The 57,671-nt window shown below is 56.6% G+C and carries 53 protein-coding genes (1 of these 53 only partly in view); 24 read left to right on the top strand and 29 right to left on the bottom strand.

Annotated elements, in window-relative coordinates:
- Positions 1-19 precede the first annotated feature (19 nt).
- The 3 genes from ppnP to aroL form a co-directional block, all read right to left on the bottom strand.
- Positions 20-313 carry a pyrimidine/purine nucleoside phosphorylase gene (ppnP, locus tag A936_RS03100; protein WP_008454495.1) on the bottom strand — a complete coding sequence of 98 codons (294 nt, stop codon included), beginning with the start codon at positions 311-313 and terminating at the stop codon, positions 20-22.
- Between the two features lie 82 nt (positions 314-395).
- Positions 396-1,073: an AroM family protein gene (locus A936_RS03095; RefSeq protein WP_008454484.1), complete on the bottom strand. Its 678-nt coding sequence runs from the start codon at positions 1,071-1,073 to the stop codon at positions 396-398.
- 329 nt (positions 1,074-1,402) lie between these two features.
- Complete coding sequence (aroL, locus tag A936_RS03090; RefSeq protein WP_008454483.1) at positions 1,403-1,927, bottom strand: shikimate kinase AroL; 525 nt, start codon at positions 1,925-1,927, stop codon at positions 1,403-1,405.
- A gap of 351 nt (positions 1,928-2,278) precedes the next feature.
- Here aroL and A936_RS03085 point away from each other — a divergent pair, with 351 nt between their 5' ends.
- A complete protein-coding gene (locus A936_RS03085) occupies positions 2,279-3,022 on the top strand; it encodes a DUF2076 domain-containing protein (RefSeq protein ID WP_008454482.1) in 744 nt (247 codons plus the stop codon).
- Here A936_RS03085 and A936_RS03080 read toward each other — a convergent pair.
- The gene (locus A936_RS03080) at positions 3,019-3,480 is read right to left on the bottom strand and encodes a YaiI/YqxD family protein (RefSeq protein ID WP_008454481.1); all 462 of its coding nucleotides are present in this window, start codon (positions 3,478-3,480) and stop codon (positions 3,019-3,021) included. The two genes, A936_RS03085 and A936_RS03080, sit on opposite strands and share 4 nt — an antisense overlap.
- Before the next feature lie 323 nt (positions 3,481-3,803).
- On the opposite strand from A936_RS03080, the gene proC reads away from it, so the two are divergent.
- Positions 3,804-4,613 (top strand): pyrroline-5-carboxylate reductase, encoded by an 810-nt coding sequence (proC, locus tag A936_RS03075; RefSeq protein ID WP_008454480.1) that lies wholly within the window; start codon positions 3,804-3,806, stop codon positions 4,611-4,613.
- A 73-nt stretch (positions 4,614-4,686) separates the two neighbouring features.
- Here proC and A936_RS03070 read toward each other — a convergent pair whose 3' ends face one another.
- The 4 genes from A936_RS03070 to A936_RS03055 all read right to left on the bottom strand — a co-directional run bounded on the left by A936_RS03070 (position 4,687) and on the right by A936_RS03055 (position 8,364).
- The gene (locus A936_RS03070; RefSeq protein WP_008454479.1) at positions 4,687-4,998 is read right to left on the bottom strand and encodes a PsiF family protein; all 312 of its coding nucleotides are present in this window, start codon (positions 4,996-4,998) and stop codon (positions 4,687-4,689) included.
- 102 nt (positions 4,999-5,100) lie between these two features.
- Positions 5,101-6,519 carry an alkaline phosphatase gene (gene phoA, locus A936_RS03065; RefSeq protein ID WP_008454478.1) on the bottom strand — a complete coding sequence of 473 codons (1,419 nt, stop codon included), beginning with the start codon at positions 6,517-6,519 and terminating at the stop codon, positions 5,101-5,103.
- Positions 6,520-6,612: 93 nt separating this feature from the next.
- The gene (gene iraP / locus A936_RS03060; RefSeq protein WP_008454477.1) at positions 6,613-6,873 is read right to left on the bottom strand and encodes an anti-adapter protein IraP; all 261 of its coding nucleotides are present in this window, start codon (positions 6,871-6,873) and stop codon (positions 6,613-6,615) included.
- A gap of 273 nt (positions 6,874-7,146) precedes the next feature.
- Positions 7,147-8,364 carry a multidrug efflux MFS transporter gene (locus tag A936_RS03055; RefSeq protein ID WP_008454475.1) on the bottom strand — a complete coding sequence of 406 codons (1,218 nt, stop codon included), beginning with the start codon at positions 8,362-8,364 and terminating at the stop codon, positions 7,147-7,149.
- Positions 8,365-8,596: 232 nt separating this feature from the next.
- Between A936_RS03055 and ddlA the strand changes: the two genes are divergently transcribed.
- Complete coding sequence (gene ddlA / locus A936_RS03050) at positions 8,597-9,697, top strand: D-alanine--D-alanine ligase (protein ID WP_008454473.1); 1,101 nt, start codon at positions 8,597-8,599, stop codon at positions 9,695-9,697.
- A 3-nt stretch (positions 9,698-9,700) separates the two neighbouring features.
- On the opposite strand, the gene A936_RS03045 is transcribed toward ddlA, so the two are convergent.
- Complete coding sequence (locus A936_RS03045; protein WP_034807641.1) at positions 9,701-9,913, bottom strand: DUF2754 family protein; 213 nt, start codon at positions 9,911-9,913, stop codon at positions 9,701-9,703.
- Between the two features lie 272 nt (positions 9,914-10,185).
- On the opposite strand from A936_RS03045, the gene A936_RS03040 reads away from it, so the two are divergent.
- A complete protein-coding gene (locus tag A936_RS03040) occupies positions 10,186-10,524 on the top strand; it encodes a DUF2755 family protein (RefSeq protein WP_034807571.1) in 339 nt (112 codons plus the stop codon).
- 39 nt (positions 10,525-10,563) lie between these two features.
- On the opposite strand, the gene A936_RS03035 is transcribed toward A936_RS03040, so the two are convergent.
- Positions 10,564-11,676, bottom strand: a complete 1,113-nt coding sequence (locus A936_RS03035) for a DUF1615 domain-containing protein (protein WP_008454467.1) — start codon at positions 11,674-11,676, stop codon at positions 10,564-10,566.
- A gap of 136 nt (positions 11,677-11,812) precedes the next feature.
- On the opposite strand from A936_RS03035, the gene A936_RS03030 reads away from it, so the two are divergent.
- The 3 genes from A936_RS03030 to A936_RS03020 are packed head-to-tail and all read left to right on the top strand — an operon-like array spanning position 11,813 to position 15,019.
- Positions 11,813-12,268 carry a transcriptional regulator, SarA/Rot family gene (locus A936_RS03030; protein WP_008454465.1) on the top strand — a complete coding sequence of 152 codons (456 nt, stop codon included), beginning with the start codon at positions 11,813-11,815 and terminating at the stop codon, positions 12,266-12,268.
- Between the two features lie 26 nt (positions 12,269-12,294).
- Positions 12,295-13,473, top strand: a complete 1,179-nt coding sequence (locus A936_RS03025) for an HlyD family secretion protein (protein WP_008454462.1) — start codon at positions 12,295-12,297, stop codon at positions 13,471-13,473.
- Between the two features lie 10 nt (positions 13,474-13,483).
- Positions 13,484-15,019: a DHA2 family efflux MFS transporter permease subunit gene (locus A936_RS03020; protein WP_008454459.1), complete on the top strand. Its 1,536-nt coding sequence runs from the start codon at positions 13,484-13,486 to the stop codon at positions 15,017-15,019.
- 54 nt (positions 15,020-15,073) lie between these two features.
- Here the strand turns inward: A936_RS03020 and sbmA are convergent, their stop codons facing one another.
- Positions 15,074-16,291, bottom strand: a complete 1,218-nt coding sequence (gene sbmA, locus A936_RS03015; RefSeq protein ID WP_008454456.1) for a peptide antibiotic transporter SbmA — start codon at positions 16,289-16,291, stop codon at positions 15,074-15,076.
- Between the two features lie 247 nt (positions 16,292-16,538).
- Complete coding sequence (gene lpxP / locus A936_RS03010; RefSeq protein WP_008454455.1) at positions 16,539-17,465, bottom strand: kdo(2)-lipid IV(A) palmitoleoyltransferase; 927 nt, start codon at positions 17,463-17,465, stop codon at positions 16,539-16,541.
- A 412-nt stretch (positions 17,466-17,877) separates the two neighbouring features.
- On the opposite strand from lpxP, the gene ampH reads away from it, so the two are divergent.
- Positions 17,878-19,035 (top strand): D-alanyl-D-alanine-carboxypeptidase/endopeptidase AmpH, encoded by a 1,158-nt coding sequence (gene ampH / locus A936_RS03005; protein ID WP_008454453.1) that lies wholly within the window; start codon positions 17,878-17,880, stop codon positions 19,033-19,035.
- Between the two features lie 16 nt (positions 19,036-19,051).
- Here ampH and A936_RS03000 read toward each other — a convergent pair whose 3' ends face one another.
- The 6 genes from A936_RS03000 to pheP form a co-directional block, all read right to left on the bottom strand.
- Positions 19,052-20,074 (bottom strand): sensor domain-containing diguanylate cyclase, encoded by a 1,023-nt coding sequence (locus A936_RS03000; RefSeq protein WP_008454451.1) that lies wholly within the window; start codon positions 20,072-20,074, stop codon positions 19,052-19,054.
- 133 nt (positions 20,075-20,207) lie between these two features.
- Complete coding sequence (locus A936_RS02995) at positions 20,208-21,110, bottom strand: EamA family transporter (protein WP_008454449.1); 903 nt, start codon at positions 21,108-21,110, stop codon at positions 20,208-20,210.
- Positions 21,111-21,244: 134 nt separating this feature from the next.
- Positions 21,245-21,646 carry a hypothetical protein gene (locus A936_RS02990; protein ID WP_008454447.1) on the bottom strand — a complete coding sequence of 134 codons (402 nt, stop codon included), beginning with the start codon at positions 21,644-21,646 and terminating at the stop codon, positions 21,245-21,247.
- A gap of 176 nt (positions 21,647-21,822) precedes the next feature.
- Positions 21,823-22,245, bottom strand: coding sequence for a hypothetical protein (locus A936_RS02985; protein WP_008454444.1), 423 nt, complete (start codon positions 22,243-22,245; stop codon positions 21,823-21,825).
- On the bottom strand, positions 22,238-22,942 hold the full coding sequence (locus A936_RS02980) for a hypothetical protein (RefSeq protein WP_008454442.1): 705 nt from the start codon (positions 22,940-22,942) through the stop codon (positions 22,238-22,240). The genes A936_RS02985 and A936_RS02980 overlap by 8 nt, the downstream gene beginning before the upstream one ends.
- A 252-nt stretch (positions 22,943-23,194) precedes the next feature.
- Complete coding sequence (gene pheP / locus A936_RS02975) at positions 23,195-24,589, bottom strand: phenylalanine transporter (protein ID WP_008454440.1); 1,395 nt, start codon at positions 24,587-24,589, stop codon at positions 23,195-23,197.
- Between the two features lie 141 nt (positions 24,590-24,730).
- On the opposite strand from pheP, the gene A936_RS02970 reads away from it, so the two are divergent.
- From A936_RS02970 to A936_RS02945, 6 genes are all read left to right on the top strand, one after another.
- On the top strand, positions 24,731-25,126 hold the full coding sequence (locus A936_RS02970; protein ID WP_008454438.1) for a VOC family protein: 396 nt from the start codon (positions 24,731-24,733) through the stop codon (positions 25,124-25,126).
- A gap of 326 nt (positions 25,127-25,452) precedes the next feature.
- Positions 25,453-27,162 carry an ABC transporter substrate-binding protein gene (locus A936_RS02965; protein WP_442892455.1) on the top strand — a complete coding sequence of 570 codons (1,710 nt, stop codon included), beginning with the start codon at positions 25,453-25,455 and terminating at the stop codon, positions 27,160-27,162.
- A 53-nt stretch (positions 27,163-27,215) separates the two neighbouring features.
- The gene (locus A936_RS02960) at positions 27,216-28,175 is read left to right on the top strand and encodes an ABC transporter permease (protein WP_008454434.1); all 960 of its coding nucleotides are present in this window, start codon (positions 27,216-27,218) and stop codon (positions 28,173-28,175) included.
- Positions 28,175-29,122, top strand: a complete 948-nt coding sequence (gene opp4C, locus A936_RS02955) for an oligopeptide ABC transporter permease (RefSeq protein ID WP_008454432.1) — start codon at positions 28,175-28,177, stop codon at positions 29,120-29,122. The genes A936_RS02960 and opp4C overlap by 1 nt, the downstream gene beginning before the upstream one ends.
- Positions 29,119-30,099, top strand: coding sequence for an ABC transporter ATP-binding protein (locus tag A936_RS02950; protein ID WP_008454431.1), 981 nt, complete (start codon positions 29,119-29,121; stop codon positions 30,097-30,099). The genes opp4C and A936_RS02950 overlap by 4 nt, the downstream gene beginning before the upstream one ends.
- Positions 30,096-31,061, top strand: a complete 966-nt coding sequence (locus A936_RS02945) for an ABC transporter ATP-binding protein (protein ID WP_008454429.1) — start codon at positions 30,096-30,098, stop codon at positions 31,059-31,061. The genes A936_RS02950 and A936_RS02945 overlap by 4 nt, the downstream gene beginning before the upstream one ends.
- Before the next feature lie 9 nt (positions 31,062-31,070).
- On the opposite strand, the gene A936_RS02940 is transcribed toward A936_RS02945, so the two are convergent.
- Genes A936_RS02940 through A936_RS02925 form a run of 4 tightly spaced genes read right to left on the bottom strand, consistent with a single transcriptional unit; the run spans position 31,071 to position 37,711 of the window.
- Positions 31,071-32,690, bottom strand: a complete 1,620-nt coding sequence (locus tag A936_RS02940) for a cyclic peptide export ABC transporter (RefSeq protein ID WP_008454427.1) — start codon at positions 32,688-32,690, stop codon at positions 31,071-31,073.
- Between the two features lie 33 nt (positions 32,691-32,723).
- A complete protein-coding gene (gene fhuB / locus A936_RS02935) occupies positions 32,724-34,721 on the bottom strand; it encodes a Fe(3+)-hydroxamate ABC transporter permease FhuB (RefSeq protein WP_008454426.1) in 1,998 nt (665 codons plus the stop codon).
- On the bottom strand, positions 34,714-35,574 hold the full coding sequence (locus A936_RS02930) for an iron-siderophore ABC transporter substrate-binding protein (RefSeq protein WP_008454425.1): 861 nt from the start codon (positions 35,572-35,574) through the stop codon (positions 34,714-34,716). The genes fhuB and A936_RS02930 overlap by 8 nt, the downstream gene beginning before the upstream one ends.
- A gap of 4 nt (positions 35,575-35,578) precedes the next feature.
- Positions 35,579-37,711, bottom strand: coding sequence for a TonB-dependent siderophore receptor (locus tag A936_RS02925; protein ID WP_008454423.1), 2,133 nt, complete (start codon positions 37,709-37,711; stop codon positions 35,579-35,581).
- A gap of 180 nt (positions 37,712-37,891) precedes the next feature.
- On the opposite strand from A936_RS02925, the gene A936_RS02920 reads away from it, so the two are divergent.
- The 3 genes from A936_RS02920 (at position 37,892) to dcuR (ending at position 41,059) form a co-directional block, all read left to right on the top strand.
- A complete protein-coding gene (locus A936_RS02920; RefSeq protein ID WP_008454421.1) occupies positions 37,892-38,656 on the top strand; it encodes an AraC family transcriptional regulator in 765 nt (254 codons plus the stop codon).
- A 64-nt stretch (positions 38,657-38,720) separates the two neighbouring features.
- Positions 38,721-40,343, top strand: coding sequence for a sensor histidine kinase (locus tag A936_RS02915; protein WP_008454419.1), 1,623 nt, complete (start codon positions 38,721-38,723; stop codon positions 40,341-40,343).
- Complete coding sequence (gene dcuR / locus A936_RS02910) at positions 40,340-41,059, top strand: two-component system response regulator DcuR (protein ID WP_008454417.1); 720 nt, start codon at positions 40,340-40,342, stop codon at positions 41,057-41,059. Before A936_RS02915 ends, dcuR begins: the two co-directional genes overlap by 4 nt.
- Here the strand turns inward: dcuR and A936_RS02905 are convergent.
- Both A936_RS02905 and A936_RS02900 read right to left on the bottom strand, forming a co-directional pair.
- On the bottom strand, positions 41,040-42,008 hold the full coding sequence (locus A936_RS02905; protein ID WP_008454415.1) for an FAD:protein FMN transferase: 969 nt from the start codon (positions 42,006-42,008) through the stop codon (positions 41,040-41,042). The two genes, dcuR and A936_RS02905, sit on opposite strands and share 20 nt — an antisense overlap.
- Before the next feature lie 58 nt (positions 42,009-42,066).
- Positions 42,067-44,847: a flavocytochrome c gene (locus A936_RS02900; RefSeq protein ID WP_008454412.1), complete on the bottom strand. Its 2,781-nt coding sequence runs from the start codon at positions 44,845-44,847 to the stop codon at positions 42,067-42,069.
- Positions 44,848-45,466: 619 nt separating this feature from the next.
- On the opposite strand from A936_RS02900, the gene A936_RS02895 reads away from it, so the two are divergent.
- The 6 genes from A936_RS02895 (at position 45,467) to A936_RS02870 (ending at position 52,011) form a co-directional block, all read left to right on the top strand.
- Positions 45,467-46,978: an anion permease gene (locus tag A936_RS02895; RefSeq protein ID WP_008454410.1), complete on the top strand. Its 1,512-nt coding sequence runs from the start codon at positions 45,467-45,469 to the stop codon at positions 46,976-46,978.
- A gap of 55 nt (positions 46,979-47,033) precedes the next feature.
- Positions 47,034-48,683, top strand: coding sequence for a class I fumarate hydratase FumA (gene fumA / locus A936_RS02890; protein WP_008454408.1), 1,650 nt, complete (start codon positions 47,034-47,036; stop codon positions 48,681-48,683).
- Between the two features lie 111 nt (positions 48,684-48,794).
- Entirely contained in the window at positions 48,795-50,102 is a 1,308-nt protein-coding gene (locus A936_RS02885; RefSeq protein WP_008454406.1) for a sensor histidine kinase, read from the top strand.
- The gene (locus tag A936_RS02880; protein ID WP_008454404.1) at positions 50,102-50,719 is read left to right on the top strand and encodes a response regulator transcription factor; all 618 of its coding nucleotides are present in this window, start codon (positions 50,102-50,104) and stop codon (positions 50,717-50,719) included. Before A936_RS02885 ends, A936_RS02880 begins: the two co-directional genes overlap by 1 nt.
- 92 nt (positions 50,720-50,811) lie before the next feature.
- A complete protein-coding gene (locus A936_RS02875) occupies positions 50,812-51,309 on the top strand; it encodes a GlcG/HbpS family heme-binding protein (protein WP_008454402.1) in 498 nt (165 codons plus the stop codon).
- Positions 51,310-51,327: 18 nt separating this feature from the next.
- A complete protein-coding gene (locus A936_RS02870; protein WP_008454400.1) occupies positions 51,328-52,011 on the top strand; it encodes an outer membrane protein in 684 nt (227 codons plus the stop codon).
- Positions 52,012-52,046: 35 nt separating this feature from the next.
- On the opposite strand, the gene zinT is transcribed toward A936_RS02870, so the two are convergent.
- Both zinT and A936_RS02860 read right to left on the bottom strand, forming a co-directional pair.
- Complete coding sequence (gene zinT, locus A936_RS02865) at positions 52,047-52,691, bottom strand: metal-binding protein ZinT (RefSeq protein WP_008454399.1); 645 nt, start codon at positions 52,689-52,691, stop codon at positions 52,047-52,049.
- Between the two features lie 62 nt (positions 52,692-52,753).
- Complete coding sequence (locus A936_RS02860) at positions 52,754-53,947, bottom strand: MFS transporter (RefSeq protein ID WP_008454397.1); 1,194 nt, start codon at positions 53,945-53,947, stop codon at positions 52,754-52,756.
- 108 nt (positions 53,948-54,055) lie between these two features.
- Between A936_RS02860 and A936_RS02855 the strand changes: the two genes are divergently transcribed.
- Positions 54,056-55,717 carry an SgrR family transcriptional regulator gene (locus tag A936_RS02855; RefSeq protein WP_008454395.1) on the top strand — a complete coding sequence of 554 codons (1,662 nt, stop codon included), beginning with the start codon at positions 54,056-54,058 and terminating at the stop codon, positions 55,715-55,717.
- Positions 55,718-55,948: 231 nt separating this feature from the next.
- Here the strand turns inward: A936_RS02855 and A936_RS02850 are convergent, their stop codons facing one another.
- The 3 genes from A936_RS02850 to A936_RS23885 form a co-directional block, all read right to left on the bottom strand.
- On the bottom strand, positions 55,949-56,389 hold the full coding sequence (locus A936_RS02850) for a GNAT family N-acetyltransferase (RefSeq protein ID WP_008454393.1): 441 nt from the start codon (positions 56,387-56,389) through the stop codon (positions 55,949-55,951).
- A 50-nt stretch (positions 56,390-56,439) separates the two neighbouring features.
- Entirely contained in the window at positions 56,440-57,000 is a 561-nt protein-coding gene (locus A936_RS02845) for a helix-turn-helix domain-containing protein (RefSeq protein ID WP_008454391.1), read from the bottom strand.
- Positions 57,001-57,065: 65 nt separating this feature from the next.
- Positions 57,066-57,671: the 3' portion of an autotransporter outer membrane beta-barrel domain-containing protein gene (locus tag A936_RS23885; RefSeq protein WP_008454389.1), read on the bottom strand. It continues 2,310 nt past the right edge of the window; 606 of the gene's 2,916 nt are visible here — the last part of the coding sequence; its start codon lies off the right edge, out of view; the stop codon is at positions 57,066-57,068.

The following is a 57,671-nucleotide window of genomic DNA, read 5'->3' as shown; positions in this document are numbered from 1 at the left end:
CGAGGGGCCTGAAAGTCAGTTATTTATCGGCCAGGTAGCGGCAAAGGTAGGACGTTGGCTCAGCAACCTGCAGATGAAACTCGCTGTGGCCCGGAACGTTAAAGACTTCGCCCGCAGCATAGGTTTTCCACTCTGTTTCCCCCGGCAGCAAAACGTGCAAAGCGCCGCTCACTACGGTCATCTCTTCCGGCTGGGCGGTCCCGAAGGTGTATTCCCCCTCCGCCATCACCCCAACGCTCGCACGGCCAGTGCTGCTGCTGGTAAAACCGATGGATTTTACTTTCCCGGAGAAGTACTCGTTACTCTGAAGCATGGACAGGCCCTTTATCGACATTAGTGAAAAAACCACTATAGAGGCGAACTCTCCGGCCTGTCACGCAAATTGTTAATTCCGTTCAGATAAGCAATTCTGCGGCTAATCTGGCCACCAGTACGTTGGATAAGAGCACCGGCACATCCAGCTGCTTTTGCAGTAAATCCCGGTGTTTTTGATGGTAGCCAAGGCAGTCGAGAACCAGAACATCCGCCCCTTCAGCCATCAGTTTTTTTCCGGCCTCCAGCAGCTCGGCTTCGCTACCGTGGATCGGGTTCGCAAGCGAATAAAGCGGCGGATGGGTCAGCTTGCGCCACTTCAGCTCCTGAAACTTAATCATTTCTGCAACCGGCAGAATGATCCCTACCTGATGACCATCCACAATCGACGCTACCAGCGGAGGAATGATGCGCTCAGGCTCCAGCAGAATGGCATTGCGGGCGCTTAACCCCGTCAGCGGCATCGTGCTCATCAGCAGGATAACTTCGTAGCCCTGATTATCCAGCTGTTCGATGATGCCCTGCATCGCAATGGAGATTTTGTCCCGCCCGACTGACGTAATGGTGTTATCCGCCAATAGCGTGAGCAGCGTTTCTTCACCGGGGGACGGGGAAAACTGACGGCGAACCTCATCGGGGGAGAGATTGCCCAACAGGCTGACCTGAGAGATTTGTTGTTCAGAGATATGTTCAGTTAAAAAAGGTAAAACCTCACTGACTGACACTTTGCCGACGGTGAGAATGGCTACAGTTGGTTTCATGCTTCGCTCCGCTATTACTCAGTTACCGCCCTCTTCGCTGCATTGCTCCACGTCCGCTATGAAATAACTCCGCCGGGTCGATCGTTTTTTGATCGCCACAATCCGCAGCATACAACCAGAGCGACATCGAAATCCTTAACGAAACATCAACTACTGAGCAACATCTCTAAGGAATATATTTTAGCTAAATGAATGAGATAAAAGTTTCTCTTAGGAAGAAGGTCGCACGCGCGGCGTACGCCTGATCCTGCCGGTCAGGCTCTCGACGAAAAGTGGCTGAATGGCCATCGCTCGTCCTTAATTTCTTATGGATGAGCGTTAAGTATAGGCTAACTGGCGCGGGCCATTTGTAACGCGCTGAGGATTGCTTCCACTACCGCATCAGGAGAGCGAGTGGCGTCCACAATGTGGCGGGCAACCTGCCGGTAGAGCCCTTCGCGAGCGGCGAGCACGTCAACGATTTCATCGGTCACGCCTTTCCCTGTGAGCGTTGGGCGTTGCCCTTCTTCCGGAGAGGCGGTCAGGCGTGAAGCCAGAACCTGCGCCGGGGCATGTAACCAAACGGGGATGCCGTTTTCCTGCATAAACTGCCGATTGCCCTCTGCCAGCACCATGCCACCACCGGTTGCCACCACGGTCGCCGGGGCCGTCACGCGCTGCAGCGCATCGGATTCACGAGCCCGAAACCCTTCCCAACCCTCTTCGGCCACAATCTCCGCCACGCTCTTGCCGGTGTGGTTCAGCAGAAAACTATCGGTATCGACAAAGGCGTAACCCAGCGTTCTCGCCAATGCCTGACCGACGGTCGTCTTACCACAGCCGCGAGCGCCGACTAAGAATAGGGGTTGAGTCATCAAAGATAATCCTCGGAAATGCGGGCCTGAGGCCACAAGGGGTAAAAGCAGGAAAACAGAATGCGATAATACCACTAAACTAGTACGCGACAAGTGTAAACCTATGATTACAAAAAATGAAACCTGTCGCTTAAAGCCCAGCTATAACGGCATTAACTGATGCGTAACAAGTGTAAACTAAATCCACCACCTGCTAACTGCGCCACAATACTTTAAACGCCAGGCCAATGACAACCCTTAATCTGAGATTCGGTAACACATTTATGGTTAGCTTTACGATTAAGGCGTTTCACCTACGCTGAATGTGATCCAGACTCGTTTTAAGATTTCATCATGACAGAGGTATGAACCATGCAAGCTGAAGAGCAGCGTCTTATTGACGGGCTTTTTGACCGTCTGAAACAGGCCGAAAGCCAAAGTGCCACCCGCGATGCGGCCGCCGAACAGCGGATTGCGCAACACCTCAGCCAGCAGCCGGGTGCCGCCTACTACATGACGCAGACGATCCTTATCCAGGAAGCGGCCATGAAGCAGCTGAATGGCAAAATTCAGGCCCTGGAAGCGCAGGTGAGCGAGCTGGAGCAGAAATCTCGCCAGCAGCAAAGCAGCGGCGGTTTCCTTGCCGGGTTGTTCGGCGGCGGCAGCAGCAGTAATAATACTGCTCGTGGCTCCGATCCGATTCCGGGTAGCCAGAACTATGGCACCTCTTCTGCGCCAGGCTACGGCGCGCCACAACAGGGCGGATATGGTGCACCACAGCAACAGGCTGCCCCGGCCAGCGCCCCACGTGCCGGAGGCGGGTTCTTATCTGGCGCGCTGCAAACCGCAGCGGGCGTAGCCGGTGGTGTCGTGGTGGCAGAAATGCTGACCAGCATGTTCCACCGCAGCCAGCCGGAAGAGATCGTCAATATTATCAATGAACCGGCGCCGACCTTCGACAACAGCTCATTCGACTCGGTCAACGACTACAGCCAGGTCGATGACCGTCAGTTCCAGAACCAGGGCGGCTGGCAGTCGCAGGACAATACCGATTACGGTAACGATGATTTTGGCGGCGACGATTACGGCGACGACGACGACGACAGCTTTATCTAAGACTTTTGCGCCCGCGCGACCTTCAGCAGCCACTTTTCCAGCTCATTGGCAAACTGCTGGCGGTCGCGCTGGCTCAGGCTGTCCGGCCCGCCGGTTTGCACGCCGCTGGCGCGCAGAGTATCCATAAAGTCACGCATCGTCAGGCGTTCACGAATGGTTGCAGGGGTATAAAGCTCGCCCCGGGGATTCAGCGCCACCGCCCCTTTCTCCAGCACGTCTGCCGCCAGCGGAATATCGGCGGTGATAACCAAATCGTCTTTCTCGCAGCGACGCACAATTTCGTTATCCGCCACGTCAAATCCAGAGGCAACCTGCAGGCTGCGAATAAACCGCGACGGCGGCGTTTTCATCCCCTGATTAGCCACCAGCGTGACCATAACCTGAGCGCGATCTGCCGCGCGAAACAGCACCTCTTTGATGACTTTTGGACACGCATCGGCATCCACCCAAATTTGCATTATGGCTCCTGACTTTCGGTGGGAATGGGGGCGATTTTGCCGTGCTTTTGCCGAATGACAAAATTTATCTGTTTCCACCCCGGCCGTTCGCCGTTGCGTGCAAACATAGCCTAAGCGGTAAAAAGCGCGTTAAGAGATTGCTGACAAAGAGGGAAAAAGCGTGGTTTTCCCTCTTTGTGGTTATCAGCCGAAAATCAATGAATTGATTTTCCAGTTTATTTTTATGGCGACACATTGCAGAATTTTATCCCCATTAGATTTGTCAGAAGTCTGGTTAAGCTATTACCATCAAATAACAAAACACATCACCATGGAGTCATGCTATGGACAAGAAAATAGGGTTTATTGGCTGCGGTAACATGGGCAAAGCCATCCTCGGCGGCCTGATTTCCAGCGGCCTTGTGCCTGCCGGCAATATCTGGATCTACACCCCGTCGCCGGACAAAGTTCAGGCCCTGTGCGAAGAATACGGCATTAACCCGGCGCAGAGCGCGCAGGAAGTTGCGCAGATAGCCGACATCGTCTTTGGTGCCGTGAAGCCAAACATCATGCTTAAGGTGCTGAGTGAAGTTAACTCCGACCTGAACAAAGACACCGTGATTATCTCCATTGCCGCGGGTATCACTCTGGAAACCCTGGCCAAAGTGCTGGGCCATGACCGGAAAATTATCCGTGCAATGCCGAATACCCCTGCACTGGTGAACGCGGGCATGACGTCGGTCACGCCAAACGCGCTAGTCACGCCGGAAGACATTGCCGATGCGGTGAGCATTTTCCGCAGCTTTGGCCAGGCCGAAGTCGTAAGCGAAGCGATGATCCACCCGGTCGTGGGCGTCAGCGGATCTGCCCCGGCTTATGTATTTATGTTTATCGAAGCCATGGCCGATGCCGCCGTGCTGGGCGGTATGCCGCGCAAACAGGCCTATCAGTTTGCCGCTCAGGCGGTGATGGGCTCGGCGAAGATGGTGCTGGAAACCGGTACCCATCCGGGTGAGCTGAAAGACATGGTTTGTTCCCCTGGCGGCACCACCATTGAAGCGGTCAAAGTGCTGGAAGAGAAAGGTTTCCGCGCTGCCGTGATGGAAGCGATGGTGAAGTGTATGGCGAAGTCAGAGCTGCTCGGGAAGTCCTGATTTTGATATAGCCCCTCACCCTAACCCTTTCCCCGCGGGGGAGAGGGACGGGGTGAGGGCCATTCAAAACAACTTATTTTTTCTTCAGGCAATTACTCATAAAGGTTTTTCTGGCGTCGCCCTTCAGCGATTGCTTCGCCGCGTCCGCATTACAGTCCTTCATTTTTTGTTGCTGAGGCGTCAGGGTTTTCCCCGCCGCGGCAGGCGCTTCCCCTTTGAGACAGCTGCTCATGTAGCTCTTACGCTGGTCCCCTTTCAGAGACTGCGAAGCCGCCTGCTGATTACAGGTCGTCATACGCTGCTGCTGCGGCGTCATCGTTTTATCCGCCGCCGTTGCTGACCCAACCAGCCCTACCAGTAACACCGCTAATAATGAAAATTTCATACCTTATTCCTTTTTTATTGTGACGTTTAAAGTCTGGCCTAAGGCAAAAAAAATGCGACGTTTCCGCCGCATTTTTTTCTTACCTGTTACGCAAGCTCACCTTTACTCCAGCGCCATCGCTGATTTCATGGTGTAGAACAGGTCGGTCTGATCGGTCAGCCCCACCACATTGGCTGCATGTGGGCCATAGGCCGCCACGCGTAGCTGGGTGCCGGTGTGCTCCTGAGATTCACCCTCGGAGTTGCCGTAGCTGATGACCATCACCGCGCCATCTTTGGTGTTCAGCGCCTGAGTCAGGCCAGGCGCTTTGGTGTCCGGCGCCACAATCTGGCTGGAATGGGCGTGGTCTGCGGTGACAACAACCAGGGTATTGCCATCTTTACGGGCAAACTCCAGCGCTTTTTGCACGGCTTCATCGAGATCGACCGTCTCGCCAATCTGCCCGCATGGGTTAGCGGCGTGATCCTGTTTATCAATAGAAGCGCCTTCGACCTGAAGGAAGAAGCCTTTCTCGTTTCCTTTCAGCAGGTCGATAGCTTTTTCGGTCATCTGCGCCAGGGTCGGCACGCTGCTGTCGCGCTTCGGATTAGGCGTACAGGTCACGGCTGGCTGATCGATATTCCCGTGGTAAGTGGCCTTCGGCCCTTCCCAACGCACAGGCATATTGCCGTCGGCGAACATACCGATCAGCGGTTTTTGCTGGTTAGCTTCTGTCACCGACGCAAGGCCGGCGGCGTTATCCACCCACTGATAGCCACGGGCATCGGCCTGCTCGCGCAGCGTTTTCCCGTTCCATTCACCGGCTTTTGCCGTTTCACTAAAGGTTTTTGCCCCACCACCAAGCGTCACGTCGGCGCGGGTATTCAGCAGTTGCTCGGTAATGGAGCCTTTGCCCCCGTTTTCCAGCGCGTTAGTGGCACATTTTTCGCTGGTGGCGCTTGGGCCATAGCATTTACGCCCCGTCACGTGGGAAACCAGCGCCGCTGGCGTGGCATCCTGAATTTCCGCCGTGGATACGTTACCCGTCGCCTTACCGGCCGCCTTCGCCAGTTCGAGGATGGTGACGTGATCTTTCCCGTCGACGTCCACGCCCAGCGCGCCGTTATAGGTTTTCACGCCGGTACTCCACGCCGTGGCGGAAGCCGCAGAATCGGTGACGTAATCCGGCTTTTTCGTTTTCTTGTCTAAAGAATAATGGGTGTATTGCCCGGTCAGCGGTAAGGCATCAATTCCTTTAAAGAAACCACCAGCCCCTTCGGCATAGTTTCTGGCGGCGGTAATTTCCGAATCGCCCATTCCGTCGCCAATCAGCAGAATAATGTTCTTCGCTGTTTTATTGTTGAGCGAGGCACGGATCGCTTCAGTTTGATCGCCTGTAATACGGCGAGCACCGCCCGGCTGAGTTAAATCTCCCTGAGCGGCGCGATTTTCCAGAGGGGAAGAGGATGTTTCTTGTGATTTTGATGGGGCGCTGGCAAGCAGCAAAGGCAGCAGGCTGGCGATAATTACGCTCTGTTTCACTTTATTTTCTCCATGTAGTAACTACTGAATATAAATAAAAACAGAGCGAGTATAAAAATGACTTATGACACTAATATGACAGTAAAATTTGATTCAACTACGAGGATAGATAAGGAGCTTTTTTAAATATTGTCGGAGTAATTCGGTATCCTGGACCGGCACTGCCGTCTTTGGGGAGGCATCATCTAACGCCCCTTCAATGCTGGCAACCAGCGCCGAACGTTCTCCCTGTTCAAGGCGTCTCAATAAGGCTGTGACCACTATTTCCAGCGCTTCAACCTGAGCAACCAACTCTTTCGATTCTTCTTCCTTTTCGGCGAGCTTAACCAATAACTCAGCAATAAGATTTTTCATTTTCTCAGTCCCTGCGGGGTTAAGGCATGACGTTAACACTCAGATCCACCTGAGAGCAATATCTCAGGTTAAATATGTGCGTCACAGCAAATAGCAGCAATATTAAAATGATTCCGTCTGATAATAATCCCGACAACGAATTTTTTGCACCACAAAAAAAGAATAATGGAATATTATTCTCTAAATCTGTGGTAGCGACTAAATGAATAATAAGTCGAAATCAATCTTCATATTTTGCTCAATAATATCCCACACAGAGAAACTGGCTGGCGGCTAAGTGCTTTTACTGGCCAGCGCCTGACGGGCATTCTTGCGCTTAAAAGCCACCGCCAGCTGCCAGACATTGAGCAGCACAACCACGGCGGTTGCCGCAAAAACGTAACGAAAACCGGCCATTGCGGAAACCCCTGCCCCCATTAAAGGCCCGGCGACATTCCCCAAATACATAAACGACTGGTTATAACCGAAGATACGCCCGGTGACCTGGTCGCTGCAGTATTTGAGCAACAGCGTTTGCACCGCCGGTAACATTGCCCCGTCGGCAAAACCCAGCAAAAAGCGCAAGATGCCAAGCTGCATCGGCGAGGTGACAAAGGACATGGCAAGGAATAACACCACGGCGCAGCACAGCGTCGCCATCAAAATACGTTCAGTGCCAATCCTGTCGCCCAGTTTGCCCAATTTAGGTGCGGCAAAGAGCGCGGATATGCCCGGCAAGGCGGCGATAAATCCGCTCATAAACGCAATATTGTTGCTGTCCGGGGCCAGCTGTTTAATAAACAGCGCCAAAATCGGGCCAATCGAGCCGTTACAGAGCTGGATCACCAGCGTGGTGATAAACAGACTGAGGATCAGCCAGGGGTAAGGCAGCGTGGCGAAAACTTCTTTCCCGGTCAGGCGCTCATCTTTGCTGATTTTCGGGCGAGCGCCCTCTTTTATCAGCAGCAGCGTCACCAGGAAACTGACCATCAGCAGCCCCGCGGTGGCAAAGAATACCGGCCTTAGCCCAAGGTGATCCGCCATAAAACCGCCGAGCAGCGGGCCCACAATCACACCGCTGATTTGCCCGGTTGAGAGCGTACTGATAGCCCAGCCGCTGCGCTCGCGTGGCACCTGAGAGGCAATCAGCGCCATTGCATTAGGAATATAACCCGACGTTAACCCCATTACCGCGCGCAACAGGAACAGCTGCCAGACGTTGGTGGCAAAGGCCTGGAGAAGAATCGCCACCGCCATACCAAACGAGGCGCGAAGCAACATCAGCTTGCGCCCTTTGCGGTCGGCCAGGCTGCCCCACATCGGCGAAACGATAGCCGAAACCAAAAACGTGACGCTGAACGTCAGGCCGGACCAAAGGGAAAGGGCTTCGTGGGAAGTGACGCCAAGCTGCTCAACGTAGAGCGGAAGAAAAGGCAAAATTTGGCTGATCGCAAGGCCGGTAAAAAAACAGCCGAACCAGACCGAAATGAGATTGACCTTCCAGGACTCCATAGCGCGCTTTTTCAAAGGGGATGCAACCAGAATAGAACGATTTCTGGAAAGCTTATCACACTAATGAATATTGCCGTCAGCGCCCCGGCGCTGTCATTACGATCCAGACATGATTGCTTACTAAAGCACATATCCTGCCCGACCGGACAGGTTGTTGCAGGAACCACATGAATCCCCGGAATGAGCGTGCTATGTTGTCCTCTTTCGTAAAGTTTATGGGTGGATTAAAGGCATGGCAAAACTGCGGGTTGGTATCGTGTTTGGTGGAAAATCGGCAGAACACGAGGTGTCGCTGCAGTCGGCAAAAAATATCGTCGACGCCATTGATAAGTCGAAGTTTGATGTTGTGCTGCTGGGGATTGATAAACAGGGCCAGTGGCATATCAACGATGCGTCCAGCTACCTGCTGAACGCCAACAATCCGGCGCTTATCGCCCTGAACCGGTCAGAGAAAAACGTGGCGCTGGTCCCCGGCCAGACCGAACACCAGCTGATTGAAACCAGCACCGCAGAACAGCTTTCCCAAATTGACGTGATTTTCCCGATTGTGCACGGCACGCTGGGCGAAGACGGTTCCCTGCAGGGCATGCTCCGCGTCGCCAATCTGCCGTTCGTCGGCTCCGGCGTGCTGGGCTCAGCGGTCAGCATGGATAAAGACGTCGCCAAACGCCTGCTGCGCGATGCGGGCCTGAACGTGGCTCCGTTCATCACGCTAACCCGCGCTAACCGCGCCAAAATCAGCTTCGCCGAGGTTGAAAAACAGCTGGGTCTGCCGCTGTTTGTCAAGCCAGCCAACCAGGGTTCCTCCGTCGGCGTCAGCAAAGCCAGCACCGAAGAGCAATATCACGCGGCGGTGGCGTTAGCCTTTGAGTTTGACCATAAAGTGGTGGTTGAAACCGGTATTAAAGGCCGTGAAATCGAGTGCGCCGTGCTGGGGAATGATTACCCGCAGGCCAGCACCTGCGGCGAGATCGTGGTGAACAGCGAGTTCTATTCGTACGACACCAAGTACATTGATGAGCAGGCGGCACAGGTTGTCGTTCCGGCGGCGCTCGACGCCGACGTTAACGACAAAATCCGTAAAATTGCGGTTCGTGCCTATCAGGCGCTGGAATGTAGCGGCATGGCCCGCGTCGACGTGTTCCTGACGGAAACTAACGACGTGATCATCAATGAGATCAACACGCTGCCGGGCTTTACCAACATCAGCATGTATCCCAAGCTGTGGCAGGCCAGCGGTATCAGCTACCAGGAGTTGATAACCCGCCTGATTGAGCTTGCCCTTGAGCGCCACCAGCAGGATTGCGCGCTGAAAAGCTCGATCACTTCGTAATCCTTAAGGCTCCGCCGTGCCCGACTCTTCCCGGGGACGGCGGATAATAAAGCCCGCAAGCCAAAAACCGATCGCCCAGGTCACCAGCCCCACCGCATAGCTCTGCCAGCCCTTCGTTTCCAGGCCCAGCAGGCCGACCACGCCATTCAGAATAAAAATCAGCCCAATCGCCACCGCATAGTAGTGCCAGTCCCGACGCATTTTCAGGGTTAACATAGCCGCCTCACGCATTCAAAAATAAGCCTGCTGGCATTGTCGCACATCGGCGGCAGAGAAACGCGCGGTTGCCACGCACTCCGCTAGCATAATGTTAACGAGATTTACCTTAGGTTACGAAAATGTGAACTTGAGCAAAAAATGCAAATCCAGGAGGATTCTGGCCTCCAAATTACCAGCAATCTGATATTGACAACGCTTATCACCTGCCAAAATTCACGCCATGAGATGCCACACATTCGGTTCAGATTGCGTTTTTACGGGAGGTCGTGATGCCTGATATTTCATTGTCGAAAGCCGTTATTCCGGCTACTCGGGTCATAATGACAGCAAAATCAGAAAGATCGGTGCCGGGCAATATCGCCTATGCGCTGTTCGTTCTCTTTTGCTTCTGGGTGGCCACCCAAATGCTGAATCTTATTGTGCAGGCGCCCGGCCTGCTGGAATACCTGGCGCAAGGCAACGATGCCAGCCGCCCGCGCATTGAGATGGGCCTGGCGGTCAGCACCGTGTTCGGGCTGATTCCCTTCCTGCTTGGCGCTGTCTCCATCGGCATTGTCGCCCTGACGATACGCCTGAGAAACCGCCGCCACTCCGCCTGGTATTACTGATCAAAAAGGCGGAAGCTATGCCGCTTCCGCCCGCCATCGTCACCTCTGCATACAGCTTGCCCGCCTGTCGTCCACGCGTTTTGCAAACCAGGCCGTGGTCAAATTACGGGTGATTTTAGGGCTTTCAAGCACGATCCCCGGCAGCACTTCTCTGGCCAGCGGCTGCCCCGCTTTTTTCTCCGCTATCGCGAAGACCTGCTTGTAAAGACTGGTTTTTTCAAACCCAATGCTGTCGCCTTTTTGTAGCGCCCGGCGGATTTCGCTGTCGCTCATATCCAGCTGTTTCGACAGCTTACGTACCGCCATTTCGGTGCTGCTCGGTTTATCGCTGGTGTAAAGGATCAGATCCCCGTCCAGCGCCAGCTTCACGCCCGTCGCCTTACTCACTGCGCTCTGGAAAGCCGCATTGCGGCTGGCGTACCAGCCCGCGTTGTAGTCGGCGAAGCGATAAAGCGGTTTCGTATAGTTAGCCGGGTAATTCAGCAAGTGGTAAGTCCCGAACCAAAGCCCACCGCGGCGGGTGAAAACTTCCTGCCTCACCGTCCCCTCTATTTTCCACGGGTAGCCATCGGTATGTTTCTCGGCAAACGCCACGCTGACCTGCATCGTGCCACCGGTACGTACCGGGTTAAAGCTGCCGAACAGCTTTTGCCCCATCGGCACCATCGTCAGGAAATCATCGAAAATAGCGCTGAGCTGCCCTTCGGTTTTGACGTTATCCAGCCGCTCGCTATAGCTTTTGCCGTTGGGGGAGTTAATGCGCAGCGCGGTGTGCACCAGCAGCGGCGGGATGTGCATTTTTTCCGCGCGGCGGTCGATCTCTTTCCAGGCAATTTTATTCAACCCCGGCACCGCCGGATCGGCCTGCAAATTAGACTCCTGCAGCGCCACCGCCAGCACCGAACAGATATTCTCTTCGCTCTGCTCGAGGTTCTGACTTTTCAGGGTCGTCAGCAGATCTTTTGCCAGCCCCGCGCGGTCCTTCACCCCGTCAGGGATTTTGCGCTGGGCCAGGGTTTCGATATCTACCGGTTTTGCCGCCGTTGTCGTGGTACCCGGCGTTGTGGTTTTAGTTGTACAGCCGGCCAGCACAAGCAGCGCCAGCAGCCCCGGCACGGCAAGCCGCCGGGCCGGAGAGAGAGAACCCACCATGTTAATATCCTTTCCCTTTCATCATCAACCGCACCACCCTGCCTGTTTTTCAGTTTGTGCGCTACTGGAAATCACCGATTGACAACTAGATGCCTGGTCAGTAATTTCATTTGCAACTACTGACCAGGCAAATATCATGAGTAATACTACGGGTAATCCCTATTCCAAACTGCACCTTGGCCTGCTGATTCACCTGTCGAACCAGTTCAAAGACCAGCTCATCACCCAGTACTTTTCGCCGATGGGCATCACCGGTGCGCAATTTAAAGTCTTGATAAGCATCTTTAAGGGCTTTAACAGCCCGGTAGAAGTCAGCAAAAACCTGGTGATGGATACCGGCGCCATGAGCCGCATGCTTGAACGAATGGTGAAGCGAGATCTGATCGTGCGAAACGTGAATCCCGAAGATAAACGCCAGGTCATTCTGGCGCTGACTGAGAAAGGGCAAGAGCTGTGCGAAGCTTTCCAGAACGATGCGCTGGCGTCGATCATCGGCACCCTTACCGAGCGCCTGACGCCTGAAGAAGCAAAGCAGCTCAATGAACTGCTGATCAAAATGCTGCCGGATGAGATCACCGAGCGCCACCTCTAAGCTTTCTGATTAAGGCCACATACAAAATGCAAACCTCTACCGAGCAGGTTGAACGCGCGCCGAGCAAGCGCAAGCGTAACTTCGCCATTTTTCTCATTATCCTGCTGCTGATAGGCGCCGGTTGCGTGGCGTGGTACATGCTTTACGCGCGCTACTACGAAACCACCGACGACGCCTACGTCAACGGCAACCAGGTCACGCTGACGCCGCAAATCGGCGGCACGGTAACGCAGGTCAGCGTCGATGAAGGAGACTACGTCGAAAAAGGGCAGCCGCTGGTACAGCTCGACCCAAGCGACACCGAAATCGCGCTCCAGCAGGCAGAAGCCAACCTGGCGAATACCGTGCGTCAGGTACGTGGACTTTACAGCACCGCGGATAACTACCGGGCTCAGGTCGCCGCGAAGCAGGTGGCACTGCAAACGGCACAGAGCGACTACGCTCGCCGCCAGAAGATTTTTGCCACCGGGGCTATCGCCGCTGAAGACCTGTCCCATTACCGCGATGCCGTGACCAGCGCGCAAAGCGATCTCACCGCCGCCCAGCAGGCATTACGCACTAATTTAGCGATGGTGGATGACACGGTTATCGACAGCCATCCGGAAATTAAAAGCGCCGTAGCCACGCTGCGCCAGCGCTTCCTCGATAACGCCCGCAGCACCATCGTTGCGCCGGTGAGCGGCTTTGTCGCTAAACGCGCCGTTCAGCTGGGAATGCGCGTTGATTCCGGCACCACCCTGCTGGCGATTGTGCCGCTGGACCAGGTCTGGGTTGACGCCAACTTCAAAGAGAGCCAGATGCAGGACATGCGCCTGGGGCAGAAGGTAACGCTCACCGCCGATCTCTATGGGGACGACGTGGAGTATCACGGCACCATTGAAAGCCTCGGCATCGGCACCGGCAGCGCCTTCTCGCTGTTACCGGCCCAGAACGCCAGCGGGAACTGGATCAAAATCGTTCAGCGTCTGCCGGTGCGCATCACGCTTGATCCGCACGACATGCAGAAACACCCGCTGCGGGTAGGCCTGTCGATGTTCGCTCGCGTTGATATTCGCAATGCAGACGGCCACCTGCTGCCGCAAAAAACCGTCGCCGCGCCGCGCTTTACCACCGACGTTTACCAGAACGCGCTGGACGAAGCCGACCAACTGGTCACCAAAATCCTTCATGACAACAGCCAGCCGGTAGCGTCAGCCAACCGCTAAGAGAGACGTTATGCAAGATAAGGCGGCGTTTACGCCCCCCAGCCTGCTGCTGGCGACGATCGCGCTGTCGCTGGCGACGTTTATGCAGGTGCTGGACTCCACCATCGCTAACGTGGCGCTGCCGACGATCGCCGGTAATCTCGGCGTCAGCGCCGACCAGGGTACCTGGGTTATCACTTCGTTCGCGGTGTGTAACGCCATTGCCCTGCCGCTGACCGGCTGGTTTACCCGCCGGTTCGGGCAGCTCAAGCTGTTTGTGGGTTCTGTGGCGCTGTTCACCCTCACCTCGTTCCTGTGCGGCTTTGCCCACAGCATGACCGAGCTGATTATCTTCCGCGCGCTGCAGGGCTTTTTCGCCGGGCCAATGTTCCCGATGTGCCAGACGCTGTTGCTGATTATCTTCCCGTCCAGCAAGCGGAGTATGGCGCTGGCGCTGCTGTCGATGGTGACGGTTGTCGCGCCGATTGTCGGGCCGATCACCGGCGGCTGGATCACCGATAACTATTCCTGGCCGTGGATCTTCTACATCAACGTGCCGATCGGGATCTTTGCCGCCATCGTGGTCTGGACGCAGCTGCGCGAGCGTGAAGAAACGACCACCATCGCCCCTATCGACTACATCGGGATTGCGCTGCTGGTGCTGGGCGTGGGGCTGCTTCAGGTGGTGCTGGATAAAGGGAACGATCTCGACTGGTTCGCCTCGCCGGAGATCATCACCATGTCGGTAATCTCCGCGGTTTCACTGGTGTCGTTTGTCATTTGGGAGCTTGGCGAGCGTCACCCAATAGTCAACCTGCGGCTGTTCGCCGACCGCAACTTCGCCATCGGCACGCTGTCGCTGACGCTGGGCTACGCCGCGTTCTTCGCCATCAACATTATTCTGCCGCAGTGGCTGCAAACCCAGATGGGCTACACCGCCATCTGGGCCGGGCTGGCCGCCGCGCCGATGGGTGTGTTACCGCTGTTGCTGACGCCGATTGTCGGGCGCTACGCCAATAAGGTTGATATGCGCCTGCTGGCCACGCTGTCGTTCCTGACCATGGGCGCTTCGTGCCTGCTGCGCGCGCAGTTTAATACCAACGTGGATTTCCGCACCATCGCCGAAGTGCAGCTGTTTATGGGGATCGGCGTGGCGTTCTTCTTCATGCCGATCACCACCATTGTGCTGTCGAACCTGCACGGCGTTGAGGTCGCGGAAGGCTCCGGGCTGGCAACCTTCTTCCGCGTGCTTGGCGGGTCGTTTGCTTCGTCCCTGACCACCTGGATTTGGTCGCGCCGCGAGGTTTATCACCATGCCAACCTGACGGAGAGCGTCTCAGCCTACAATCCGTCGGCGGTGGATTACCTGCACAAGATGGGCGGCGCCACGCAGCAGCACCTGGCCGTGGTGGATAAAACCATTGAGCAGCAGGCCTATATGATGTCGACCATCGACTACTTCTGGCTGCTGGGCTGGGGCTTTATGGCGCTGATTGTCGTGATTTGGTTTGCCCGTCCGCCGTTTATACGGGCTGGAGCGCCGGGTGCCCCTTCCGCAGGGCATTGATCAGAAAGAACCAGTAAAAAGGGATGGCATTACGCCATCCCTTTTCTTTTCGCCTCAGACGGCTTCTTCGGTGCCCGGCACCGGCACATCCTGCAGCGTTCGCTCGAAGCTGCGCAGACGTTTGTAGATAGACATCAATTCAACCAGCGTGGTCCAGGAACTGATCAAGTACTGGAACGAGCCGCGCACCTGGCCAAAAGCGTTGGTGATCTGTTGCATCAGCCCCAGGGTAATCGCGCCTGCGGCAATAGAAGGGAACAGCAGGAAAAGACCAAACACGTTGTCTATCTGCAGATAAAGAATCCGCACAATATTAAAGTAGGTGTAGTGGAAGTAGAGACGGAAATAGTTATGCCGCACGTCGCCAAACAGCGCTTTAACCGTTGGCGGCGTAGCACGGCTGCCGTCGTCTTCCCCGTAAACCAGCTCTTTACGGTAGGCGGCCTCAACTTTTTGGTTATTAAACTGCAGCCCCGGCAGCTTTATCCCGACCGCGGCCAGCAGGCCGGTTCCCATTAGCGACCAGATAATCGCCGCAATCACCAGGCCATAAGGCACCGCCCCGACAATCGGCAATTCTTTCACGTGTGGAGACAGCGCGACAAGAATCGGCAGGAAAGCAATCAGCGTCATCACCGACTGCAGCAGGCTCACACCCATATCCTCAAGCGTTGAGGCAAAGCGCATGGTGTCTTCCTGCACACGCTGGGCAGCCCCTTCGATATGGCGCAGCTTCTGCCAGTGCTCCATATAGTAGTCGTTCATCGCCGTGCGCCAGCGAAACACATAATGGCTGATAAAGAAGCTGTTCAGCACGCCGACGGTGACATAAATCAGCGCGATACCAAGAAACACGCCGGTTTCGCTATAGAATCGCTGCAGCGGGACTTTATTCGGGGACGCTAACGCGGTTTGGATAAGGTCAAAGAACGGTGCATACCAGGCGTTGATCGCCACGCCCAGTTCGACCATAAACCAGGTCACAAAGACGATAAGCGAAGAGCCGAGAATTGACCAGCGCTGCCACGGATGCGGACTCACCAGTGCCCATACACCGGCAAAAAGGCCCACACTGACAGCATAAAAAGCATAAAAAACAAATGCTTTTAACGTCCAAAAACGTGCCGCACTGATCGGTATTTGCTGGCTGGCACCCGCAAGGTTTTCCAACCAGAGGCCGCCGCCGGCCTGCCAAAATATGACTGCGAGTAGTCCCCATATTGCCGCCGAAAGAAAAAACAGCTTCGGCGACGGGAAGAAAGATTTGAACATGACAACACTCCTGGGACGACTTTTTGTTGTTATATCTGCCGGTTATAGCGAACGTTCTACGATAATGCTTGCAGAATGTTGTATCAAGGAGTGAGAGAGGCTTACATAAGCTGGCGCCAGCCCTGGAGACAGGCCTCGGCCGTTTTTATGCGGGGGCCAGGAGACCGTTGTGCCCCTTCCCCGCTACCACAAGGCGGGGTTCAGGCCTGCCAACGCACTTCAAAAACGTGGCACGCCTGCCTGAAGATTAAATCGTGTAAAGCCTGGCGTGGCCAAAAGGCCGGGTTTTAAAACGGCGGTGCAGCCACAGATACTGCTCCGGCGCGCGCATAATTTCGTGCTCAATTTTACGGTTCATATAGGCTGCGGCGGCCTGCTCATCTTCGCCGGGATAATCACAGAACTCCGGCTCGATGACCAGCTGGTAGCCCGTCCCACAGGGCTTGCGGATCAAAACCGTGGTCAGAATGGCGGGTTTTGCCAGACGGGCAATAGTAAAGGTACCGTTGGTTGTCGCGGCCTGTTGAACCGCGAAGAAAGGCGCAAAAGAACTGCCTTTCGGACCATAGTCCTGATCCGGGGCGAACCACACCGCCTCGCCGGATTTCAGCGCTTTCACCATTCCCTTCAGGTTACGCCTGTCGAGCATCGCTTTGTTGGAGCGCGAGCGCCCACGGGTTTGCACATATTCCATGACTTTGTTGTTGTGCGGCCGATACATCGCCATCATCGGGCGACACAGCCCCATGACGCGCCCGCCCAGTTCCAGCGACATAAAATGCACGCCGATAACCATCACGCCTTTGCCTTTGTCGCAGGCGGCATTGATGTGCTCCAGGCCACGAACATCAAACCATTTTTGCACTCTCTCATCCGGCCAGAACCAGGCCATACCGGTTTCAATCAGTCCCATGCCGAGGGAGGCAAAGTTTTGCCGCACGGTGGCCTCAACCTGCGCTTCGCTGTAGTGCGGGAAGCAAAGGTGAAGATTCTGGCGGGCAATGGTGACCCGGCGCTTGAGAAAATGCATCGAGAAACGGCCAATCAGGTCGCCCATTTTCATCAATACCGGGTACGGAAGCTGAACCCACAGCCAAAGCACACCCAGCCCAAACCAGGTCAGCCAATAGCGAGGATGCAGGAGGCACTTATAAAACAGCGGTTTAGTAGACATATTCACTTCTTTAATGCGAGGGGATGATGTATCGCATAAAGAATTGAATCAATCGCGGTACGCCTTAAGCCGTTACTAAGATTCCGGGGTTCAGAAATAGTTGCACTCAGACCGTTAATAACGAGCAGGATAATACGCACTTTTTGCTAAAGCAGCGTAGCGAAATCATCGGTCTTTAATCTTATTTAAGATCTTTCTTTATGGTCGCCGGGCAACAGCGCCAGCCTGAGTGTAAAAACAGGCAAAAAATGCTTTATTAAACCGCAACTGACAAACTTTTGTGCGTCATCTGGTGATGTAACGCACGGTTACGCTTTTCAGGCCGTAAAGGCTGAATTGACGCTTTGCATAAGGGCGCGGAGTAGTATAAATACCTGCTATACCGCCTTATTTTTTAAACTGGATTTTTGCGTTGAAAACTCGTCTTCCTCGTCTTCTTTTGCTGGCCGCTGCGCTGCTGCCGGCGCTCAGTTTTGCGCAACCGTCTCCGGCACCTGAATTTGCCGCCGACGTTGTCGATCGCTATGCCAACCATATTTATTACGGCAGCGGAGCCACCGGCATGGCTATCGTGGTGATTGACGGTAACCAGCGGGTGTTTCGCAGCTTCGGCGATACCCGGCCAGGCAATAACGTTCGCCCGCAGCTGGATTCCGTGATCCGCATCGCCTCACTGACAAAGCTGATGACCAGCGAAATGCTGGTAAAAATGCTCGATCAGGGGAAGGTTCAGCTCAACGATCCGCTCAGCAAATATGCGCCTCCCGGCGCCCGGGTGCCGACCTTTAACGGCCAGCCGATTACGCTGATTAACCTGGCCACTCATACCAGTTCCCTGCCGCGCGAACAGCCCGGCGGCGCAGCGCACCGCACGGTGTTCACCTGGCCGACGCGGGATCAGCGCTGGAACTGGCTCTCGCAGGCCACGCTGAAAGCCGCCCCGGGTACCGTGGCCGCCTATTCAAACCTGGCGTTTGACCTGCTGGCTGATGCCCTGTCCCGTGCAACCGGCAGGCCATATGCCGACCTGTTCGATGAGCAAATCGCTCGCCCGCTGGGGATGAAAGACACCACCTTTACCCCGTCACCAGACCAGTGCAAGCGCCTGATGATTGCCGAGAAAGGCGCCAGCCCTTGCGATAACACGCTGGCGGCGGTGGGCAGCGGCGGCGTCTATTCTACCCCCGGCGATATGATGCGCTGGATGCAGCAATTCCTCTCTTCCGACTTCCATCATCGCGGCGGCCAGGCAGACAGAATGCAAACGCTGATTTATCAGCGCAGCCAGCTGCATAAGGTCATTGGCATGGATGTGCCGGGAAAAGCCGACGCGCTGGGCATGGGCTGGGTCTGGATGTCACCGAAAGAGGGCCGCCCGGGCATTATTCAGAAAACCGGCGGCGGCGGCGGCTTCATTACCTATATGGCGATGGTGCCGCAGAATAACGTGGGCGTTTTTGTGGTGGTCACACGCTCGCCGCTGACTCGCTTCGTTAACATGAGCGACGGCGTGAACGATCTGGTGACTGAACTTAGCGGTAATAAGGCTGTAGTAACACCGGCATCCTGAGGATTGCGCGCGGCGTTTAGCTTACCGCCGCGCCATTTTTACGGCGCTTCTTATCCACATACATAAGCGTGTCCGCCTCGCGTATCGCATCGTCCGGCGTGATAGTAGCCGGATTCACGGCGATAGCCCCGATGCTGGGCCCCGCATAATCAATCACGCAGGATTTTAGCTGGTACTCGCCGCTCAGCAGCTCTGCCAGTCTGGCACGAAAAGCCATGGTCGCTCGCAGAGCTTCGCTGTATTCCGTAGGCCCCGCACCGGCAACGATAAACTCATCGCCGCCCAGGCGACCTAATATTTCGTCCCCCCTCACGCCCTCTTTCAGCCGCTGGCCGATGGCGCAAAGGAAATCGTCCCCGGTTTCATGCCCGTGCAGATCGTTTATCTGTTTAAATCCATCCAGATCGGCAAAGGCCACCAGCACGTAGCGGGCGTCATCTTTGGCGCGCGAGAACAAACGAGGCAGCTGATCGAAGACCGCGCGGCGGTTAGGCAACCCGGTTAATTCATCGGTGTAGCTGGCGGTCGTCAGCGCGACGTTGGCCTGCTGAAGCTTTTTCAATAGCTGCTCATTCTGAATCTGCTGTGCAATCAGCTGAGAAAACAGCTGCAAGACCTGTTCGCTATGATCGGTCAGCTCGCGCTGTTCAGAACTGGCGGCGCAGAGCGTGCCGTAGAGCGAACCATCGGCAAGGGTCACGGGCGTGCTGACGTAGGTCACAATCCCCAGCGCCTTTGCCGCTTCAGAGTCACCCCATACTTTTGCGACATCGCAGGTATAGCGGCGGCCTTCGTCTAAAGCGCGTTTACATAGCGTGTCTTCCCAGGGCACGGAAAGCCCTTCGGGAATATTCATCGCCTTGGTATTGCGGGAGAAAACAATTTGCTGCTGGCTACCCTCCGCATCAATGCGGGTCAGGTAGGTGGATTCCATGTTAGTCACCAGCTCCAGCATTTCCAGCAGCTGTCTGACCAAACCTTCCAGGGTGTATTCGGCGTCTAAAGCGGAAGAGATTCGCTCAATCAGATTATCAATCATCACACTGAAATACCTTTATCGGAGGTGCAGACTTGCGCCGGGAAGCGCACTTTTTACCGTATCACAACGGCAACTTCTACCCCTCAAAATATGATATTTCTGCCGGTAATTAAACCTTGCAAAATGTAGCGACTTAGTGTGAATGCAGCTTGCCCCGGAAATCCAGAGAGATAAGCACCACCGAAGAGATAATCAGCAGCGACCCCAGCCAGTCCGGCAGCGTAAAGCTAATGCCCAGCAGCAGCACCGAGAGCAATGCGCTGCTCAGCGGCTCCGCGCAGCTAAGAATGCTGGCCTTTGGCCCGCCAATCATTTGCGCCCCTGTCAGGTAGAGGCTGAAAGTGATCGCCGTGCCGACTATCACCAGGTAGAAGAAGGCCAGCAGCGTGCCGCCGGTGGCGGTGAAACTGCCGATCTGGCTGGCGTAAAACGGCAGCAGCGCCGCGCCGCCCAGCAGCATACTCCAGCCCACAACGGGCAGTGTGCCGTAGCGAGCAATCAGCTTCGAGGGATAGGTCGTGTAAAACGCTGCGGCAAACGCGGAGGCGATACCCCAGAACAACGCGCTGCCGGAAATGGTAATCGACGCTGGGTTGCCATGAGTCACCAGCACAAACGTCCCGATTAACGAGGTGCCAATCGCGGCATAAACCAGTTTGCCGGAACGCTTTTTCCGCACAAAGGCAAACCAGGCCACGATAATGGTCGGCGAAAGGAATTGCAGCACCGTTGCTGTCGCGGCGTTTGACTGTTCGATGGTCAAAAGGAAGGTCAGCTGCACCGTCAACGCGCCGCAGAGGGTAAAAATCAGCAGGGAAATCAGGTCGTTTCGTTGCTTAAACACGGCGAAGATTTTGTCCCCGTGCATAAACGACAGCATCAGCAGAATCAGGCCGGAGAACAGCAGTCGGAGCATGGTCAGTGACGCCGAGGAAATATGGCTTTGCTCCATGATGTACTGCGCACAAACCCCGGAGCTTCCCCACAGCACCGCTGCAAACAACACATACAGCATCCCTTTCCGACTAACGCTCATTCCCCTGCCCTTTTAACACCCGTTTCTTTAGCGCAGCATGATAGCGTAAATCAGGGAGGATTAGTTGCCGAACGTTGCTGTTGTCCACCTCCGGCCTGGCATAATCAGCGGCTATCGTAGATTGTAAATGACACTTACCTGAATGAATTTTTTTTCTCGTGGTGTGCAACCGTAATCGTCTCCTCGGGATCGCTTCCTTTCCAGCACGTTCCATCGATAAAACAATCATCCTGTTTTGTATATCCTTTTTCCTCCAGATAAAGATCAACTTTGCTGGAGTCATCAATATCATAAAAGCTGACTGCATGGATAAATGCGGCAGGTCCGGTAATATTCACATAATTAAAGTCGTAGCGGGGGGAAATACGCGGCATTTGTCGCAGGATATCGGGGGTATAAAATTTATATTTCCGCTTGTCCTGTTCGGTGTAATGGGCGCTACCCTCAAAGCTCATCTCTATATAGGGCCAGGCCCAGATCAGCCCGGCGGTAATCACCACAGCGACCGCGATAAGCACTTTTAAAGCGTTACGCATAAGGCAACGTCCCTCCCTTTGCTTTATCGATATATGAGCCATCGGCGCTGACGACCCTGACAATGCCTGTACGGAAATCGTTCCACGGCCTGGCGGTTTGCATAAAGTTATCCTAAATCCGGGAAGGAGACGGACGTTGCTATCGGCAACTTCCGGTACAGCAAAAGTAGCGGCAATCAGTAGTCATAAATGACGGCGATCTGGATAATATTTTTTTCTGCCAAATGGCTTACTGTGATCGTCTCCTCGGGATCGCTCCCCTGCCAGCAAGCAGCTTCTATAAAGCAATCATTTTGTTTTACATACCCTTTTACATCCAGATAGGTATCTATTCTGCTGGAGTCAGCAACATCATAGAATCGGATCGCATGAATAAATGCCCCAGGCCCGGTAACGTTCACATAGTCAAAGTCGTACCGGGGGGAAATCCGCGGCATTTCTCGCAGAATATCGGGGGTATAAAATTTATATTCCCGTTTGTCCTGCTCGGTGTAATGGGCGCTACCCGCGAACTCCATTGTTATATAAGGCCACGCCCACACCAGCCCGGCGGCAATCACCACAACGACCGCGGTAAAAATTTTTAAAGCGTTACGCATAAGGTAGTACCCCGTTTCTTCCATTATCGATATATGAGCCATCGGCGCTGACGACCCTGACAATACCTGAGCGGAAGTCGCTCCACGGCCTGACGGTTTGCATAAAGTTAGGCAAGTTGCCCTTGTAAGGTCTGGCGTTGGGGAAGATATCGGGGTCGGGAAACAGCAGCGGCCGGAACGATTCGTTTTTCCAGCCGCCAATTTTGCCGTAATGATCCCAGCGTTTAAGCGCTTTTTCTCGGCTGACTACACGTAACATGCCAAATGGCTTTGGGATAGAAACAACCCGATAGAACCCCAGCAAATTTGACACCAGATCCTCGCCGCTAAATCCGCTGTCCGTCACCAGGCTAACGGGGAATGACGCCTGCAGCCCTTCGAACTTGCGCGCCAACGACATCATCATTGCCAGCGCAATACTTCTGCGCTCAAGTGGGGTGCGGCCACGTTTAATCCGCCATTTAATAAATTTGCCCATTTTAATCAGTCGGCCCGGGCTGGTCATAGCCTGTGAATAAGCTACATCGTAATACTCCTTTTCCTGCCTTTCCCCCGAGTCAATGTCCCGCAACAAATTTCGTATATCGGTCCCCTGAGCGTGGCCCAAATCGACCCATCCCAGTACTTCTGTATAAATAAGACCATGGGAGATATCAACAGCAACCTCTCCACCAATTATATCACTCCGCTTGCTCATCGCTTTACACTCCTTGTTCAATAGATGAGATTTAATTTATGCAGTCACCTGTTTCATTCATCATAATTATATTACCCAGACATCACATCATTAAATATAATAACTCATAAAACAAACCCCTCTCGATTATATATAATCTCTCAAACCAGGAGATAAATTGCCACTGGAGAATATAAAATAAAAACTTAATTAATATTTAATTATAAATAACGCCAACCCGATTAAAAGCAGCTGGCGTTATTGGGGGGGACTTTAGTGGGTTTTACGGCGCAGCAGCTTAAAGGCAATAAAGAGGAACACTATCCAGGCCGGCAGCAGCATGGCAGACACGCGCATCCCGTCAATGGTACACATCAGCCCCAGCACCATCATCATAAAGGCGATGCACAGGTAGTTACCGAACGGGTAAAGCAGCGCCTTGAAGCGGGTTTCATGCCCCTGACGGCGCATCGCGCGACGGAACTTGATGTGCGCCAGCGAAATCATGATCCAGTTCAGCAGCAGCGTTGCCACCACCAGCGCCATCAGCAGGCCAAAGGCGTCATGCGGCAGCACATAGTTGAGGACGACAACCAGCGAAGTGATCGCGCCAGACAGCAGCAGTGAATTCACCGGCACGCCACCGCGGCTGACTTTCGCCAGGAATTTTGGCGCATTGCGCTGCACGGAGAGGCCGAACAGCATCCGGCTGTTGGAATACACGCCGCTGTTATAAACCGACAGCGAAGCCACCAGAATCACGAAGTTGAGCGCCGAGGCAACCACATTGCTGTTCAGCTCGTGGAAAATCATCACAAACGGACTGCTGTTGGACTTGATCTCCAGCCACGGGTAGAGCGAAAGCAGCACCACCAGCGAGCCGATATAAAACAGCAGAATGCGATACACCACCTGGTTCACCGCTTTCGGGATGGTGGTTTGTGGCGAACGCGCCTCGGCCGCCGTAATACCGATAAGCTCCAGCCCGCCGAACGAGAACATAATCACCGCGAGGGACAAAATCAGCCCGTGCCAGCCCGTGGCGAGGAAGCCGCCGTGCTGCCAGAGGTTGCTCACGCCCGCGCGCTCGCCGCCGTGGCCGGAAGCCAGCAGCCAGATGCCGAAGCCAATCATGCCGACAATCGCCAGCACCTTAATCAGCGCAAACCAGAACTCCATCTCGCCATAAAGGCGCACGTTCACGAGGTTCGCGGCGTTAATCACCACGAAGAACAGCGCCACCCAGGTCCAGGTCGGCACGTCCGGGAACCAGTACTGCATATAAATGCCGCCGGCGGTCAGCTCTGCCATGCCGACCAGCACGAACATCACCCAGTAGTTCCAGCCGGACAGGAAGCCGGCAAACGGCCCCCAATATTTATAGGCAAAATGCGAAAACGAACCAGAAACCGGCTCTTCAACCACCATTTCACCGAGCTGGCGCATGATCAGAAATGCAATGATCCCCGCCACGCCGTAGCCCAGCAGGACCGCAGGCCCCGCCATTTGGATCGCCGGGCCAATGCCGAGAAAGAGTCCGGTGCCGATCGCACCGCCCAGCGCAATCAGCTGAATATGGCGATTCTGCAAGCCGCGCTGTAATTGATGGCCATCCTCCGGCCCCGCACTCTGGCCCTGTGGCTCAGAGGCGACTGACGTGTTTTTCACGCCCTGCTCCTTTGTGATTTGTCAAAGGGGCACCTTTTAACACCTGAAGCTAAGAGTGGCAAGGAATGGTTACACTTCGGAAATAATCCTTGGTGAATGTTATGCTCACGCCCGTTTATCACCGGAGGAAAGGAGCAGGCATTGAAAACGCAAAAACGGGCGCTGGGCTGCGTGGCTATCGTCGTGGATGATTACGACAAGGCGATTGAATACTACACCCAAAAACTGGGCTTCACGCTCGTGGAGGACACGCCTCAAGAGGGAAAACGCTGGGTTGTGGTCACGCCAAACCCGGAAAGTGATTGCCACCTGCTGTTAGCCAAAGCCACCAACGAACGCCAGCAGGCTTCTATTGGCGATCAGTGCGGCGGCAGGGTTTTCCTTTTCCTTCACACCGATGATTTTTGGCGCGATCACGCCATGATGACGGCCAACGGCGTGCATTTCTGCGAAGTTCCACGAGAGGAAGAATACGGCACGGTTGCCGTCTTTGAAGATCTCTACGGCAACCGCTGGGACTTGCTCCAGCACAACTAATACGCTTTGTACGGGCTACGGAAGTAAAAAGTTAAATACTCTAAATAATTCAAGCTACAACAAGGCGGCAAGGCCAGTCATCCCCAGGAGCATAGCTAAACTATGTGACTGGGGTGACAAATCCGTCGGGAACGGATTTGAACGCTGCTCGCAGCGGCCCTTTAGGGTGAGGCTCATGGATAAGCCGAATAACAGGTGCGGTCAACGCGGGTATAGCTTGAAGAATGACGAGTATAAGGCATAGCGTTTCGTTATTAGACAGGCAAGATCTGGGCTTTTATCTTTCGTCATGATTTGTAAATTTTACAGCAAAAAATCTTGAGGGAATGCTATTGGCCAGGTTACTTGACGCATTACAAACAAAACCCACGCGCTTTCGCCTGGCCTTACAGGCAGCCCTGATTAGCAGCGTGGTGGCTTTCTCCGGCGCGGCGGCGGCCGATGACCTCTTAAAAGAGGGCATCACGCCCGCCACCGACGCCAGTCAAATCCCGGCCACGGCCAAGCTGCGCAAAGACACCGTGGTCGCCGGGATTTCCGAACCTCAGGGGATCTTCAACCCTTACTTCTTCGTTAACGGCTGGGATGAAAACGTCACCAACGTCATTTTCTCACGCCTGATCGACTGGGACAGCCATGGCAATCTGGTCCCTGGCCTCGCCGAAAGCTGGACGGTCAGCCCGGATGGCAAAGTCTATACCATCAAACTGCGCCCTGGCCTGACCTTTAGCGACGGTTCCCCGCTGACCGCCGAAGACGTCGCGTTCACGCTCACCGTGCTGTATGACCCGAAATATGATGGCGATACCGACATCACGCTCGCCAACATCGCGGGCGGTGCCGAATACAAAGCCGGGAAAGCCGACAGCGTCAGCGGCCTGAAGGTGATTGACCCGCTCACGCTGCAGGTCACCACCACCCAGCCGGGTGCGACCACGCCAGGCAAAATCGGCGGCCCCGTGCTATCGAAGGCGTACTACGGCAAAGGCTACCAGCGCGGCAACCTGGATTACCTGCGTACCCTGCACGGCAAACCGCTGGGCAACGGCCCGTATGTGTATGAGAAATACATCCCAGGGCAGGAAATTCGCTTCCACGCCAACACCCATTTCTATCGCGGCACCCCGCCAACGCCGCGCTTTATTTACCGCGTGACTAACCCGTCCACCAACTTCCAGCTGTTCCAGACCGGCGAGACGGATTACGACGCCTTTACTTCCCGCCCGGATGATATTGAGCAGCTAAAACTACTGGGCTTCGCCAATATCAACCTTTACGGCTCCAGCGACTACAGCAAGGTCGAATTCAACGTTCGCCGCCCGGCGCTGCAGGACGTAAAAGTTCGCCAGGCGCTGATCTACGGTCTGGATCGCCAAAAACTGATCGACGTGGTCTACCAGGGCTACGGCACGGTCGCCAACGAGCCGATCTCGCCGATTTCCTGGGCTTATAACCCGGAGGGCGTGAACCCGTATAAATTCGATCAGGCGCAGGCGAAAAAACTACTGGATGAAGCAGGCTGGAAGCCTGGCCCGGACGGCATCCGCGTGAAGGACGGCAAGCGCCTGGAGCTGACGCTGCTGGTCAGCAAAAAAGTGCTGAACGACGCGCTGATCCCTATCGCCAAAGAGAACTGGCAGCAGATCGGCGTGCTGCTGAAGCCGCAGGTTGTCGACTTCAATGCCCTGATGGCGCAGCGTAAAGCGGGCAACTACGATCTGGCCTCCTTTAGCACCAGCACGCTGAACGATCCGCACGACGGCGTGTGGGATTACTACAGCACCGAAGCCAAAGAATCCGGCTATAACAATCCGCAGGTGGACAAGCTGATTAACGAAGGCAATGCCATCCTCGACGAAGAAAAGCGCAAGGCAATCTACCACGAGCTGTATAAAGTACTGGCGGCAGATCCCCCGGCGATTCTGCTCGGCAACCGCAAAATCCTGTCCGCCAGCAGCGCCCGCGTCACCGGCTTTAAGCCAGACATCTACAACGGCCTGACCGGCAGCCTGCCGGATGTGAAAATCGTTAAGTAACGCAGTAACCCTTGCCGCCACCCTTTCACCGGGGCGGCGGCAGTGAGAACGTGATGAAAAATTTTATTCTGCGCCGCCTGCTGCAAACCCTGCCGATGCTGCTGCTCGCCTCGTTTATTATCTTTATGCTGTTTGCAAAAACGCCCGGGGATTTTATCGACGGCAATATTACGCTGACCGCCGCCCGCGCTGCCGAGCTCAAAGCAATTTACGGCCTCGACCAGCCGCTGTTCACCCGCTACCTTCACTGGCTTGGGCAACTGCTGACGGGAGACCTGGGCTTCTCTCTGCAATATCAAATCCCCGTTAGCCAATTGCTGAACCAGTACATCTGGAACTCTTTCCTGCTGGCCGCCATTGCGCTGGTGTTTTACTGGGGGATTGGTCTGGCGGTGGGGATTGTTTCGGCCATGAGACCCAATTCGCTGTTTGATCATCTGGTCAGCGTGCTGGTGTTCGCCGCCATGTCTTTCCCGACCTTTTTCCTCTGCCTGCTGCTGATCAAGTGGTTCGCGGTAGACCTGCACTGGCTGCCAGTCGGCGGCATGACCAACACCGGCAGCGACGCCACCGGCTGGGCCTACGTCGTGCAGGTTGCCGCCCACCTTGTGCTGCCCGTACTCGCGCTGGTGATGCTGCAGGCGGGCAGCCTGACGCGCTACTTCCGCGCCAGTATGCTCGACGTGGTGAAAATGGACTTTATCCGCACCGCCCGCGCCAAGGGGCTGCGCGAGCATACCGTTATTCTTAAACACGCCCTGCGCAATGCGCTGCTGCCGATCATCACCCTGCTGGGCTTTGAGCTGCCGGGGCTGTTCTCCGGGGCAATCATTACCGAAAAGGTCTTTAACTGGCCGGGCGCCGGCCACATTCATATTGATTCCCTCGCCGCCCGTGACTACCCGGTTCTGATGGGCTTCACGCTGTTTCTGGCGGTACTGACCATCCTCGGCAACCTGATTGCCGACGTGCTTTACGCGTGGGCCGACCCGCGCATTCGGGTGAGGTCGTGATGCTCAGTTCTCTGTTTTCTACCAATCGCCGCCTGCGCAAAGCCGAAATTCCGGCGCTGGCACAGGTGACGCCTTCCCCGTGGCATCAGGCCTGGCAGGCGCTGAGGCGCAACCGCCTGGCGATGTTCTGCCTGATTCTGCTGATAGTGATGGCAATCTGGTGCGCCCTGGGGCCGCTCTGGTCGCCGTGGAAGGACGACGCCACCGACGCCCTGATGATCAACAAGCCGCCTGGCGAAATCCACTGGCTGGGCACCGACTTCCTCGGGCGCGATGTCTACACCCGCCTGCTGCTGGCCGGGCGCATCTCATTAATTATCGGCCTGCTGACCATGCTGCTCTCGGTTACCCTCGGCTACCTGCTCGGCGCGATTTCCGGCTATCTCGGCGGCTGGACCGACAAACTGATTATGCGCCTGGCGGATCTGGTGATGACCATTCCCAGCCTGCCGCTGCTGATCGTCGCGGGCGCGATGCTGTCGGAGCTCGACTTCTCGCCGGACTCGCGCATTTACATGGTGGTTATCATGCTGAGCCTGCTAGAGTGGCCGAAGCTGGCGCGCCTGGTGCGCGGGCAAATTCTCTCCCTGCGTGAGCGCGATTTTATGCTGGCGACCCGCGTATTAGGCCTTTCCGCCCGCCGCCGCCTGTTCGGGCACTTGCTGCCGAACACCATTCCAATTCTGGTGGTGATGGCGACGATGGCGGTGGCCAACGCCATTCTGATGGAGTCCGCGCTGAGCTACCTCGGCCTCGGCGTCGTGCCGCCCACGCCTTCGTGGGGCAACATGATGGACAGCGCCAACAGCCTGATCGACTTCCAGCGCCGCCCGTGGCTGTGGATGCCGCCGGGTATCGCCATTTTTATCACCGTGATCGCCATTAACGTGCTGGGCGACGGCCTGCGCGATGCGCTGGATCCGAAAATGAAGCGAGGCGCGAAATGAACGAAGCGCTGATTGAGTTCAATAACCTTTCCCTCTCCTTCGCCGGAGAGCATGGGCGCGTGCGTGCCGTGCAGGACGTGTCGTTTACCGTTCGCGCCGGGCAAACCGTCGGCGTCGTCGGCGAGTCAGGCTGCGGCAAAAGCGTGACCGCCATGTCGCTGATGGGGCTGCTGCCTCCGCAGGCGGCACGTATCGACGGCGGCGAAATCCTGTTTCAGGGGAAAAATCTGCTGGGCCTGAAGCCCGCGCAGATGGCAGATTTGCGCGGCAACGAACTGGCGATGATTTTCCAGGAGCCGATGACCGCCCTGAACCCGGTGCTGACTATCGGCGACCAGCTTTGCGAGCCGCTGATCCGCCACCGGGGCGAAACGCCCAAGGCCGCCTGGCAGCTGGCGACACAAATGCTGACCGACGTCGGGCTGGCGCGAGCGGAAAGCCTGATGGCCTGCTACCCGCACCAGCTTTCCGGCGGGATGTTACAGCGCGTGATGATCGCCATGGCGCTGAGCTGCAGGCCAAAGCTGCTGATCGCCGATGAGCCGACGACGGCGCTGGACGTCACCGTTCAGGCGCAGATCCTGCGTCTATTGCGGGATCAGGCTCGCCAGCACCGTATGGCGCTGATGCTGATCACCCACGATCTCGGCGTTATCGCCCAGATGGCCGAACACGTCGTGGTGATGTATGCCGGGCGCATCGTTGAGCAGGGGCCAACGGCGGAGGTGCTCCGCAATCCGCTGCACCCTTATACCAAAGGCCTGATTTCTTCCCGGCCTGTTCCCGGCGAACGCCGCCGCAGGCTCTATTCGATCCCCGGCCAGGTGCCCGATTTAGCCGCCCTGCCGCCCTACTGCGCCTTTACCGATCGCTGTGAACGCGCCACCGATCGCTGCCGCCAGGGCATTCCGTCGCTGCTCGGCCAGCAGCGCCAGGCCGCCTGTTTTTACAGTGAGTTAGCGGAGTCCGCATCGTGAACACTCAGTACGTTATTGAAGTCGAAGGGCTCAAAAAACACTTCCCGCTGCGCGACGGGCTTTTTGGCCAACAAACTGGTGAGCTGCGCGCGGTCGACGGCGTCAGCTTCAACATTCGCCAGGGCACGATTTTCGGCCTCGTGGGCGAGTCCGGCAGCGGAAAAACCACCGTTGGCCGCACCCTGCTTGGCCTGTATGACAAAACCGCCGGTAGCGTGAAGTATCGCGGCAAAGAATTGAGTGAGTTGAGCGCCAAAGAATCGCGGGCGCTGCGCCCCCAAATCCAGCTGGTATTTCAGGATCCTTACAGCTCTTTAAACCCGCGCATCCGCGTGGGCGATGCCATCGGGGAAGCGATGCTGGAGCACAAGCTGTGCACCCGCGCCGAACTGCGGGACAAGGTGCTGGAAGTGATGAAGATTTGCGGGCTGGCACCGCAGCATTACACCCGTTTCCCGCATGAGTTTTCCGGCGGCCAGCGCCAGCGCATCGGTATTGCCCGCGCGCTGATCCTTAACCCCGATTTTATTATTGCGGACGAACCGATCTCGGCGCTCGACGTCTCCATTCAGGCGCAGATCATCAACCTGTTTTCCGATCTGCGCGACGAACGCGGCGTGACGTTTCTGTTTATCTCGCACGATCTCGGCGTGGTGGAGCACCTCTGCGACGACGTCGCGGTGATGTATCTCGGCCAACTGGTGGAAACCGCCAGCCGCGACACGCTGTTCAGCCGACCACTGCACCCGTATACGCAGGCGCTGTTAGCCGCGGTTCCGACGCTGGATCCGGACAGCGAGCCGGTGGCCGCCATTCAGGGCGAAATCCCAGATCCTTCTCGCCCGCCTTCCGGCTGCCGCTTCTCCTCGCGCTGCCCGCTGGTCACCGACCGCTGCCGCCAGGAGGTCCCGGCGCTGCGGGAAGTGGGCGATGCTCATCGCGTCGCGTGTCATTTGGTGTAACTCTGTGATTCAGGCAGACAGTGGCCTGAATACGCTGTCTGCCACCACCTGCCCTGACTCCAGCTTGATCAGCCTGTCCGCCAGCGGGAAATAGCGGTCGTCGTGGGTAATGGCGAGCACCGTTTTGCCTTCCGCTTTCAGCATCGGCAGCAGCACTTTGTAGAACACCTCTTTAAAACCGGGATCCTGATCCGCCGCCCATTCGTCAAACAGATAAAAAGGCCGATTCTCCAGCCACGCCTGCAGCAGCGCGAGACGTTTACGCTGCCCCTGAGAAAGCGCGGTGGTCGAGAAACGCCCGCGCCGGAAGGCCACTTTGTGGTCGAGCTTCAGCAGATGCAGCAGCTTGTTCACCTGGTCCGCCGTGCGCTCGTGGACGTTATCCACGTCATCGAACAGGAAGAAATCATTGAATACCACGGCAAAATGCTGGCGGTAGATCTCACGCTGCTCGGGCGTTATCAGCCTGCCGTTTAGTCGGAGGTCGCCGCTGTCCGGCGGGTAAAGGCCCACCAGCAGATTGGCCAGCGTGGTTTTCCCGCTGCCGTTGCCGCCCACCAGAAAGACCAGCTCGCCCTGAGTGAAACGAAGATTAAGCGGCCCGAGAGTAAAACGTTCCCCCTCTTCGCCCTGATATTCGTAGCGAATATCGGCCAGCTCAAGGCCGTCAAAACGCGGCGGGCTTTTCAGCGGCAGCAGCTTTTCCTGCGGCAGATCGGTTTTAAGCTGGGCGATTCGCTGGAGCGCGATGCGGGCGCTGGTCACCGTCGGCAGCGCCGACAAAACGCCTTCCACCGGCACAATCATGTACAGAAAAATCATCGTGTAGCCGGTCATCACCGCCGAACTCAGCGCCAGCGACTCCCGCAGCCAGTAAAGCACCACGCCGATAAACGCGAAGAACAGCACGCTACCCCAGCTCTTCGCCAGGCCGTAAAACACATACCCACGAGTGCGTTCGATGCGCACCGCCTCGATATTCTCGCTCAGTGGTCCGTCGACAAAATGCCGCCTGCGCGACGGGTTCAGGCGAAACTCGCGCCCGCCATCGAACAGTTTTTTACACTGGGCAATCAGCGTATCTTCCCGCTGCCGCGAGCTACGCAACAGCCCCAACGCTTTACCGTGGGCGGCGCGGTAGCCCATCGCCCCCAGGCCAAGCACCAGCAGCGCCAGCAGCAGGACCTGCCACGACAGCGTGCCGAGGTAAATCAGGCAGCCGACAATCGCCGCCCCATAGATAAGCAGCCCCGGCAGGCTGACGAAAAAGACCACCAGCGTGTCGAGATCCTGAGTCAGAATGGACACCGCTTTTGCCATGCCGGTTTTCTCCAGCTGCGCCCAGGCGGTTTCGCTGACGTGATCCACCACGTCTTTGCGCAGCGTGGCCTTCACTTTTTGCCCGAGCCACATAAACAGCGTTTCGGCCAGCACGCGGGTGCCCAGCATTAACGCGGCCAGCAACACAAACTTCAGCGCCACGTCGGCCAGCCCGCCGGGCGGCAGCGTCAGGCTATGGTTGATCACCGCCAGCAGCGAGGCGTTGCTTAACCCGCTGACCACGCTGGCAAACGCCGCCAGCACCAGCCAGCCGCCCACCAGGCGGAACAGCATCATTAACAGAGACATTGTTACTTCCTTTTCGACATTACTCTGCCGGCGCTATTGTTGATGTGTATGCGCCCGGCTACGGATCAGCGGCCATACCAGCAGCGGTACGCCGACCAGCGACGCCACCAGCCCCACGGGCAGCTGACGCGGATAGAGAAAATTGCGGCCCATCCAGTCCGCCAGCACCATAATCAGCGCGGACAGCAGCGCAGCGGTGAACAGCTGCGCCATCGGGCGTTTCGCGCCGGCTTTTCTCGCCAGATGCGGCCCCAGCAGCCCGACAAACGACACCGGCCCGACGATCAGCGTGGCCAGCCCGGTCATCAATGCGGCCAGCGCCAGCACGCTAATCCTCGCCCTGGCGACATTCACGCCCAGCGAACCGCTCACCTGCCCGAGCGGCAGCAGCAGTAGCCAGCGTTTGCACAGCGGAGAAACCGCCAACAGCAGCAACATGGCGAAGAACACGCCGATGGCGATGCCGTTATTGACGTAGTAGGTGCTGCCGGTCATCAGCTGCAGCAGCATCGAACTGGCCTGGCGGTTATTCAGCATCACAATGCTGGCGATGGCCTGGAACAGCGCGTTCAGCGCCAGACCGTTCAGCAGCACCCGCTGCGGGTTAAAGGCGCTCTGGCGGCTGCTCCACAGCGTTACCAGCAGGCTGATCAGCGCCCCGGTGGCGCTGCTGAGGATCATCAGCCCCGTTCCGCCCATGGGGAACAGCAGCAGAAATGCCGTCACGCCCATCGCCGCCCCGCCGCCAATGCCGAGGATCTCCGGGCTTGCCAGCGGGTTACCGCTGACGCGCTGCATCAACACGCCCGCCGCCGCCAGCAAAGCCCCGGCGCTCAATGCCGCCAGCAGGCGCGGCAGGCGCATCGGCAGCAAAGCGGGTTGCTCCGCAAGGGTCGTCCAGTGCCAGCCGTGCAGCCCCTGGCCGACAAACAGCGACAGCACAACAGCCACCAGCAGCAGCGCAGAAGCCATGCCCGCCGGGAAGCGCACGCCGCCCGCTTCGCCTTCGTAAGCTGAAGGCGTGGTATCCAGTACCTGGTGCCGGGCCTTGCCCGCCAGCAGGATTAGCAGCGGGCCGCCGGTCAGGGCAGTTAACATCCCCACCGGCAGCAGCTGCCCGTCCAGCAGCGTGATACGGCTGACGCACAGGTCGGTGAACCACAGCAAACCGGCCCCAATAAGCAGCGAGTGGCTGAGCATTTGCCGGGTGGTACGCGCCCCACCTAAGCGCGCCAGGTGCGGGGCGGCCAGGCCGATAAAACCAATCACCCCGACGCTGTTAATGATTAAGGCGCTCATCACCAGCGCCAGCGCCATCGCTACCGAACGGATCAGCAGCGGAGAAGCCCCCAGGCTGCTCACCATCGCCTCCGGGAGCCTGAGCAGCGCCAGCGGGCGCAGCAACAACAGCAAAGCCAGGCCGCACAGCCCGAGCCAGGGCAGAATCGCCGTCACGCCGCTCCAGTCCTGCTGCGCCAGCGAACCGCCGCCCCACATCAGCACCGTCAGCAGAAAACGGTCGTTGATCACCGCCATGATCATCGTCAGCGAGCCGCACCACAGGTTGACCAACATCCCCGCCTGAATCATCACCAGCGGCGACAGGCGCTGCCGCCAGGAAAGCAGCAACACCAGCAGCAAAGCGACAACTTCCCCGGTAATCACTATGCCGGTTCGTGCAGAGAGCAGCGTCGCCGGGAACCACATCGACGCCACACCCAAAGCCAGCGTTGCGCCGGAAGTCATGCCGAGGGTAATCGGTTCCGCCAGCGGATTGCGCAGCGCCCGCTGCATCAGCCAGCCGCAAAGGGCCAGTACGGCGCCGCCGAGTAAAGCCATCACCTGGCGTGGGAACCACATGGAGTGCAGGATCACCGCCTGCGCGTCGGCCATTTTCGAGCTAAACAGCACGTTCAGGCCGTGCAGAAGCCCGTCGTGCTGCGCGACGTTTTGCAGCGCCATGACGATGCTCGCCAGCCAAAGCCCGGCGATCAGCAGCCAGGAAGCCGTCGTTTTTCCCGTCTCAGCCATGCTGCCACCCCGCCACGATTTGCCCCAATGCTTCGGCAATGCGCGTGGCCGTCACCAGCGCACCACCGGAATTGAATTTTTGCGCCGGGAACGCCAACTGAGTCTGAGAAGTGAGCGGCAGGCGCTGCCAGAGCAGTGAACTCTGCCAGCGTTGGATCTGCGGCCATTGCCCGTCCTCCGGCAAAAGAATCAGCCCGGCATTGTCTGTCCCAATGCGCGTCAGCTCGACCATAGCCTCGCCCTGCGCGTTAACGCCGCCGCGCCAGGCATTGCTGAAACCGCAGCGCGACAGCACATCTCCGGCAAGGCTGCCCGCGCCGTAAAGCCGCATATGCAGCGCGTCTACCGGCGTGGCGATAAACAGCGGACGTTGATAAGCAGAAGCGGATTCTCTGGCACGAATCGCAGCCTGCTCAAAAGCCGCCGTGACCGCACGAGCCTGCGCCTGGCGCTGGAGTACAACAGCCAGCTTATCGAGGGAAATTTGCCATTCGGCGAGACTGCCGGTTGGCAGCGTCAGCGTGGGCGCAATACGATCCAACTGAGGCTTAAGAAGCGCGTGACCCGGCGTGATAACGATCAGATCGGGCTTTAGCGCATACAGGGTTTCGAGGTTTGGCTGAAACAGCAGGCCGATATCCACCACGCTGGCGGGCAGTTCCGGCGTGCCTATCAGCTTGCGATACCAGTCGGGGGCAGATACCGACTGCGGCCTCACGCCAAGCGCCAGAATCAGCTCAGTCAGCCCCCAGTCCAGCACGGCCAGGCGCTGCGGAGGCCCGGAAACGGCACCAGCCGCCCCGATAAACGGGGCGGCCAGCGCAAAGGTCAGTAAACGTCTGCGGGAGAGCATTCGCTTACCACTGGTAGCTTAACGTTGCCACGTACTGACGCTTAACCGCGTACTCACAGCCGTTGTTTTGGCAGGCTGCAAGGTAGGTTTTGTTCGTCAGGTTAGCGGCGTTAAGGGCAACCTGCCACTGGCGGTACTGCCAGCCGATGCGGGCGTCATACACCGTGGCGCCCGGCACCTGCAGCGAGTTATCCGTTGTCGCATAGCTTGGGCCGACATAGCGCACGCCGCCGCCGAGGGAGAAACCATCCAGCGGGCCGCTGAACGCGTACTGGCTCCAGAGCTTGGCCAGGTTGCGGGAAATGCCCATCGGGTGTTTGCCTTCGCTGCCGTCGTTCGCCTGCAGCACTTCCGGGTCGGTCAGCGAGTAGGATGCGAGGATCTGCCAGGCTGGCGTGACGTTCACTTTACCTTCCAGTTCGATCCCACGGGAGCGGATCTCTCCGGTCTGCACGCTGTAATTCACATGATCGGGATCCGGCGTGGCGACGTTGGTTTGACGCAGATCGAACAGCGCCAGAGTAAACAGCGCGTCCATTCCGACCGGATCGTACTTCAGCCCAACTTCGGTCTGCTTGCCTTTGGTTGGCTTAAACGCATTGCCGTTAAACCCGGTACCCGCGCTTGGCACAAACGAGGTGGAATAGCTGATGTACGGCGCAATGCCGTTATCAAAGTGGTACAACAGCCCCGCACGGCCGGTGGTGGCGTAGTCATTGCGCGTCTGGTGAGAACCGTCCAGCAGGTTGGTCGCTTTGGTTTGCGCGCTGTCATACCGCCCGGCGAGGCTCATCACCCAGTTGTCCAGCGTCAGCTGATCCTGCAGGTAAAGCCCCGTTTGATCCATCGTCGAATGGCTGTTGCTGGTAAACGCCGGGATCTCGACCGGCGTGCTGTAGTCCGGGTTGAGGTAATTCAGCGGCACAGCGTCGCCGTAGCCCGCCTGGCTGCGCACCGAGGAGTGCATCACATCCACGCCGAGCAGCGCGGTGTGCGACACTGGCCCGGTATCAAAGCGGAACTCGCCCTGGTTATCCGCCGCAAAGTTACTCATCGTTTCGGTAAGGTTCATGGAGTAGCGGTCAACCAGCGGCTGGGTTGGGTACGTCCCGAACGGGTACACCATGCGGTAATCGGCGCTGCTGCTGATGTAACGCACGTTCTGGCGCAGCGTAATGTTATCGTTCAATTCGGTACGGAACTGATAGCCGATGCTGCCCTGCCTGCGGGTGTAGGTATCAAAGCCCGGCTGGCCGCCGTAGAAGTGGGTGCCAATATTACCGTTCGGGTTGTTCACCAGCGTGCCTTTGACCGGCAGCATGTTGTAGAAACCGGTGTCAGGATCCTGACGTAGCTGGGCCAGCAGCGTCAGGCTGGTGCGATCGTTTGGCTGCCAGGTCACGGACGGCGCAATGTCGTAGTGCTGGTAGCGGGTATGATCGACCTGCGTTTTGGTGTCGAAGAAGGTGCCCGCCACGCGGCCAAGCCACTCTTTGCTGTCGGTTAGCGGGCCGGTGACGTCAAAGCCGGTGCCAAACTGGCTGTTATTCCCGGCGCTGACGTAAACCTGGCCGCCCGGCTGGGCCTGCGGCGTTTTGCTGACAAGATTCACTACGCCGCCGGGGTTGGCCTGGCCGTAGAGCACCGAAGCCGGACCTTTGACCACTTCAATGCGGGAGAGCAGGAACGGATCCCACGCCGGGCGGCTCCACCAAGCTTCGCGCGGCAGGCGCAGGCCGTCCAGATATTCGTCGGCTTCAAAGCCACGCACCATGATGGTGTCAAAGCGGGTATCCGGGCCGGCATCTTCCGAGGAGACGCCCGCGACGTAGCGCAGCGTCTGGGGAATGTTTTTTGCCGCCATGGCCGCGATTTGCGCCTGTGTCACCACCGAAATACTCTGCGGCGTGCGGCTAATCAGCGAGCTGGATTTGGTGCCAGCCACCGCCTCATGTGCCACCACATTGGTTTCATCTTCCTGCCCGGAAGAAGAAGGTGCCGTGGCCGTAACAACCATCGTGCTGTCCTGTGCCGCCGGTTTGTCCGCTGCATGGGCAAAGCCCGCGCACGCCGCAAAGACCGCACAACTTAACGCCTTTAAAGGCATGTTCCCGTTTACCCATCCGCCCTGTTTCATATCGACCGTATCATGTTATAAGAAGAGGATCGAAATGATAATTATTCACCTTTAAAAGAGAAGAGCACCCGTGGCAGAATAGCTCGATCGGTTGACGGGATATCGCAAAGCGGACAGAGATTGTCTTAACGCGCTACTGCATCATGAAATGGCGAGAATCGGACGAACGGCAGGCAACAAATGATAAAGCAATTCACACAGCAGAGTCCGCAGGAAGCGTTTCTGGAAGTACGAGAACTCCATTATAGCGCAGGAAGCCAGGAGCCGTTTCACGCCCACGAGCAGGGCCAGCTGATTTACCCGGTCAGCGGCGTGGCAAAAATCCGCAGCGAGCAAAACGTCTGGGTCGTCGCCCCTGGCCACGCGCTTTGGCTGCCGGGGCGCCTGCCTCACGGCCTGGAAGCCATCGGCAACGTGGTCACCCACAATCTCTACATGACGCCAGCGGCCTCTGCCGCGTTCAGCCGCCACAGCCGCAGCCTGGCCGTCACGCCGCTGTTTCAGTCCCTGACCGTCGCTGGCCTGGAAAAACCCGCCGACCCGCAGCGAAGCCAGCTATTGCACGACCTGCTGCACAACGAGCTGCTGGGCCTGCAGGATATTGCCCTGTGCCATATCACCCTCCCCCACGACAGGCGTATTCGCCAGCTTTGCGATGCGCTGTGCAGCGACCTTTCCCAGCGGGAAACCCTGGCCTGGTGGGGAAAACGGGTCGGCGCAAGCGAAAGAACCCTGGCGAGGCTGTTCCGGGAAGAGACGCAGCTCAGCTTTACCGAATGGCGGCAGCAAATGCACCTGGTGGAAGCCGTCTGCCACCTTGCGCGCGGCACCACCATCAGCAATCTTTCCAGCACGCTCGGCTACGCCAGCAGCAGCGCGTTTATCGCTATGTTCAGGAAAAAGCTGGGCGTTTCCCCGCAGAGGTATATTGGCCGCTATCTCTGACACGGCTTTTACAATCCGGTTCCATCGGCGATAATCACCGTTTGCGCCCCGGACCGGAACAACCATGAGCGACACGAAGCCCCCGCAAACGACGGCCAAGCGCCCGATGAAACTCAGCACCTCGGTGACGCTGATGCTGTGCGCCGTTATCGGCTCGGTGCTGCTTGTGGTTTACGCCCTGTATTTTATCCAGATCAGCAACGCCACCCGCAGCGGCCTGAAAGACACCGCGCTGGCGGTGGCGAGAACCCTGGCCGACGATCCGACGATCAAATACGGCCTGACGCAGCCCCACAGTAAGGACATTATTCCGCCGGTAGCCACCCGCGTGCAGGAGCGTAACGACCTGCTGTTCGTGGTAGTGACCGACATGAACGGCATTCGCTATTCGCATCCCCAACCCGGCAATATTGGCTCGCATTTTATTGGCGACGACATTTTCCCGGCGCTGGAAGGCAAAGAGAATGTGTCGATCAACCACGGTGTGCTGGCGGAAGCCCTGCGCGTCTTTACGCCGGTCTATAACGAACAGCATAAGCAGATAGGCGTGGTCGCCATCGGCATCTCGCTGAGCAAAGTGGACGAGCAGATCAGCAAGAGCCGCTGGAGCGTGCTCTGGACGGTGTTGTTCAGCGCCCTGTTCGGCTCGCTCGGCACCTGGGTGCTGGTGCGGGTGCTGAAACGCATTCTGTTCGGCTTTGAGCCGTATGAAATCTCCGCGCTATTCGAGCAGCGCCAGGCTATGCTGCAGTCCGTTAAAGAGGGCATTATCGCCGTTGACCGCGAAGGCCGCGTGACGCTTATCAACCACGCGGCGCGCAAAATGCTGCTCTCCCCGGACGATTTCCGCCTCGGTAAAACCGTGCCGCCGGGGCCGCTGGTGGCCACGCTGTGCGAAGTGCTGCACACCGGCACGCCGATTCAGGATCGGCAAATCATCAGCTATGGCCGCCTGGTCTTGTGTAATGCGGTGCCAATTCGTATAAATAATCAGGTGATCGGCGCCATCAGTACCTTCCGAGACAAGACTGAAATCAATTTGTTGACCCAGCGTGTAGACGGCATGGTGAATTATGTCGACGCGCTGCGCGAGCGCTCGCACGAATTTATGAATAAGCTGCACGTCATTCTTGGCCTGCTGCAGCTTAAGCATTACGACAAGCTTGAAGAGTACATTCTGCAAACCGCCAGCAATTACCAGACGGAAATTGGCACGCTGCAGAGCAAAATTAAGTCGCCGGTGATTGCCGGGTTCCTGATTGGCAAGATTAACCGCGCGCGGGAAGCGGGCCACCATCTGGCGCTTGCCGACGAATGCCAGCTGCCGGACAACCCGAACGAACTTCAGGTGATGGCGCTGATTACCGCGCTGGGCAACCTGATTGAAAACGCGCTGGACGCGATGGGCGACCAGCCTGATGGCGAAGTAGGCGTGCTGCTGCACTACCAGAACGGCGTGCTAAGCGTGGAAGTCAGCGACGACGGACCGGGTATAGAGCCGGACCATATTCAGTCTATTTTTGACAAAGGCTACTCCACCAAAGGCGAGCAGCGTGGCGTGGGGCTGTTCCTTGCCAGGCAGCAGCTTGAGCGCCTTGGCGGCAGTATTCAGGTGGAGTCAGAACCCGGCGTCTTCACCCAATTCTTTGTGCAGTTACCCTGGGATAGTGAAAGGAACAATGCGTGATTAATGTCTTAATTGTTGATGATGATGCGATGGTTGCGGAGCTTAACCGCGCCTACGTCAGCCAAATCCCGGGCTTTAGCTGCTGCGGTTCCGCCTCCACGCTGAAACAGGCGCGGGAGATGGTCAGCAACCCGGAGCTAAAAATAGATCTGATCCTGCTGGATGTGTATATGCAGCAGGACAACGGCCTGGATCTGCTGCCGACGCTGCGTGAAGCGGGAAAAACCATCGATGTGATCGTTATCTCCTCGGCGGCGGACGCGGCGACTATCCAGAAGTCGATGCACTACGGCGTGGTGGATTACCTGATCAAACCGTTCCAGTTCCCGCGCTTTGAAGAAGCGTTAACCAACTGGCGCGAAAAGAAAAACCTGATGGGCACCCACAAATATTACGAGCAGGCGGACGTTGACCGACTGCTGCACGGTGGCTCCCCGGTGGTGGCGGACGCCAAGCGCCTGCCGAAAGGGCTGACGCCGCAAACGCTGCGCACCATTTGCCAGTGGATCGACACCCACCCGACGGAAGAGTTCTCCACCGACGAACTGGCGGCGGCGGTGAATATCTCTCGCGTGTCATGCCGTAAGTATCTGATCTGGCTGGCGCAGATCAATATCCTGTTCACCAGCATTCATTACGGCATGACCGGCCGCCCGGTGTACCGCTATCGCCTGCAGGCCGAACAGCTTGGCCTGCTCAAGCAGTACTGCCAGTAATCAGCCGGTAGCTGTCATCCAGTAACGTAAATCGGAACTGGCTGGCGGAAGAGAGAATAATCTCTCGCTGTTTGGTGACAAAAATCGCCTCGATATCGGGGCGATTCGCCAGCACGGCGCCGCCCTTTTCTAATCCCATCCCGTAAATCAACGTCGTCCAGATGTCCCCATCCAGCGAGTCAGTCGAGACGATCGTCACGCTATCCAGGTCGTTATCCAGCGGGTAGCCCGTGCGCGGGTCGAGAATATGGTGATAGCGTTTGCCGTCCAGCTCGAAATAGCGCTCGTAAACGCCGGATGTCACCACCGATTTGTTCGCCACCTCAATCACGCCCAGCATCTCTTCCGGGCCGCTAAACGGCTTTTTCAGCCCGATGGACCAGCCGCCTTCCGGCGAGCCCAGCGTCTGCACGTTGCCGCCGAGGTTAATCAGCCCCTGCGCCACGCCCTGCCGCTGCAGGAAGTCGCGTACCCGGTCGGCAATGTAGCCCTTGGCTATCGCGCCCAGGTCTATTTCCATCCCGCTATGTGCCAGATAAACGCTGCCTTCGGCTTCGTCCAGCACCACCTGATGCGGCTGCGTGCGCGGCAGCAGCGCGGCGATGTCTTCTGCCGGCGGAACGCTATCGCCCTTGAAACCAATCTTCCACCGCTTCACCAGCGGGCCAATGGCGAGATTAAAAATACTGTCGGGGAACAGGCTGGCGGCTTTGGCGCATTTGATAAGCTCGAACACCGGACGGCTGACGGCAACCGGATGTTTGCCCGCCGCGTGATTAATGCTCATCACCTGGGATTCGGCCCGGTTCACGGTAAGCAGATCTTCGTATTGTTTGATCAGGCGGAACACCTGAGAGGCGAGAGTTTCGTTGGGTTCGAACAGCTTGAGGAGAATGGGCGAGCCCATTAAAACGGCAGAGTAGCCATAAACACCTTCGGGTTGCGACATAGCGGGCTCCTTTTGCTGAAAAGGTTGCGCCCCGGCGAGGGCCGGAGCGCAGTTGGGCTTAGCGTTTTGCCCAGCTTGCCGCCTGATGGCCCGCCAGGGTACCAAAGACAATAATATCCGCCACCGCGTTACCGCCGATGCGGTTGCCGCCGTGAATACCACCGGCCACTTCACCCGCCGCGAACGCGCCAGGGATAACCTGATGCTGTTTATCCAGCACTTCGGTTTCGGCGTTGATGGTCACGCCGCCCATGGTGTGGTGCACCCCAGGGGCGATGCGGATGGCGTGGAACGGGCCATCTTTAATCGGGTTGCGCAGCGCGGTTTTACGGCCAAAATCTTCGTCGTACTGATTTTCCACGAAGCCGTTGTAACGCTCAAGCGTGGCGAGGAAGGTGTGGTAATCCATTCCCAGTTTCTCCGCCAGTTCGCGAGGCCCTTCGGCGCTGACCACAAAGCCTTTGGCGATGTACTCATCTGCCGCTTTGTTTTTAGTGCGAACGTTCTCGTCGAACACGATGTAAGCGTATTTCTCCGGCAGCGCGATAATCTGCGCCGACACTTTATCGCGGGTTTCCATTTCGTTGAAGAAGCGGCTGCCTTTTTGGTTCACAAGGATGGCACCGCCGCCGCGAATGGACTCGGAAATCAGGTACGAGGTGGTTTGCTCCACGGTTGGGTGAATCTGTATTTCGCCCATATCCACGGTGCCTGCGCCCAGTTTTTCCAGCAGCGCGATACCGCCGCCCGTGGCGCCTTTGTGGTTAGTGGTGACAAAGCCTTCCAGATCCGGGCGGTATTTCACCACCATCGAGCTGTTGGCGCTGAAGCCGCCGGTCGCCACGATCACGCTTTTCGCGTGGATGGTCAGCGCTTCGTTTTCGTCCGTCAGCAGCGCCACGCCGCTGACTGCGCCCTGGTCAAACAGGATTTCCGTTACCGCCGTTTCCATCAGCACGTCGATGCTGCGTTTGTTGATGTTACGCAGCAGGCCGCTGATCAGGTAGCCGCCGACCGCCGATCCGTCACGTGGGCGGTGGGTGCGGTCAATGCTCATCCCGCCGGTGGTGGTGATGTCGTTCAGCATGATGCCGCGATCCGCCAGCCACTCAATGGCCTGTGGGGCGTTTTCCACAAAGCGGTGCAGCAGCTCTGGGTTATTTTTGTTGTAGCCGCCTTTCAGGGTTTCGGCATAGAACAGCTCTTTGCTGTCGAAGATACCTTTGACGCGCTGGAAGCGGGTTTCCGCCGCGTTCATCCCGGCAGATGCCTTAACGGTGTTCCCGCCGATGGACGGCATTTTCTCAACGATCAGCACGCTGGCACCTTCGTCGTGGGCCTGAATCGCCGCCGCCAGACCTGCACCGCCGCTGCCGACCACAACCACGTCGTAGCTCTGCGGGGCGCTAACGCCGCCGCTTTCTTCAAACGCCTGCTGCTTGCTGGATTTCACCATCGCTTTAGAAACGGCTTTTTTCACCGCTTCGCTCTGGGAAGTCGCGCCGGAAATGGCATCCACAAACGGCGAGTTGGCGGTCAGGATACGGGTACGAATTTCTTCGAAGTTAGTGGTGAACTCCACGTCGTCCTGCGGGCCAGCGGCCAGCGCGATATCGGCGATGCGATCGCTGTCGAGGCTGACGTTAATCACCAGTTGGTTGACGTCATCGCTGACGGTTTCTTCGAAGATCCCCGGTTTAAATTTAGAGGCACCGCCCATGCTCATGTCACGGATCATCGCCTCGACCAGCGAGAAGCGCCACAGCGGCTCAGGGATGGTCAATTCTTCGCGTTTGGTGCTGTCGATAAACAGCTCCAGCACTTCGCCGTTGGCGATGCGGGCAGTCCAGTCCGGGTAGGCAATGCAGGCGCGGCCAACGGCCACCAGGTCATACCCGTGCTCCAGCGCGGTTTCCACGTCGGAAGCATTCACGATGCCGCCCACGCCCATCACCGGGATCTGCGCCAGCGCGTCGGAGCGCATTGCACAGTATTTGTTGATCAGCGGCGTCGGGTCGGTGGTGTCGTTAATGGACGGACGCAGCGAGTAACCCAGAGAGAAGTGCAGGTAGTCCAGGCCTCGCTCGGCCAGTTTTTCCAGCAGGTACATGGTGTCGTCGAAACGAATCCCAGGCACTTCAAGCTCTTCCGGGGAGAAACGGTAGCCGATGATGAATGCATCGTCAGCAAACTGACGCACCATCTGATGGGTGATATCCAGCACGGCAAGCGGGAACTTAGCGCGGTTGTCACGGCTACCGCCCCATTCGTCATCACGCTGGTTTGAGTTCGGGGAGTAGAACTGTTGAATCAGATAGGTGTTCGCGCCGTGGATTTCCACACCGTCGAAACCAGCCTGAATGGCGCGGCGAACGGCCTCACCAAATTTAGTCACCATGCCCGCCACTTCTTCTGTGGTCAGGGCACGCGGTGTTGCAGCACCGTCGCGTGGTGCGGCCAGCGCGCTTGGGCCAACCGGCGTGCGGCCACCGATGAGTTTAGGGTCGACCATGCGGCCGCCGTGGTAAATCTGCAGCAGGGCTCTGGAGCCTTCAGCTTTAATCGCGGCGGCGATTTTCGCCAGGCCAGCAATTTTTTCGTCGGTGTCTATCCCGATAGCGCCAGGGAAGGCCAGGCCTAAATCGTCAATAAAGCAGCATTCCACCACGATGGTACCGATGCTCCCGGCGCGGACGCGGTAGTACTCCACCAGCTCTTCGGTCACGGTGCCATCAAAATACCCGGTACAGGTAGTCATCGGTGCCATTAGCAGACGATTTTTTAACGCCGTACCGTTAGGTAAAGTAAATGGGCTTAACATGTTTTTGTCGGTGCTCATAATGTCGACTCCAAACTTTAAAATTTAAAACTGAGAATTCGGTTGCTGGCACTATTTTCGTTCTGGTTATTGGCCATTTCGCATGTCAACAATATAAGACTATTTTTAGTTACCAAACTATTTACGTTAGTTTAAAAACTATTGAAGAACCGTAATAACACAATTACCCACAACGTGTTATTAATTAAAATATAAAAGATAACAGCTTATTAAATTAATATAACATTTTAGTTACCTACCGGATGCACGCCGTGAACACGCGCCAGACCATGCGGCAAGCGGAATCGAGTCAGCAAAAAACATCAAAAATGACCTGAGCGCCGCTTTTTTAATGATCAAACTGATAACTTTTCGCCGTAAATAACCCTGCTAAAACACGAACTATTATTTTTTACGAAAAGAATAACCAGAATCTGTTTTTTTGATCTCGATCAATTGTCATATACCCCGAAAGCGCAATATATAACTATCCATAAAATTTAATTCACCGCCGATAAAAAGCGATGAATACCTATTTCCGCAACCGCTAACCAAGAGCGTTTAATTAATAAAGTAAGTTTAAAAACTAAAGTAAGCGGAAATATAAAACGAATCCTTAACTCCTTATAACGGTGTCATTATGAGTGTAATAACCACCAATCTACCGCCGCTCAAAGAGAGCAATAAAAAAGCAGGCAACAACAAACGTTGGCTGATGATGGCCCTGCCCATCATTGTGGCGCTGTTGCTGATGCTGGTTCCGGTCCCAGACGGCCTGCCGCCGTACGCCTGGCACTTCTTCGCTGTCTTCGTCGGCGTTATCGTTGGGCTTATCTTCGAACCGCTGCCGGGCGCCGTTATCGGCCTGACCGGGATCGTCGTCATTTCGCTCGGCAGTCAGTGGCTGCTGTTCAGCCCGGAGCAAATGGCCGACCCGAAATTCAAGCTGGCGGGAGCCTCCTTTAAATGGGCGGTCAGCGGCTTCGGGAACTCCACCGTCTGGCTTATCTTCGGCGCATTTATGTTTGCTGCCGGTTACGATAAGACCCAGTTTGGCCGCCGACTGGCGCTGATTCTGGTGAAATACCTTGGCCGCCGCAGCCTGACGCTGGGCTACGCCATTGCTTTCGCCGACCTGCTGCTGGCACCGTTTACCCCGTCCAACACCGCACGCAGCGGCGGGACCATCTACCCGATTATCGCTAACCTGCCGCCGCTGTATGGCTCAAAACCTAACGACCCAAGCGCGCGTAAAATCGGTTCTTACCTGATGTGGGTGGCTATCACCGCAGCCTGTATCACCAGCTCAATGTTCCTCTCTGCGCTGGCCCCTAACCTGCTGGCACTGGCTTTGGTGAAAAGCATCGTTGGCATCAACATCTCCTGGGGCATGTGGTTCCTCGCCTTCCTGCCGCTGGGCCTGCTGTTACTGCTGACCATGCCGCTGCTGGCTTACTGGCTCTACCCGCCTGAAGTGAAAGTGAACGACGAAGTGCCAAAATGGGCGAGCCGTGAACTGGAAAAACTGGGCAAACTGTCCCGCAACGAAATCCTGCTGCTGGTGTTCGTCTGCTCCGCGCTGGTGATGTGGATCTTCGCGGCAAGCTGGATTGAACCTGCGCTTGCGGCCCTGCTGGTTATCGTGCTGATGCTGTGGACCGGCGTTCTGAACTGGAACGACATCACCAATAACAAAGCGGCGTGGAACACCTTCGTCTGGTTCGCCACCCTGGTTGCCCTGGCCGATGGCCTGTCTTCTACCGGCTTCATCTCCTGGCTGGGTAAAGAAGGCGGCGCGCTGATGACCGGTATCGCCCCAGGCACCGCGACCATTGTCCTGCTGCTGGCGTTCTACCTGCTGCACTACCTGTTTGCGAGCACCACCGCGCACACCACCGCGCTGCTGCCAGCGATGCTGACCATCGCCTCCACCATTCCGGGCATGAATATGGAAGTGTTCTGTCTGCTGATGGTGACCTCGCTGGGTATCATGGGCATCATCACTCCATACGGCACCGGCCCAAGCCCTATCTACTACGGTAGCGGCTACCTGCCAACTAAAGATTACTGGCGCCTGGGCACCATCTTCGGTGGCCTGTTCCTGGCCGCGCTGCTGGTGATTGGTTATCCGTGGATGTCCCTGATGTTCTGATTTAAAGCCGCTGGAGGGCAACCTCCGGCGGTTTATTTTTATGGAGTAACGAGCTATGTCGAACAAACCTTTTGTTTACCAAAATCCCTTCCCGCTGGCGCATGACGACACCGAATATTACCTGTTAACCCGCGACCACGTTTCCGTCAGCGAATTTGAAGGCCAGTCCATCCTTAAAGTTGAGCCACAGGCGCTGACCCTGCTCGCTCAGCAGGCGTTTCACGATGCGGCGTTTATGCTGCGTCCGGCGCACCAGCAGCAGGTGGCGGATATCCTGAGCGACCCGGAAGCCAGCGAAAACGATAAGTACGTCGCGCTGCAGTTCCTGCGTAACTCAGACATCTCGGCCAAGGGCATTCTGCCGACCTGCCAGGATACCGGCACCGCCATCATCATGGGCAAAAAAGGCCAGCGCGTCTGGACCGGCGGTGGCGATGAAGCGGCGCTGTCTCAGGGCGTGTACAACACCTACATCGAAGATAACCTGCGCTACTCCCAGAACGCCGCGCTGGATATGTACAAAGAGGTGAACACCGGCACCAACCTGCCTGCACAAATTGACCTCTACAGCGTGGACGGCGATGAATATAAATTCCTGTGCGTCGCCAAAGGCGGCGGTTCTGCCAACAAAACCTATCTGTATCAGGAAACTAAAGCACTGATCACCCCGGCGAAGCTGAAAAATTACCTGGTGGAGAAAATGCGCACGCTGGGCACCGCAGCCTGTCCGCCGTATCACGTCGCGTTTGTGATTGGCGGCACCTCCGCAGAATCCACGCTGAAAACCGTGAAGCTGGCGTCGACCCACTACTACGACGGCCTGCCAACCGAAGGTAACGAGCACGGCCAGGCGTTCCGCGACGTGCAGCTTGAGCAAGAGCTGCTGAAAGAAGCGCAGGAGCTTGGCCTGGGCGCGCAGTTCGGCGGCAAATACTTCGCCCACGATATCCGCGTCGTTCGTCTGCCACGCCACGGCGCATCCTGCCCAATCGGCATGGGCGTCTCCTGCTCCGCCGACCGCAACATCAAGGCGAAAATCAACAAAGACGGCATCTGGATTGAGAAGCTGGAAAGCAATCCGGGCAAATACATCCCGGAAGAGCTGCGCCAGGCCGGAGAAGGCGAAGCGGTGAAAGTGAACCTGAACCGCCCGATGAAAGAGATCCTCGCGCAGCTGTCCGACTTCCCGGTGTCCACTCGCCTGTCGCTTAGCGGCACCATCATCGTGGCACGCGACATCGCCCACGCGAAGCTCAAAGAACGCCTCGATAACGGCGAAGCGCTGCCGCAGTACGTGAAAGATCACCCGATCTACTACGCTGGCCCGGCTAAAACGCCGGAAGGTTACGCTTCCGGTTCCCTGGGCCCAACCACGGCAGGCCGCATGGACTCCTACGTGGACCAGCTGCAGGCCAACGGCGGCAGCATGATCATGCTGGCCAAAGGCAACCGCAGCAAGCCAGTGACCGACGCCTGCCACAAACACGGCGGCTTCTACCTCGGCAGCATCGGTGGCCCGGCGGCGGTGCTGGCGCAAAACAGCATCAAGAGCCTTGAACTGGTGGAATACCCTGAGCTGGGTATGGAAGCTATCTGGAAAATCGAAGTGGAAGACTTCCCGGCGTTTATCCTGGTGGATGACAAAGGCAACGACTTCTTCCAGCAGATCCAGAACAAACAGTGCGCGGGCTGTAACAAGCACTGATTTCAGTGAATACTGATAATAAGGCGGGCGCTACGGTGCCCGCTTTTTTTTGCCCCAAAGTTACCCCATACTGAGGCCACATTTCAGCCAACGCCAACGCAAGGACTTCACATGTTAAGGATAATCAGCTGGCTACTGCTCACGCTGCTTAGCTGTGCGGGACTTGGCGCCTGGTTTTTACAGCAGCAGTACGAAGATAAATCCGCCGACTTCCGCATTCTTTACCGCGAAATCACGGTTAAGCTGTCCCAGCACGATGCCATCATTCCTCTGCTGCCCGTCAGCCAAAACGCCGTTGAGGTGCAGCACATTCTGCCGCAGATCGTCGAGTGGCGACGGCATGACAACCCGGAGCCTCGCCTGGCGATTGTGCCAGAAGCCAATGGCCGCTACTGGCTGAACCGCCCTAACCTCTCGCTGCTGATCGATCTCCCGACGCTGCTCGACACGCTGGGCGAGAAAAAGACGTTTCAACACCTCAGCATCAGCTGGAATAACACTCTTCTTTGCGAACAGGGCACCGCCAACAAGGGTTACTGGCAGTGGGATAAAACCGTCGCCAGCCCGACGCAGCCGTTTTTAGTTTCGGCCAGCGACAGCCCGGCATGGGCGAAACTGCCCTGGTGGCTGATAGCATCCCCGGCGCTGTTTTGGGCGCTGGCGATCTACTTGCTGACGCAATATCAGGCCAACAAACGCCGCCGGGACATTGCCGACCTGCGCGCCCGCTACGCCGAACTGACGCGCCTCAATACCATGGGAGAATTGGCGGCCGGCATGGTGCACGAGCTGAACCAGCCGCTGAGCGCCATCATGAGCTATAACCAGGCAGCAGTACGGCTGATTAAACAGGATAATCCGGCTCAGGTACCAGAACTGCTGGACGCCGCCGTGCTGCAGATAAAGCGCATCGACGGCCTGCTTAGCCAATTTCGCCAGAAGCTCACCAGCGAACGCGCCGAGCACCAGCGGGTCGATCTCCCGTCGCTCTGGCAGCGCGTGTGCAAACTGTTGGATAACGAACTGAGCCACAGCAAAATCCGCGTCACCAGCCATTTTGCCGACGACCTGCCGCCGCTCATCGCCCCGCCGCTGTGGGTTGAGCAAATCCTGCATAACATCGCCAGCAACGCGATTCAGGCACAAACCAACGGCGCAGGCTGGGTACACCTGGAGGCAAGCTCGGATAATAACGGCATCGCGCTGACGGTAACCGACGGCGGGCCGGGGCTTTCTCCTGAGGCGCTGGAACAGGTCTTTATTCCGTTCTTCACCACCCGAGCGCAGGGCGTCGGGCTGGGGATGGCGCTCGCCGACACGCTGGTACAGCGCCTGAACGGCACCATTGAGGCCGGCAACACATCAGCGGGCGGAGCCTGCTTCCGCCTGTGGTTCCCGCTTAAGGATGAGGAGAAATAATGGCACCATGTATCTGGCTGATTGACGATGACGCCGCCATTCGTGACTCGCTGAGTCTGCTGCTTGCCACCGTCGGTTGGCAAACCCTGGCTTTTGACAGCGCCCAGGCGTTTCAGCAAAACACCGGTGACTTAAGCCAGCTCGACGGCTGTATGCTGCTCGATATCCGCATGCCAGGGAAAACCGGGCTGACGCTGCTGGAGGAGTGGACGCAGCAGGGCCTGGCGCTGCCGGTGATTATCATGACCGGACACGGCAACATCGATTTATGCCGCCGCGCCTTTAAGAACGGTGCCTTTGAGTTCCTGACCAAGCCGGTTGATGCCGATCTGCTGTTCGAGGTCGTGGGTACCGCAATGGAACAACAGAAAGCGAAAGTTGAAGCCCGGCAGCAATGGCAGCCGCTACAGGAAAAGCTAGCCACGCTCACCGCGCGGGAAAAAGAGATGCTGAAGCAGCTTATTCAGGGCTATTCCAGTAAGGAGATCGCGCAGCTGTGTTCGCTGTCGCCGCGCACCGTGGAAGCGCACCGCGCCAATATTTTCTCCAAACTGGAAGTCAACTCGCTGCCCAAACTGCTGAAAACCTACGGCGACATCGCCAGAGAGACTAAGTAAAACTACCTGGAAAGTTAGGTGTTCGCGCCAATTTCCCGCTATCTCCGCGTTGCATAGTATTGCCCCATAGCCAACAACTCTGGAGCAACATCATGAAACGTCTTCTGTTAAGCGCCCTGCTGCTGGGCGGTCTTGTCTCCACGGCCAGCGCCGCCACCGGCGTACTGAGCCAAAAAAACATCTCCCTCGACCTCGCCGATAAGCTGGCGCAAAACGTCCTTCAGGCCTGTGCCAAAGACAACTACAACGTGGCGGTCACCGTAGTCGATCGTTCAGGCACGCCGCTGGTGATGAAGCGCATGGACAACGCCGGGCCGCATACCGTGGAAGCCAGCCGCATGAAGGCCTTCACCTCGCTGACCACCAAAAACCCAACCGACAACGTGATGAAGGGTTCCCAGTCCAATGCGGGCGCGGCCAACCTGCGTGATATTCCAGGCTTCCTGCTGCTGGCGGGCGGCGTGCCGGTGAAGTCGGGTGAACAGGTGATTGGCGCGGTCGGCGTCGGCGGCGCACCGGGCGGCCATCTGGATCAGGCCTGTGCCCTGGCAGGCTTAAACAATATTGAGAAAGAACTGAACGCGGGATAACACCACAAGGAGCAGGACATGCATGACAAGAAAAGCTTACTGACGCTGGCGCTTCTGCTGAGCGCAGGCCATGCCGCCGCAGCCACCAGCGATGAAGGCTACTACGCTTCGGCGAAATATGTACACAGCGAGCAGCGCGCCAGTGACCAGGACACCAGCAGCCGTCCCGGCGTCGGCCAGTTTGTTGGCGGTAAAGAGAAAGACAGGCTCGGCGGCGCGTCACTGGCGGCTGGCTACCAGTACGGCAACGGCTGGCGCACCGAAGGAGAATACACTTTCCGCCAGAAAACTGAATTTACCAGCGGCTCAACCGCCTTCCCGACCAGCCTGAACCACCTGAAGCTGAACACCGAGCGGCTGATGCTGAACGTCTATCGCGATTACGACATTGGCTATGGCTTGTCGCTGTTTGGCACCGCTGGCTTAGGTATTGCGAAAGTGAAGGCCGGTGGCTGGCAGGGCAACGCCGCCCGTGAATACGCCGACAGCACGCAAAACAATCTCGCTTATTCGTTGGGCGCGGGCATCAGCTACTCACCGATCGCTCGCCTGAGTTTCGACGTGGGCTATCGCTACGTGGATATGGGGAAAGTGGAAAGCGGCTATAACACCTTCGGGAACGTGCGCGGCCTGAAGGATGAGCAGATGAAAGCTCGCCTGGCCTCCAGCGAGTTCACTCTGGGTGCTCGCTACCTGTTCTAACAATAAGGCGGCCACCGGGCCGCCCTTTTACATTGTTAGTGATGCAGCATCTCGTCCACAACCTGCGCTTTGGTCATGTTGTACGGGTAATACGTCGGCCAGTTGTCCATCTCTTTCAGCAAAGCATCTTGTGATTCGCTCCCCATAAAGATATGGAAATGCTGCGACTGGCGCTGGGCGATGATGTGGTCGCTAAACTGCACGAACTTTGGCGCTTTGGACTGCGCATCTTTGCACTCAAACAGGTAGCGAACGCCCTTCTTTCCCGAGGCATAGGTCAGGATTTTATGCCCGGCGTAGTCGTAATGACAGCTTTGCACCGCTTTGCCGACGTGAAACTCGATGACATTATTTTCAATCCCTATCATCTCCACGTCAGTCGCATAGCCCTTTTGATAATACGCCCGATACTCCGCCACACTTTTGCCGCTCTTTTTGGCTTTTTTCTCCAGCACCGGATCGAGGTCGCCGCTGAGCAGCAGGGGATTGACCGACTGCCAGATCCCGTCCCAGTCGGACAGCGCGCGATCTTTCACGTTAACGTCGTCAAAGATCCCTTCGCTCGCCTTTTGTTCCACTTCCGTGAGCGGTTTGCCGTGATGGTGGCCGTGCGCCAGCGCCTGATGGCTCGCCAGTAACACGCCCATGCCCAGAATAAACGCCGATTTTTTCATGATCATACTGTTCCCCTGTGTATTCCTTACACGAAAAAGAAAACGTTATAACATAACAAATCACGAAATCAACTACAGCCTGCGGTGAGCGTGCCCGGCGCCTGCCGAAGACGCACTCTTTCGCTGTAAAGCGCCAGCAGCATACCGGCCAGGCAAAGCGCGCCCATCAGCAAAAATATCCCTCTGTCCAGCCCGGCCATCAGCCCTAAAGAGAACACCATTGGCCCCAGGCTACTGCCCAGTGAGGAGAGATTTTGTGCCCCATAATAGCTGGCCTTCAGCGCCTCAGGCGCGATGTCGTCGATGTAGATGTATTCACTGGGGATCAGAATAATTTCACCCAGGCTGAAAACAAACATCGCCACACACAGCCCCGGCAGCGTATCCAGCTCGCCCATCGCAGTAATAGCGGCCGCCAGCAGGGCAAAGCCCACCACAATCAGTTTAATTAACAGCCTGCGATGCAGCAGCCAGAGGCTGACAGGATATTGAAGCAGTATCACCGTCAGAGAATTACAGCTAATGAGCACCGAAACAAAGCGCATTGCTTCGGGCTTGCCCATGCTGGTTAAGAACCAGAGCGGCAGGTAGTCAGAGAAACGCCCCATCACCACCCACGCAAATACGGTACTCAGGGTAAACCAGATTAAGACACGATCTCTTGCCAGCACGGACAGCGTCTTTAAAAATGATTCAGGCCGGTTGCCTGTGGATGCATTCTTAAAACGAGGCTGGAATAACACCCCCAGCAACGAGCAGACTCCCGCGGCCAAATAGACACTTTCAACATTCGGGGATAATACAAACGTGGTCAATAACGGGCCTGTCGCCCAGGCGACATTAATTAAGGTATAGCGAAGAGAAAATACTTTGGTTCTTTCGCCCTGAGGAACCAAATCGCTCAGGGAAGCCTTTACGCCAATGGCATAAAACGTATTCGCGACCTCGCTCAGGGTCAATACGAACAGCACGCCAGCCAGACTTTCCATCCAGCCAAGCAGCAGCCAGCCAACGGCCATCACCAAACCACAAAGCCTTAAAATAAGCGAGCGTGACAGCCTGTCCAGCCAGTATCCGCCATACACGCCCAGCCCGGAAGAAACCAGCAGCGCGCCGCCGAGCAGAAGTCCCGCAGATTCGAATGAAATATGTAAATTCTTACCGAGCGTAAGTACTAAAACAGGGGCAATCATCGCCCGGGAAATAGAGGATAAAAAAGAGGACGCCAGAAGAAAATAAACGGTTAAAACCCGACCTGACATTTTTTTAATTCCGTTGACGGCTAAAGAGGAATTCACTATAGATAAAAAAGAGGAACACAAAAATGGATGAATAAAGGTGAAATTCATTCCTCTTTTTAGAGAAAAGTCATGGCGCTGATCGATAAATTCAACGTGTTATACCGACGCTTCGGGGATGCACCGGCCCAGCCGGGATTAGAGCAACTGGCAGACTTACTGCATTGCAGCGAACGCTATGCCCGTATCCAGCTGACTAAAATGCGCGAGCTGGGCTGGATTGACTGGCAGCCCGGTATCGGGCGAGGAAAACGCTCGACGCTACGGCTGGTGACCAGCCCGGAGCAAATTGAATGGTTACGGCTCAGGGATCTGGTCGCCAAAGGGCAGCTGGAAGCCGCCTTCGCGCACCTGACGTCGCCGCAGAGAAACCGGCTACTTGCCGATCTGAGCAGCCATCTTGGCGTGGTGGGCAAAGAGGTCAGAATCGCCATTCCAACCCTGCCAGCTACCCTGGATCCCCGGCGCATCAAAAACAGGATTGAGTCATATCTGGTCCGGCAAATTTACGACAGGCTCGTGGATTACGATGAAATAAACCAGCGAATAACCGGCGCCCTTGCCCACCACTTCGAAACAAATGCTCAGGCCACGGCCTGGACATTTTGGCTGAGGCCCGGCGTCACGTTTCACACCGGAGAGCGCCTGGACGCAAGTATCGTCGCGCAAAGCCTGCTGCGGCTGAAAGAGCCGCCGGGACACTATGCCGGCCTTTTTCAGTCGTTAGATCGTGTTGAAGTTCTGAGCAGCGAGGTACTGACTTGCCATCTCACGCACACCGACTGGCTGTGGCCCCACAAACTGGCGACGGCGACCGCCTCTATCACGCTTCCTTCGTCCCGGCACGGACGGCCCATCGGCAGCGGTCCATTCCAAATGGAGCAACAGAGCAAGCAGCGCATTGTGCTGCGGGCGTTCGATCGCTACTACGGCACACGCGCTTTAATTGAAAAAGTTGAGTTTTGGTCCCTGCCGGAATCCCCCGATCCCGTAACAGACATTACCTTTGATCCGGGGGCTGCAACTCAGCAAACCGATGTTCAGAACGGGTGCACCTATCTGATAGTGAGCACCCGCAGTCAGCTCATCCCAGTGGGAGAACGCCAGGCGATACTGGGGTTACTGAGCAACGCGCTTCCACCGGCAAACAACGCGGAACGAACGCCAGCCCTCAGCATTATCCCCGGCTGGGAAAGCCCACGTTCTTTGAGGCAAAATTCGCCGCCAGACATAACCGGCACGCTAAAAATCTACTCTTACGATCTGCCGTGCTTCACTACGCTGTTTGCCCGCCTGCAGCAGGTTCTTACCGCCGCAGGCATAAGGGCTGAACATATCATCCTTGGAAGCGAGGCTTTTCTTCGCCCGGAAGAGTGGCTCAGTGAGGCCGACCTGATCATGGGGAGTGAAATCCTCTACCACCGCAGTGCCTACGACATTTACGAGTGGCTCCACAGCTCAAAGCTGTTGAACGCGGGCATGACTAAGACGGAGCACGAACGCCTGCATGACAGGCTCGCGCAGATAAGAACCGATCCCCACGAGCAATCCAGGCAGGAAAAGTGCAAAGCGCTGGCGGACTGGCTGATTACCGAAGGCATCTTGCTGCCTTTGTCCCATGAGCGAGTGGGCTACACGGCAAACCATCGCCTGCACGGCACCGGGCTGGCAGGCTATGGCTGGGTCGACCTCGCCCGCATCTGGATTAAAAATAATGAACTGAGTGTGTCCTGATGTGATACGCGTGGGGCAGAAATAAAAATAACGATCCCCCGAACTTTATACAGGCTCACGTACAGGCTTATAGGAATGAAGGGCAAAAATAGAAGACAGCAGGTTAGAAACTCAGCCTCTATCATCCAGACGTTGGGCTATAGATTTACAACCTGATTCCACCAGGCTAAATACTTCTGCCGAGAATGTATAAAGTGCTGGTCTGCGTGGCGCTGGAAAACGTCTCGTTTGTTAAGTGGCGCATGCCCGGGCCTCATAAAAGCGCCGGGCGCCTTCGTTCCCTTCCAGAACCTGTAGCCACAGATAATGCTGTTCTCGCCGCTGCGCCAGCCGAAGCATTTCTTCGAAAATCAGCTTGCCGTAGTTTTTCCCCGTCTCACCTGGGGCAAGGTAGAGCTTATTAAGCAGGGCGCCGGAAAACGAATGCTCAGGCACCGGCAGGTTCCAGCTGATTTTGGCAAATCCCACCGGCTTTTCTACCTCAGCAATAAACCAGCTGACCCCAGGGCAGGCCAGGCTCTCGGCCAGCGTCTGCGGAGCGTATTCCTCTTCAATAAAAGCCTGAAGCTCCTCAGCAGAAACCCAGTGTCGCTCAAAGTGATGGCGATAACTTTCGCTCCCCAACGCAGCTAAGAGCGGCACATCTTCCAGCCTTGCTTTACGTATTTTCATACTCATGCCTTTCCCCCAACAAAGAAGATTTTTGCCATCAAAATTTGAATTTAAGCGATAGCGTCTAATAACTTAACCTTAAAGTAGAGCTCAGCGAAGCTTTTCACCTGGAGCTTACTCATTGCTGAACGCTTATGGAGGCTGATCTGCCGAATCGTTATGTTGAGAGAGTCTGCAATCATGGCGGGCCTATAGCCTTTTAACAAAAAGCGAATAACATTTATTTCATCGCAGTCTAAACGGCAGTACGGGCAGGAAGGCACGATACGCTGCCTTTTAGGGTACAGTATTTTCGCAATGGCTGAGTTGATTTTTCCGCCGATCGTATAACAATCATCGCTCAACGAAATAAAATAGATTTCTTCCCTGTACCAAATATCCTGAAGGAAAGTCTTCGCCCGGTCGGAACAAAATATGATCGACGGCGAAGGTATTCGGTGTCGAAACGCGCTGTTATAAAGCGCGTAGGCGTTATTTTCTGTAAAAATAAAAAACGGGATAAAACGCTGTCCGGTGATCCAGATACCCCATTCGGTGTAGTCGAGATGCATTCTTTCTAACAGCGTTAACAATCCGTCCAGATAAAAACATTCCTTTGCAACGATTCTCATATCCGTCATCACCTCAACCCATAAAAAGCATTCGGGCAGGCGCTAACCTGCCCGAATTTAAGGGCTTAGAAATTGTATTTCATACCAAACATCGCCGCAGCGTCGCTGTAGCCCGCATCCCCTATCTGCACGCCGACATTACCCCACAGATTCACCTGGGCGCTGATCTGCCCCTCGAGCCCAACTTTGGCTTCTGCAATATTGGTCGCGCCATTCTGGCCGATGCGAACCTCATCGAGGGTTGTTGCAAAACTGCGCGTGTTGTGCAGCCAGTTCAGCTCAACAAAGGGCTGGAACTCACGCTGCTTATGGCCATCGCGTGCGTGGTGGCTTTTGAGCCAGGTTTTAACCCCTAAGCGGGTCAGCACATTGCCGTCCCCCTCCTGACGGACGCGGGTGCCGTTCTCTTCCTGATGCTTGTCTGCGCGAACGCCCATCCAGACCGCCTGGGCGTGTGGCTGCACAAACCATTCGTTGACGGTACCCTGGCTGCCCCAAAACTGGCCCAGTTTCCAGGCGTAACCTGCTTCCAGCGAGGCGGTTATCCCATGCGACTTATAGGCTTCCGTCGCAAGGCTATCGCCCTTCACTTCGTTATTAAACCAGCCGTACTGAAGCCAGCTGTCCAGCCATGCGCCGGTGCGATCCTCTTCGTTAGCGTACCAGGTGCC

The organism is Enterobacter sp. Ag1 (genome assembly GCA_000277545.1).
Taxonomy (GTDB): Bacteria; Pseudomonadota; Gammaproteobacteria; order Enterobacterales; family Enterobacteriaceae; genus Cedecea.
Note: the sequence above shows the minus strand (reverse complement) of the source record. Positions and strands in the feature narration are given on the sequence as shown.

Bases quoted from the DNA above. Each gene is read 5' to 3' on its own strand.
- A936_RS02880 (WP_008454404.1), top strand. From the start codon at position 50,102: ATGGCACCATGTATCTGGCTGATTGACGATGACGCCGCCATTCGTGAC.
- ppnP (WP_008454495.1), bottom strand. From the start codon at position 313: ATGCTTCAGAGTAACGAGTACTTCTCCGGGAAAGTAAAATCCATCGGT.
- A936_RS03095 (WP_008454484.1), bottom strand. From the start codon at position 1,073: ATGAAACCAACTGTAGCCATTCTCACCGTCGGCAAAGTGTCAGTCAGT.
- A936_RS02870 (WP_008454400.1), top strand. From the start codon at position 51,328: ATGCATGACAAGAAAAGCTTACTGACGCTGGCGCTTCTGCTGAGCGCA.
- proC (WP_008454480.1), top strand. From the start codon at position 3,804: ATGGACAAGAAAATAGGGTTTATTGGCTGCGGTAACATGGGCAAAGCC.
- A936_RS02920 (WP_008454421.1), top strand. From the start codon at position 37,892: ATGATAAAGCAATTCACACAGCAGAGTCCGCAGGAAGCGTTTCTGGAA.
- A936_RS02995 (WP_008454449.1), bottom strand. From the start codon at position 21,110: ATGAGCGTTAGTCGGAAAGGGATGCTGTATGTGTTGTTTGCAGCGGTG.
- A936_RS02950 (WP_008454431.1), top strand. From the start codon at position 29,119: ATGAACGAAGCGCTGATTGAGTTCAATAACCTTTCCCTCTCCTTCGCC.
- zinT (WP_008454399.1), bottom strand. From the start codon at position 52,691: ATGATCATGAAAAAATCGGCGTTTATTCTGGGCATGGGCGTGTTACTG.
- A936_RS02855 (WP_008454395.1), top strand. From the start codon at position 54,056: ATGGCGCTGATCGATAAATTCAACGTGTTATACCGACGCTTCGGGGAT.
- A936_RS02965 (WP_442892455.1), top strand. From the start codon at position 25,453: ATGCTATTGGCCAGGTTACTTGACGCATTACAAACAAAACCCACGCGC.
- A936_RS02940 (WP_008454427.1), bottom strand. From the start codon at position 32,690: ATGTCTCTGTTAATGATGCTGTTCCGCCTGGTGGGCGGCTGGCTGGTG.
- A936_RS03025 (WP_008454462.1), top strand. From the start codon at position 12,295: ATGCAAACCTCTACCGAGCAGGTTGAACGCGCGCCGAGCAAGCGCAAG.
- iraP (WP_008454477.1), bottom strand. From the start codon at position 6,873: ATGAAAAATCTTATTGCTGAGTTATTGGTTAAGCTCGCCGAAAAGGAA.
- A936_RS02895 (WP_008454410.1), top strand. From the start codon at position 45,467: ATGAGTGTAATAACCACCAATCTACCGCCGCTCAAAGAGAGCAATAAA.
- A936_RS02915 (WP_008454419.1), top strand. From the start codon at position 38,721: ATGAGCGACACGAAGCCCCCGCAAACGACGGCCAAGCGCCCGATGAAA.
- lpxP (WP_008454455.1), bottom strand. From the start codon at position 17,465: ATGTCTACTAAACCGCTGTTTTATAAGTGCCTCCTGCATCCTCGCTAT.
- fhuB (WP_008454426.1), bottom strand. From the start codon at position 34,721: ATGGCTGAGACGGGAAAAACGACGGCTTCCTGGCTGCTGATCGCCGGG.
- A936_RS02985 (WP_008454444.1), bottom strand. From the start codon at position 22,245: ATGCGTAACGCTTTAAAAATTTTTACCGCGGTCGTTGTGGTGATTGCC.
- A936_RS03085 (WP_008454482.1), top strand. From the start codon at position 2,279: ATGCAAGCTGAAGAGCAGCGTCTTATTGACGGGCTTTTTGACCGTCTG.
- A936_RS02990 (WP_008454447.1), bottom strand. From the start codon at position 21,646: ATGCGTAACGCTTTAAAAGTGCTTATCGCGGTCGCTGTGGTGATTACC.
- A936_RS02930 (WP_008454425.1), bottom strand. From the start codon at position 35,574: ATGCTCTCCCGCAGACGTTTACTGACCTTTGCGCTGGCCGCCCCGTTT.
- fumA (WP_008454408.1), top strand. From the start codon at position 47,034: ATGTCGAACAAACCTTTTGTTTACCAAAATCCCTTCCCGCTGGCGCAT.
- A936_RS02905 (WP_008454415.1), bottom strand. From the start codon at position 42,008: ATGTCGCAACCCGAAGGTGTTTATGGCTACTCTGCCGTTTTAATGGGC.
- A936_RS02900 (WP_008454412.1), bottom strand. From the start codon at position 44,847: ATGAGCACCGACAAAAACATGTTAAGCCCATTTACTTTACCTAACGGT.
- A936_RS02850 (WP_008454393.1), bottom strand. From the start codon at position 56,389: ATGAAAATACGTAAAGCAAGGCTGGAAGATGTGCCGCTCTTAGCTGCG.
- A936_RS03020 (WP_008454459.1), top strand. From the start codon at position 13,484: ATGCAAGATAAGGCGGCGTTTACGCCCCCCAGCCTGCTGCTGGCGACG.
- opp4C (WP_008454432.1), top strand. From the start codon at position 28,175: ATGCTCAGTTCTCTGTTTTCTACCAATCGCCGCCTGCGCAAAGCCGAA.
- A936_RS03070 (WP_008454479.1), bottom strand. From the start codon at position 4,998: ATGAAATTTTCATTATTAGCGGTGTTACTGGTAGGGCTGGTTGGGTCA.
- A936_RS02845 (WP_008454391.1), bottom strand. From the start codon at position 57,000: ATGAGAATCGTTGCAAAGGAATGTTTTTATCTGGACGGATTGTTAACG.
- ddlA (WP_008454473.1), top strand. From the start codon at position 8,597: ATGGCAAAACTGCGGGTTGGTATCGTGTTTGGTGGAAAATCGGCAGAA.
- A936_RS03045 (WP_034807641.1), bottom strand. From the start codon at position 9,913: ATGTTAACCCTGAAAATGCGTCGGGACTGGCACTACTATGCGGTGGCG.
- A936_RS02960 (WP_008454434.1), top strand. From the start codon at position 27,216: ATGAAAAATTTTATTCTGCGCCGCCTGCTGCAAACCCTGCCGATGCTG.
- A936_RS02885 (WP_008454406.1), top strand. From the start codon at position 48,795: ATGTTAAGGATAATCAGCTGGCTACTGCTCACGCTGCTTAGCTGTGCG.
- A936_RS03000 (WP_008454451.1), bottom strand. From the start codon at position 20,074: ATGATTGATAATCTGATTGAGCGAATCTCTTCCGCTTTAGACGCCGAA.
- A936_RS02980 (WP_008454442.1), bottom strand. From the start codon at position 22,942: ATGAGCAAGCGGAGTGATATAATTGGTGGAGAGGTTGCTGTTGATATC.
- aroL (WP_008454483.1), bottom strand. From the start codon at position 1,927: ATGACTCAACCCCTATTCTTAGTCGGCGCTCGCGGCTGTGGTAAGACG.
- A936_RS03055 (WP_008454475.1), bottom strand. From the start codon at position 8,364: ATGGAGTCCTGGAAGGTCAATCTCATTTCGGTCTGGTTCGGCTGTTTT.
- A936_RS03080 (WP_008454481.1), bottom strand. From the start codon at position 3,480: ATGCAAATTTGGGTGGATGCCGATGCGTGTCCAAAAGTCATCAAAGAG.
- A936_RS02860 (WP_008454397.1), bottom strand. From the start codon at position 53,947: ATGTCAGGTCGGGTTTTAACCGTTTATTTTCTTCTGGCGTCCTCTTTT.
- A936_RS03030 (WP_008454465.1), top strand. From the start codon at position 11,813: ATGAGTAATACTACGGGTAATCCCTATTCCAAACTGCACCTTGGCCTG.
- A936_RS03035 (WP_008454467.1), bottom strand. From the start codon at position 11,676: ATGGTGGGTTCTCTCTCTCCGGCCCGGCGGCTTGCCGTGCCGGGGCTG.
- A936_RS03040 (WP_034807571.1), top strand. From the start codon at position 10,186: ATGCCTGATATTTCATTGTCGAAAGCCGTTATTCCGGCTACTCGGGTC.
- sbmA (WP_008454456.1), bottom strand. From the start codon at position 16,291: ATGTTCAAATCTTTCTTCCCGTCGCCGAAGCTGTTTTTTCTTTCGGCG.
- A936_RS02925 (WP_008454423.1), bottom strand. From the start codon at position 37,711: ATGAAACAGGGCGGATGGGTAAACGGGAACATGCCTTTAAAGGCGTTA.
- A936_RS02875 (WP_008454402.1), top strand. From the start codon at position 50,812: ATGAAACGTCTTCTGTTAAGCGCCCTGCTGCTGGGCGGTCTTGTCTCC.